Origin of the sequence: uncultured Sphingomonas sp. (assembly GCF_913062585.1) — a bacterium.
Classification (GTDB): domain Bacteria; phylum Pseudomonadota; class Alphaproteobacteria; order Sphingomonadales; family Sphingomonadaceae; genus Sphingomonas.
This window is the reverse complement of sequence record NZ_CAJXWX010000015.1, coordinates 57672-98317: the sequence shown is the minus strand read 5'-3', so window position 1 is coordinate 98317 and position 40646 is coordinate 57672. Positions and strand designations below refer to the sequence as shown.

General features: G+C 66.7%; 44 protein-coding genes and 1 tRNA gene (1 of these 45 only partly in view). 30 read left to right on the top strand and 15 right to left on the bottom strand.

Going from position 1 to position 40646, the window contains the following annotated elements; genetic code table 11:
• Positions 1-207: 207 nt before the first annotated feature.
• The 9 genes from QZ546_RS11540 to QZ546_RS11500 all read left to right on the top strand — a co-directional run bounded on the left by QZ546_RS11540 (position 208) and on the right by QZ546_RS11500 (position 8773).
• Positions 208-1254 (top strand): Glu/Leu/Phe/Val dehydrogenase family protein, encoded by a 1047-nt coding sequence (locus QZ546_RS11540; RefSeq protein ID WP_294237445.1) that lies wholly within the window; start codon positions 208-210, stop codon positions 1252-1254.
• 230 nt (positions 1255-1484) lie between these two features.
• A complete protein-coding gene (locus tag QZ546_RS11535; RefSeq protein WP_294237442.1) occupies positions 1485-1940 on the top strand; it encodes an SUF system Fe-S cluster assembly regulator in 456 nt (151 codons plus the stop codon).
• Positions 1940-3403 carry a Fe-S cluster assembly protein SufB gene (sufB, locus tag QZ546_RS11530; protein ID WP_294237439.1) on the top strand — a complete coding sequence of 488 codons (1464 nt, stop codon included), beginning with the start codon at positions 1940-1942 and terminating at the stop codon, positions 3401-3403. The genes QZ546_RS11535 and sufB overlap by 1 nt, the downstream gene beginning before the upstream one ends.
• 180 nt (positions 3404-3583) lie before the next feature.
• Positions 3584-4585 carry a hypothetical protein gene (locus QZ546_RS11525; protein WP_294237437.1) on the top strand — a complete coding sequence of 334 codons (1002 nt, stop codon included), beginning with the start codon at positions 3584-3586 and terminating at the stop codon, positions 4583-4585.
• Between the two features lie 57 nt (positions 4586-4642).
• Positions 4643-5386: a Fe-S cluster assembly ATPase SufC gene (sufC, locus tag QZ546_RS11520; RefSeq protein ID WP_294237435.1), complete on the top strand. Its 744-nt coding sequence runs from the start codon at positions 4643-4645 to the stop codon at positions 5384-5386.
• A 145-nt stretch (positions 5387-5531) separates the two neighbouring features.
• Complete coding sequence (locus tag QZ546_RS11515) at positions 5532-6611, top strand: SufD family Fe-S cluster assembly protein (protein ID WP_294237432.1); 1080 nt, start codon at positions 5532-5534, stop codon at positions 6609-6611.
• A gap of 145 nt (positions 6612-6756) precedes the next feature.
• Positions 6757-7962 (top strand): aminotransferase class V-fold PLP-dependent enzyme, encoded by a 1206-nt coding sequence (locus QZ546_RS11510; protein WP_294237429.1) that lies wholly within the window; start codon positions 6757-6759, stop codon positions 7960-7962.
• On the top strand, positions 7959-8417 hold the full coding sequence (locus QZ546_RS11505) for an SUF system Fe-S cluster assembly protein (RefSeq protein WP_294237426.1): 459 nt from the start codon (positions 7959-7961) through the stop codon (positions 8415-8417). Before QZ546_RS11510 ends, QZ546_RS11505 begins: the two co-directional genes overlap by 4 nt.
• Positions 8418-8419: 2 nt before the next feature.
• Positions 8420-8773 (top strand): iron-sulfur cluster assembly accessory protein, encoded by a 354-nt coding sequence (locus QZ546_RS11500; RefSeq protein ID WP_056430123.1) that lies wholly within the window; start codon positions 8420-8422, stop codon positions 8771-8773.
• Between the two features lie 283 nt (positions 8774-9056).
• Here the strand turns inward: QZ546_RS11500 and QZ546_RS11495 are convergent, their stop codons facing one another.
• Genes QZ546_RS11495 through thpR form a run of 3 tightly spaced genes read right to left on the bottom strand, consistent with a single transcriptional unit; the run spans position 9057 to position 10856 of the window.
• Positions 9057-9719, bottom strand: a complete 663-nt coding sequence (locus QZ546_RS11495; RefSeq protein WP_294237421.1) for an HAD-IA family hydrolase — start codon at positions 9717-9719, stop codon at positions 9057-9059.
• Between the two features lie 19 nt (positions 9720-9738).
• A complete protein-coding gene (locus QZ546_RS11490) occupies positions 9739-10275 on the bottom strand; it encodes a superoxide dismutase family protein (RefSeq protein WP_294237419.1) in 537 nt (178 codons plus the stop codon).
• Between the two features lie 38 nt (positions 10276-10313).
• Positions 10314-10856 (bottom strand): RNA 2',3'-cyclic phosphodiesterase, encoded by a 543-nt coding sequence (gene thpR, locus QZ546_RS11485; RefSeq protein WP_294237416.1) that lies wholly within the window; start codon positions 10854-10856, stop codon positions 10314-10316.
• A gap of 123 nt (positions 10857-10979) precedes the next feature.
• Here thpR and QZ546_RS11480 point away from each other — a divergent pair, with 123 nt between their 5' ends.
• The 4 genes from QZ546_RS11480 to QZ546_RS11465 all read left to right on the top strand — a co-directional run bounded on the left by QZ546_RS11480 (position 10980) and on the right by QZ546_RS11465 (position 13778).
• Positions 10980-11726 (top strand): Bax inhibitor-1/YccA family protein, encoded by a 747-nt coding sequence (locus QZ546_RS11480; RefSeq protein WP_294237414.1) that lies wholly within the window; start codon positions 10980-10982, stop codon positions 11724-11726.
• Positions 11727-11804: 78 nt separating this feature from the next.
• Positions 11805-12584, top strand: a complete 780-nt coding sequence (locus QZ546_RS11475) for a transglutaminase family protein (RefSeq protein WP_294237411.1) — start codon at positions 11805-11807, stop codon at positions 12582-12584.
• Between the two features lie 77 nt (positions 12585-12661).
• Complete coding sequence (locus QZ546_RS11470) at positions 12662-12937, top strand: hypothetical protein (protein WP_294237407.1); 276 nt, start codon at positions 12662-12664, stop codon at positions 12935-12937.
• Positions 12938-13220: 283 nt separating this feature from the next.
• Positions 13221-13778, top strand: a complete 558-nt coding sequence (locus QZ546_RS11465; RefSeq protein WP_294237405.1) for a hypothetical protein — start codon at positions 13221-13223, stop codon at positions 13776-13778.
• Positions 13779-13817: 39 nt separating this feature from the next.
• Here QZ546_RS11465 and QZ546_RS11460 read toward each other — a convergent pair whose 3' ends face one another.
• The 3 genes from QZ546_RS11460 to QZ546_RS11450 all read right to left on the bottom strand — a co-directional run bounded on the left by QZ546_RS11460 (position 13818) and on the right by QZ546_RS11450 (position 15447).
• On the bottom strand, positions 13818-14549 hold the full coding sequence (locus QZ546_RS11460) for an extensin family protein (RefSeq protein ID WP_294237461.1): 732 nt from the start codon (positions 14547-14549) through the stop codon (positions 13818-13820).
• Complete coding sequence (locus tag QZ546_RS11455) at positions 14549-15307, bottom strand: NUDIX domain-containing protein (RefSeq protein ID WP_294237403.1); 759 nt, start codon at positions 15305-15307, stop codon at positions 14549-14551. The genes QZ546_RS11460 and QZ546_RS11455 overlap by 1 nt, the downstream gene beginning before the upstream one ends.
• Before the next feature lie 64 nt (positions 15308-15371).
• A tRNA-Ala gene (locus QZ546_RS11450) sits at positions 15372-15447 on the bottom strand.
• 250 nt (positions 15448-15697) lie between these two features.
• Here QZ546_RS11450 and QZ546_RS11445 point away from each other — a divergent pair.
• Both QZ546_RS11445 and QZ546_RS11440 read left to right on the top strand, forming a co-directional pair.
• Positions 15698-16900, top strand: coding sequence for a DUF2171 domain-containing protein (locus QZ546_RS11445; protein WP_294237399.1), 1203 nt, complete (start codon positions 15698-15700; stop codon positions 16898-16900).
• Positions 16901-16981: 81 nt separating this feature from the next.
• Positions 16982-17965 (top strand): NADP-dependent oxidoreductase, encoded by a 984-nt coding sequence (locus QZ546_RS11440; RefSeq protein WP_294237395.1) that lies wholly within the window; start codon positions 16982-16984, stop codon positions 17963-17965.
• 162 nt (positions 17966-18127) lie between these two features.
• Here QZ546_RS11440 and QZ546_RS11435 read toward each other — a convergent pair whose 3' ends face one another.
• On the bottom strand, positions 18128-19045 hold the full coding sequence (locus tag QZ546_RS11435; protein WP_294237392.1) for a neutral zinc metallopeptidase: 918 nt from the start codon (positions 19043-19045) through the stop codon (positions 18128-18130).
• A gap of 129 nt (positions 19046-19174) precedes the next feature.
• Between QZ546_RS11435 and QZ546_RS11430 the strand changes: the two genes are divergently transcribed.
• Together QZ546_RS11430 and QZ546_RS11425 are read left to right on the top strand one after the other, a co-directional pair.
• Positions 19175-19960 (top strand): 3-hydroxybutyrate dehydrogenase, encoded by a 786-nt coding sequence (locus QZ546_RS11430; RefSeq protein WP_294237459.1) that lies wholly within the window; start codon positions 19175-19177, stop codon positions 19958-19960.
• Positions 19957-20577, top strand: coding sequence for a DUF4893 domain-containing protein (locus tag QZ546_RS11425; protein WP_294237389.1), 621 nt, complete (start codon positions 19957-19959; stop codon positions 20575-20577). Before QZ546_RS11430 ends, QZ546_RS11425 begins: the two co-directional genes overlap by 4 nt.
• Here the strand turns inward: QZ546_RS11425 and QZ546_RS11420 are convergent.
• From QZ546_RS11420 to aceA, 4 genes are all read right to left on the bottom strand, one after another.
• A complete protein-coding gene (locus QZ546_RS11420) occupies positions 20523-21203 on the bottom strand; it encodes a hypothetical protein (protein ID WP_294237386.1) in 681 nt (226 codons plus the stop codon). The two genes, QZ546_RS11425 and QZ546_RS11420, sit on opposite strands and share 55 nt — an antisense overlap.
• Positions 21200-22171 (bottom strand): cation diffusion facilitator family transporter, encoded by a 972-nt coding sequence (locus tag QZ546_RS11415; RefSeq protein ID WP_294237383.1) that lies wholly within the window; start codon positions 22169-22171, stop codon positions 21200-21202. Before QZ546_RS11415 ends, QZ546_RS11420 begins: the two co-directional genes overlap by 4 nt.
• Positions 22172-22432: 261 nt before the next feature.
• The gene (locus tag QZ546_RS11410) at positions 22433-22591 is read right to left on the bottom strand and encodes a hypothetical protein (RefSeq protein ID WP_167345467.1); all 159 of its coding nucleotides are present in this window, start codon (positions 22589-22591) and stop codon (positions 22433-22435) included.
• A gap of 20 nt (positions 22592-22611) precedes the next feature.
• The gene (aceA, locus tag QZ546_RS11405; RefSeq protein ID WP_294237381.1) at positions 22612-23889 is read right to left on the bottom strand and encodes an isocitrate lyase; all 1278 of its coding nucleotides are present in this window, start codon (positions 23887-23889) and stop codon (positions 22612-22614) included.
• Positions 23890-24074: 185 nt separating this feature from the next.
• On the opposite strand from aceA, the gene QZ546_RS11400 reads away from it, so the two are divergent.
• Both QZ546_RS11400 and QZ546_RS11395 read left to right on the top strand, forming a co-directional pair.
• Positions 24075-25457 carry a short-chain fatty acyl-CoA regulator family protein gene (locus QZ546_RS11400; RefSeq protein ID WP_294237380.1) on the top strand — a complete coding sequence of 461 codons (1383 nt, stop codon included), beginning with the start codon at positions 24075-24077 and terminating at the stop codon, positions 25455-25457.
• Positions 25458-25825: 368 nt separating this feature from the next.
• Complete coding sequence (locus QZ546_RS11395) at positions 25826-27784, top strand: EAL domain-containing protein (RefSeq protein ID WP_294237377.1); 1959 nt, start codon at positions 25826-25828, stop codon at positions 27782-27784.
• Positions 27785-27803: 19 nt separating this feature from the next.
• Here QZ546_RS11395 and QZ546_RS11390 read toward each other — a convergent pair whose 3' ends face one another.
• The 3 genes from QZ546_RS11390 to QZ546_RS11380 form a co-directional block, all read right to left on the bottom strand.
• Positions 27804-28169 carry a response regulator gene (locus QZ546_RS11390; RefSeq protein ID WP_294237374.1) on the bottom strand — a complete coding sequence of 122 codons (366 nt, stop codon included), beginning with the start codon at positions 28167-28169 and terminating at the stop codon, positions 27804-27806.
• Between the two features lie 67 nt (positions 28170-28236).
• A complete protein-coding gene (locus QZ546_RS11385; protein WP_294237370.1) occupies positions 28237-29193 on the bottom strand; it encodes an aldo/keto reductase in 957 nt (318 codons plus the stop codon).
• A 5-nt stretch (positions 29194-29198) separates the two neighbouring features.
• Positions 29199-29396, bottom strand: a complete 198-nt coding sequence (locus QZ546_RS11380; protein ID WP_294237367.1) for a hypothetical protein — start codon at positions 29394-29396, stop codon at positions 29199-29201.
• Between the two features lie 103 nt (positions 29397-29499).
• Here QZ546_RS11380 and QZ546_RS11375 point away from each other — a divergent pair, with 103 nt between their 5' ends.
• Both QZ546_RS11375 and QZ546_RS11370 read left to right on the top strand, forming a co-directional pair.
• Positions 29500-29949 carry a DUF4126 family protein gene (locus tag QZ546_RS11375; RefSeq protein ID WP_294237365.1) on the top strand — a complete coding sequence of 150 codons (450 nt, stop codon included), beginning with the start codon at positions 29500-29502 and terminating at the stop codon, positions 29947-29949.
• 241 nt (positions 29950-30190) lie between these two features.
• On the top strand, positions 30191-30643 hold the full coding sequence (locus tag QZ546_RS11370) for a hypothetical protein (protein ID WP_294237362.1): 453 nt from the start codon (positions 30191-30193) through the stop codon (positions 30641-30643).
• Between the two features lie 37 nt (positions 30644-30680).
• Here QZ546_RS11370 and QZ546_RS11365 read toward each other — a convergent pair whose 3' ends face one another.
• Positions 30681-31856: a Gfo/Idh/MocA family oxidoreductase gene (locus QZ546_RS11365; protein ID WP_294237359.1), complete on the bottom strand. Its 1176-nt coding sequence runs from the start codon at positions 31854-31856 to the stop codon at positions 30681-30683.
• Between the two features lie 119 nt (positions 31857-31975).
• Between QZ546_RS11365 and QZ546_RS11360 the strand changes: the two genes are divergently transcribed.
• The 9 genes from QZ546_RS11360 to QZ546_RS11320 all read left to right on the top strand — a co-directional run.
• Complete coding sequence (locus QZ546_RS11360) at positions 31976-32368, top strand: cytochrome c family protein (protein WP_294237356.1); 393 nt, start codon at positions 31976-31978, stop codon at positions 32366-32368.
• 17 nt (positions 32369-32385) lie between these two features.
• On the top strand, positions 32386-33426 hold the full coding sequence (locus QZ546_RS11355) for a sugar phosphate isomerase/epimerase (RefSeq protein ID WP_294237456.1): 1041 nt from the start codon (positions 32386-32388) through the stop codon (positions 33424-33426).
• A 69-nt stretch (positions 33427-33495) separates the two neighbouring features.
• Positions 33496-34803, top strand: a complete 1308-nt coding sequence (locus QZ546_RS11350; RefSeq protein WP_294237354.1) for a sugar MFS transporter — start codon at positions 33496-33498, stop codon at positions 34801-34803.
• Entirely contained in the window at positions 34800-35720 is a 921-nt protein-coding gene (locus QZ546_RS11345; RefSeq protein ID WP_294237352.1) for a TIM barrel protein, read from the top strand. The genes QZ546_RS11350 and QZ546_RS11345 overlap by 4 nt, the downstream gene beginning before the upstream one ends.
• 11 nt (positions 35721-35731) lie before the next feature.
• On the top strand, positions 35732-36547 hold the full coding sequence (locus tag QZ546_RS11340) for a DUF1080 domain-containing protein (protein WP_294237350.1): 816 nt from the start codon (positions 35732-35734) through the stop codon (positions 36545-36547).
• Complete coding sequence (locus tag QZ546_RS11335) at positions 36544-37119, top strand: gluconate 2-dehydrogenase subunit 3 family protein (RefSeq protein WP_294237347.1); 576 nt, start codon at positions 36544-36546, stop codon at positions 37117-37119. The genes QZ546_RS11340 and QZ546_RS11335 overlap by 4 nt, the downstream gene beginning before the upstream one ends.
• Entirely contained in the window at positions 37116-37949 is an 834-nt protein-coding gene (locus tag QZ546_RS11330) for a sugar phosphate isomerase/epimerase (RefSeq protein ID WP_294237345.1), read from the top strand. The genes QZ546_RS11335 and QZ546_RS11330 overlap by 4 nt, the downstream gene beginning before the upstream one ends.
• A 23-nt stretch (positions 37950-37972) precedes the next feature.
• Positions 37973-39655, top strand: coding sequence for a GMC family oxidoreductase (locus QZ546_RS11325; RefSeq protein ID WP_294237342.1), 1683 nt, complete (start codon positions 37973-37975; stop codon positions 39653-39655).
• A 145-nt stretch (positions 39656-39800) separates the two neighbouring features.
• Positions 39801-40646, top strand: the 5' portion of a protein-coding gene (locus QZ546_RS11320) for a LacI family DNA-binding transcriptional regulator (protein ID WP_294237340.1). It continues 177 nt past the right edge of the window; only the first 846 of its 1023 coding nucleotides appear in the window; it begins with the start codon at positions 39801-39803; the stop codon falls past the right edge of the window.

The following is a 40646-nucleotide window of genomic DNA, read 5'->3' as shown; positions in this document are numbered from 1 at the left end:
CGACCGTAGTTCAATTGGTTAGAGCGCCGGCTTGTGATGCCGGAAGTTGCGGGTTCAAGTCCCGTCGGTCGCCCCATCTTTTCAGGCCATATCCTGGCCACGGCACCGGCCCCTGCAGCGCCCGTGTTCCCCCTCAATCCTCGCCGATAGGGTGGCCGGGTCGGCAGTCTCGGTCCGGTTCCGCATTTGTCGGACCGAAGGACGAGCATGACGAACTGGGGCTTTCCCGATTTCGACGCGCATGAAGGCGTGCACCTGTTCACCGATCCCGCCTCGGGTCTGCAGGCGGTCATCGCGGTGCATTCCACCCATCTCGGCCCGGCGGCGGGCGGTGCGCGTTTCTGGCACTATGCCACCCCCGCGCTCGCCATCACCGACGCGCTGCGCCTGTCGCGCGGCATGAGCTACAAGAACGCGATGGCGGGCCTGGCGCTGGGCGGCGGCAAGGGCGTGGTGCTGGCGGCCAAGCCGGGCGACGTCATCACCACCGCACAGCTCGAAGCCTTCGGCCGCGGGGTCGAGTCGCTGGGCGGGCGTTACGTGACGGCGGAAGACGTCGGCATGTCCGAAGAGCGGATGAAGGTCATCGCGACCCAGACCCGTTATGTCTCCGGCCTGCCGGTGGCGAGCGGTGCGGCGGGCGGCGACCCCGGCCCCTATACCGCGCACGGCGTGTATCTGGGCGTGAAGGCGGCGGCAAAGCGCGGCCTGGGTGCGACCGACATGAAGGGCGTGCGTGTCGCGATCCAGGGCGTCGGCTCGGTCGGCGGCGGTCTGGCCAAGCTGCTGGCCAAGGACGGCGCGGTCCTGACCATCGCCGACGTGAACCAGGCGCGGGCCGAAGCCATGGCGGCGGAACTGGGCGCCAGCGTCGCCTCGGCCGACGAGATCCTGTTCGCCGATGTCGATCTGGTCAGCCCCAATGCGCTGGGCGCGGTGCTGACCGCCGATTCGATCCAGCGGCTGAAGGCCAAGGTCGTCGCGGGCGGCGCCAACAACCAGCTGGCGACCCGCGAGGACGGCGCGCGCGTGGCGGAAGCGGGCATCCTCTATGCCCCCGATTACGTCATCAACGCGGGCGGCATCATCAATGTCGGCCTGGAATATCTGGGCCAGGGCGACGAGGCCGAGGTCATGGCGCGCATCGCCAAGATCCCCGAGCGGCTGGAGCAGGTGTGGCAGCGTTCGGCGGAGACGGGCCATCCGGCGTCCGACGTGGCGGACGAGATCGCGCAGGGCCTGATCGGCCGCTGAATGAGACTCACGCCCCTCCCGCAGGCGGGAGGGGATGGGGGAGGGCAGGGAGTCTCACCGAGGCCATCGCTTGTGGCGTTGCCCTCCCCAACCCCTCCCGTCTACGGGAGGGGCTTAAGAAGTGGTCGAACCACTCACACCCATCGAAATTCCCGCACGCATTCGCGGTTGACGAACCGGCCCCCCGCGCCCATTTGCCAATCGGATCAAATCCATCCGATTGGGAGATCATGCGCCTATCCAGCCTGGCCGATTATGCGGTCGTGATGATGACCGCCGCCGCGCGCGAAGGCGTGGGCGGGCGGAGCAACGCGACCCTGCTCGCCGGGCAGACGGGCGTGCCGCTCCCCACCGCGCAGAAGCTGGTGAGCCGTCTGGCGGGCGCAGGCCTGATCGAGAGCACGCGCGGCACCGGCGGCGGCATCCGTCTCGCCCGCCCGGCCGATACGATCAGCCTGGCCGACATCGTCGAGGCGGTGGACGGCCCGATCGCGCTGACGGCGTGCGTCGACGGCGCCGCGCACGACTGCAGCCTGGAAATGCAATGCCGCGTCCGGCCGCATTGGCATGTCGTCAATCAGGCGGTACGCGCCGCCTTTTCCGGGGTGACGCTCGCGACGCTCGCCGCCGATCCTGTTGAATCGCAAGTGATGGACGCGTCTCCGCGTCCGGGGGTATTCGCCTGATGGCCACGAAGAATGCAGAGGCGCTCGCCGCCGCCAACAAGAAGTATGAGTGGGGCTTCGCCACCGAGATCGAGCAGGACTTCGCACCCAAGGGGCTGAGCGAGGATACGGTCCGCTATATCTCGGCCAAGAAGGGCGAGCCCGAATGGATGCTCGACTGGCGGCTGAAGGCGTTCCGCCTGTGGCAGACGCTGGAGACGCCCGACTGGGCCAAGCTGAACATCCCGCCGATCGACTATCAGGACGCGTATTATTACGCGGAGCCCAAGCAGAAGAAGACGATCGCGTCGCTGGACGAGCTGGATCCCGAAATCCGGCGGACCTATGAAAAGCTGGGCATCCCGATCGCCGAGCAGGAAGTGCTGGCGGGCGTCGAGGGTGCGCGCAAGGTCGCGGTCGATGCGGTGTTCGACAGCGTCTCGGTCGCGACCACCTTCCGCAAGGAACTGGAAGCGGCGGGCGTGATCTTCCGCTCGATCTCCGAGGCGATCAAGGAATATCCGGAGCTTGTCCGCAAGTGGCTGGGCAAGGTCGTGCCGCAGCGCGACAATTACTTCGCGACGCTCAATTCGGCGGTCTTCTCCGACGGCACCTTCGTCTATGTGCCCGAGGGTGTTCGCTGCCCGATGGAGCTGTCCACCTATTTCCGCATCAACGCGGAGAATACCGGCCAGTTCGAGCGCACGCTGATCGTCGCGGACAAGGGGGCCTATGTCTCCTATCTCGAAGGCTGCACCGCGCCGATGCGCGACGAGAATCAGCTGCATGCGGCAGTCGTCGAGCTGGTCGCGCTGGACGATGCCGAGATCAAATATTCGACCGTCCAGAACTGGTATCCGGGCGATGAGAATGGCGTCGGCGGCATTTACAACTTCGTCACCAAGCGTGCGCTCTGCCAGGGCAAGAACAGCAAGGTGTCGTGGACGCAGGTCGAAACCGGCTCGGCGGTGACGTGGAAATATCCGTCCTGCGTGCTGGCGGGCGACGGCTCGGTGGGCGAGTTCTACTCGGTTGCCGTGACCAATAATCGCCAGCAGGCCGATACCGGCACCAAGATGATCCATCTGGGCAAGAACACGCGGTCGACCATCGTGTCGAAGGGGATTTCGGCCGGGCATTCGGACAACACCTATCGCGGCCTCGTCCGCGTGGCGGCGACCGCCGAGAATGTCCGCAACTTCACCCAGTGCGACAGCCTGTTGCTGGGCGACCAGTGCGGCGCGCATACCGTGCCCTATATCGAGGTGAAGAACCCCAGCGCGCAGATCGAGCATGAGGCGACGACCAGCAAGATCAGCGAGGACCAGCTCTTCTATGCCATGTCGCGCGGGTTGGACCAGGAAGCGGCGGTTGCGCTGATCGTCAACGGCTTCGCCCGCGAAGTCCTGCAGCAGCTGCCGATGGAATTCGCGGTCGAGGCGCAGAAGCTGCTCGGCATTTCCTTGGAGGGTTCGGTCGGCTGATGTGTCCCAGCGCGTCCCGCGAATGTCTTGGAGCGGCGCCGGGCGTCCGGTATGATGCGGTGTCGTTCACGGCGGCGTGTCATATCCGCCTTGGCTTGGCCATCGCGCCCATGGATGCCCGCGTGAGTGAACATCAGTAATCGTGCGTACCATGACCCTTTGCCAAGCAAGGAAAAGCTGATGAGCACGACCATGACGCTCGCGCCCGATATCGGTTCCTCGACGGTGACGCCCCATCTCTACGGCATGCTCTACGCCAGCGCCGGACATGAGCAGCACAGCAATTTGGAGGCGGGCGCCCTCGACCCGCTGGACATCTATGTTCGCAACGCCGCGACGGTGGCGAAGTCGGCCCGGGCGGCGGGCATGGAATTTTCCCTCGTCACCAACGATCCGGCGCGTATCGCCCAGATCTTGAAGCGTCGTGGCCTGGATGGCGCGATCGAACTGACGCCGCACGACTTCACCTTGGACGTACCGGAGGGCATTCCGTTTCGCTCGGCCCATTTCAAGCTCGACCTGATCGATGCATTCGGGCGCGGCGAATATGGCGATTTCGTCGGCCTGATCGACATTGATCTCGTCATCTGCGAGCCGATCCGCTGCGACGATCCGAATGCCCTGTATGTTTATGATATCTGGGCGGAAAATCCCTATTGCGAGGATGATGCCGCGCATGTCGCCAACCTGATGGAACTGCTGGGCGACGGCGCGATGCCCACCCAGTGGTTCGGGGGCGAGTTCATCGTCGGGCACCGCGATGTCTTCACCAGGCTGTCGGCCGAGATCAAGGCGATGTGGCCGACCTATATCGCGCAGGTGGGCAAGTGGAAGCATGTCGGTGACGAGATGCTGGTGAACGCCGCCATCCAGAAGCTGATGCGCCAGGGCGGTCGGATCGTCAACGCCGGCCCCGAGGGGCTGGGCATGGTCGTGCGGTGGTGGTCGCGGCGGACGAACGGCAAGATGCGTCCCTGGACCGAGGCGGCGAAATGCGCGATCATGCACCTGCCCGGCGACAAGCAGTTCCTGGCGACCATCGCCGAGCACGGGTTCGACAAGACCGGTTTCCTAGTGGCGCATCGCAAACATGCCGGGCGCCGCGCGCGTATCGCGCAGGTCCGCAATCTGATCGACCGCATGCGCTTCCGCAAACCGCCCTACGCCCCACAAATGCGGTGATTCTTGACAATTTTTGAAACGTCCCGCGACGTCATGACGTATCGAAGGCCAAATCTGATGCTGAAAATTGAAAACCTCCATGCCGAGATTGACGGCAAGCCGATCCTCAAGGGCCTGACCCTCGAGGTGAATGCGGGCGAAGTCCATGCGATCATGGGCCCCAACGGCGCGGGCAAGTCGACGCTGGGCTATGTGCTGGGCGGGCGTCCCGGTTACGAAGTGACCGAGGGTTCGGTGACGTTCGACGGCATCGACCTGCTCGAGCTGGAGCCCAACGAGCGCGCCGCCGCGGGGCTGTTCCTGGGCTTCCAATATCCGGTCGAGATTCCCGGCGTGTCCAACGTCCAGTTCCTGCGCGAAAGCCTGAACGCGCAGCGCGCCCAGCGCGAGGAAGCGGCGCTGTCGGGCGCCGAGTTCCTGAAGCTCGCCCGTGCGCAGGCCGATGGGCTGGGCCTGAACCAGGACATGCTCAAGCGTCCGGTCAATGTCGGTTTCTCCGGCGGCGAGAAGAAGCGTAACGAGATGGTTCAGATGGGCATATTGAACCCCAAATTCGCGATTCTGGACGAGACGGACTCGGGCCTGGACATCGACGCGCTGCGCATCGTCGGCGACGGCATCAACCGCATCATGCGCGCGCCCGACAAGGCGGTGCTGCTGATCACCCATTATCAGCGGCTGCTCGACTATGTGCAGCCCGACCGGGTGCATGTGCTGGCCGATGGCCGCATCGTGCGCACGGGCGGCCCCGAACTCGCGCTCGAACTGGAGCGTGAGGGCTATGCCGGGGTGGACGCATGAGCCGCGCCCTGAAAATCCTCCCTGCGCGGAGCGCGGGGAGGGGGACCGCTCGGCGCAAGCCGAGTGGTGGAGGGGCGTTCGCCCCTCGCCCCTCCACCACCGCTTCGCGGCGGTCCCCCTCCCCATCAGAGATGGGGAGGAATTGATGGTGGACGTGTTGGATCTTCCTTCGACCCGCGAAGAGGCATGGCGCTGGGCCGATATCGACGCATTGCGTCGAGCGGCTGAGAGCAAGCGCGCGGCGCCGGTCGCGGACGCGGATCGTTTCCTCGATCTGCCGGGCGCGCGGTTGCTGTTCGTCGACGGCGTGCTGGACGAAAGCGCCAGCAATCTCGGTCCGGTCAAGCTGACCCAGATCGACGCCAGCGACCACCCGCTGGGCAGGCAGGCGCTGGGGCGTGGCTGGTCACTGCGGCTGGATCGCGATGCGGTCGCGGAGCCGGTGCAGATCGTCCATGTCGCCAGCGGCGCGGTCAATCACCTGCCCGCCGAGATCGTGCTGGCCGAGGATGCGGCGGCGCAGGTCTATGAGACCTATGTCGGGCGCGGCTGGACCAACCGGCTGACGCGGGTGAAGCTGGCGGCCTCGGCGCGGCTGATGCGGGCGATTCGGCTGTTGCAGGATGACGGCTTCGTCTCGCTGCGTGAGGAAGCCGAGCTGGGCGAGGGGGCAAGCCTGACGGCGACCTTCCTGGCGGCGGGCAATATGGGCGCGCGGATCGATGGCGGCATCACCCAGACCGGCGACGGCGCCTATGCCGAGTTCGGCGGCGCGCTGCTGACCAAGGGCGAATTGCGCCAAGAATGCGCGGTGGCCTTGCGCCACGCTGCGTTGAACGGCCAGAGCCATCAGCTGTGGCGCGCGGTCGCTGCCGATCGCAGCCAGGCAAGCCTGGCCGCGCGGGTCGAAGTCGCGCGTCATGCGCAGAAGACCGATGGCGAGCAGTCGCTTCGCGGCCTGCTGCTCCAGCGGACGGCGACGGTGAACTTGAAGCCCGAACTGGAGATCTTCGCCGACGACGTGAAGTGCGCACATGGCGCGACCGTGGGCGAACTGGATGGGCGCGCGCTGTTCTACATGCAGAGCCGCGGCATCCCGAAGCCGCGTGCACAGGCGCTGCTGACGCGGGCCTTCGTGGCGGATGCGATCGACCGGATCGGTAACGAGGTGGTGCGCGAGGCCTTTGCGGAGGACGCCGACGCCTGGCTGGAGGCCGCGCTTTGATGCCGACCACCCAAATCCTCCCTGCGCCTTGCGCGGGGAGGGGGACCGCTCGCGAAGCGAGGGGTGGAGGGGCCGGAGGGGCTTGCCCCTCCACCATCGCTGGCGCGATGGTCCCCCTCCCCAAGCGCAGCTTGGGGAGGATTTGATGACGACCGCATCTCCGCTCGATCGCGTCGCGGACTTCCCCGCGATCCCGGACGGCTGGGCTTATCTCGACACCGCCGCGACCGCGCAGAAGCCGCAAATGGTGATCGACGCGATTACGCGGGCCTATGACACCAGCTATGCCACGGTGCATCGCGGCGTCTATCAGCGCTCGGCCGACATGACCGTGGCGTATGAAAAGGCACGCGAAGCGACCGCGCGATTCATCGGCGCGGGGTCGCCGAACGAGATCGTCTTCACGCGCGGCGCGACCGAGGGGATCAATCTCGTCGCGCAATGTTGGGCTGCGACCCACTTGAAGGCGGGCGACCGTATCCTGTTGTCGATGCTGGAGCATCACTCCAACATCGTGCCGTGGCAGATGGTCGCCGAGCGGCTGGGCGTCGCGATCGACGTGCTGCCGCTGACCCATGACCACCACATCGACCTCGACGCGATGGAGCGGATGCTGACGCCCGCGCACAAGCTGGTGTCGCTGGGCCATGTGTCGAACGTGCTGGGCTCGGTGCTGGATGGCCGCCGTGCGGCCGATCTGGCGCATGGCGTGGGCGCGAAGATCCTGCTCGACGGGTGCCAGGCGGTGCCGCGCATCGCGGTGGACGTGAAGGCACTGGATTGCGACTTCTACGTCTTTTCCGGCCACAAGCTTTACGGTCCGACCGGTATTGGCGTGCTGTGGGCGCGGCCGGAACTGTTGGAGGGCATGCCGCCCTATCAGGGTGGCGGCTCGATGATCGATCGGGTGAGCTTCGAGAAGACCACCTACGCCCCGCCGCCCGGCCGGTTCGAGGCGGGAACGCCGCATATCGTCGGTGCGCTGGGGCTCCATGCCGCGATCGACTATGTGAGTGGCATCGGGCTCGACGCGATCCATGCGCATGAGGCGGCGCTCGTTGCCAAGGCGCGAGAGGGGCTGTCGGCGATCAATTCGGTGCGTCTGCTGGGCCCGGAGGACTCCGCCGGAATCGTCAGTTTCGCGGTCGAGGGGGTTCATCCCCACGACATCGGCACCATATTGGACGAGAGCCGGGTGGCGATCCGGGCGGGCCATCACTGCGCCCAGCCTTTGATGGAGGCGCTTGGCCTGCCCGCCACCGCACGGGCGAGTTTCGGCGTGTATAACGGACCCGATGACGTAGCGGCATTGGTGGATGGTGTCCGGCGGGTCACGAGGATTTTCGGATGAGCAGTTTCAAGATCGAAGAGGTCGAAAGCGTCGAGCAGCCGCCCAAGGCGCGCGTGCAGGACGTGGTCGAGGCACCGGCCGAGCGGCAGCGCGATTATCTGTCGGGCTTCCTTTCGCAAAAGCCGACCGCCGACGATCCGACCCAGCCGGGCGGGGCGCTGTATGACGGGATCATCGACGCGCTGAAGGATATTTTCGACCCCGAAATCCCGGTCAACATCTATGACCTGGGGCTGATCTACGGCGTCGAAGTGACCGAGGGCGGCCATGCGGTCGTCACCATGACGCTGACCACGCCGCATTGCCCGGTTGCCGAGTCGATGCCGGGCGAGGTCGAACTGCGCGTCTCGGCGGTGCCGGGGATCGCGACCGCCGACGTCAACCTGATCTGGGATCCGCCCTGGGATCCGCAGAAGATGTCGGACGAGGCCAAGCTCGAACTGGGGATGCTCTGATCATGGCGACCACCCTGCGTCCGCGCCCCGCTGCGTTGAACCTGACCCCCTCGGCCGAGGCGCGGGTCGCCGAGCTGATGGCGCGCGCGCCGGAGGGGGCGATCGGCGTCAAGCTCTCGACCCCGCGCCGGGGTTGTTCGGGGCTGGCCTATTCGGTCGATTACGTGACCGAGGCCAAGGCGTTCGACGAAAAGATCGACACGCCGGGCGGCACGCTGTTCGTCGATGGCGGATCGATCCTGTACCTGATCGGCTCGACCATGGACTGGGTCGAGGACGACTTCACCGCCGGGTTCGTGTTCCAGAACCCCAACGCCAAGGGCGCGTGCGGGTGTGGAGAGAGCTTCACGGTTTGAGGCGAGGGGGGGCTCGCGACCACCTCTTTTCGCACTGAGCGACGTCAGAGTGCATGCCCAGCGATGTGATCTTGGCAAGGTAGGTCCCTTGGCCTTTGACTTCGCTCAGGCTGAACGGGGGGCGAGCGAGAGGTCCGTTTATCAGCCGTTCCCCGGCGAAGGCCGGGGCCCAGTTTCTATTCGGTTGAGATGGTGGGACATCCCCGAGTGGGAGGCAAATGCCCTGCGCTTCCGATAAGGCACCGCAACTGGGCCCCGGCCTTCGCCGGGGAACAGGTTGGGTTTAAACCCGGTGCTCCAGCTTCAAACTCGCCCCGTCCCACTCCACCGCCAGGTCACCATAATCCGTGATCATCGCATGATCGGTATCCATCATGCCCCGGTGCGTTTCGGTAATCACCACCACCGTCATCCCCGCCGCGTCCGCCGCCGCGATCCCGGCCGGGGCATCCTCGAACGCCAGGCAATCCTCCGGCGCCACACCCAGTCGCTTCGCCCCCAACAGAAAGCCATCGGGCGCAGGCTTGCTCCGCTCCGCATCCTCCGCAGTCACGAATACGCCCGGCAGAGGGAGCCCCGCCGCCCTCAGCCGCACCTCCGCCAGCCGCTTGGGCGCAGAGGTCACGATCGCCCAGCGGTCCGGCGGAAGGGCGGCGAGGAACGCCGCCGCCCCGCGGATCGGCACGATATCGTCGACGTCGAGCATCTCCGCCTCGGTCAGCGCATGGGCCTCCGCGACCGGATCGACGCCGGGCAGGTTCAACCGCCGGATCGTCTCGACCGACTGGACGCCGTGAATGGTCGGCAGGAACGCCGCCACGTCCAGCCCCTGCCGCTCGGCCCAGGCGGTCCAGGCGCGCTCGGCGGACGCGATCGAACTCAGGATCGTCCCGTCCATGTCGAACAGGAATCCCCCAAAGGCGCGGGTCGGCAGGTGCGTGGTCATTGGGGCGTGGTCATCCGCGTCAGTTGGCCTGGAACACGCCGCAGGCGATACGGCCGCCGCTATTGCCGCTGGGATCGGTCTTCAGGTCGTCGGCCCCGGCATGGATGACGATCGCCGAGCCGTCCGCGTCGAGCAGCCCGGCCATGGTCGCACCCGGCAGCACGACGCCCAGCGTACCGCGTCCGTCGGTGCCGACGGTCATGTTGGGCATGTCGCCCTCATGCGGGCCTTGCGGGTTCATGCTGCCATGCTGGCGCTGGGTGGGGTTCCAGTGGCCGCCCGCCGTCGTGAAGTCCGGCGCGTCGCAGCGGCCGACCGTATGGACATGCACGCCGTGCATCCCCGCCGGCACGGTCATCGCGTCGAGCGTGATGCGCAGGCCGCCCGCCACTTCGGTGGCGGTCGCACGACCCGCATCGGCGCCGGTGGCGGTGCGCAGACTGGCGGTCGCGCTGGCGCCGTTCGGCGTCGGGGAGCCCGTCTCCATCTTGGTCTGGTCGCAGCCCGCAAGGCCCAGTGCGACGGTCCCGATGGTCAGCAGCGTCAGATATTTCATGGACAGGCTCCCTTTGAATGCGGAAAACGGCTTTGCTTTTATCCCAACGGCCAACGCATCACCGGTTCATAGGATGCGCCGCCATGCCCCAGATGGCTTTGATAGAGGACGAGGTGCGGCATGGCGAAGGGCGCGCTCGACAGCCCGGCATGGACGGCCCGCCACCCCTCGATCTCGGGCGCCATGCCCGCCGATCCGGGCAACCGCGCAAGTGTGACATGCGGCAGATAGGCATGCGACTCAGGGGGAAGGCCGGCACGGACACAGGCCTGGTCGACCTTGCGATGCAGATGGGCCAGCGCGTCATGTGGGCTGACCCCGGCCCAGAGCGTGTCGACCCGCCCCTTGCGATCGAAACTGCCGACACCCGCAATGCGGACGGTCGGCACCGGCGCATGGACCTGGGACAGCGCGGCGGCGACGTCCTCTGCGACCGGGCGGTCGACCGCGCCGATGAAGCGGACCGTCAGGTGCAGTTGCTCGTCATCCTGCCAGCGCGCCCTGGGCACGCCGTCCATCGCATCGGCGAGCATGTCCCGAATTGCGGGGGGCGGGCGAAGGGCGACGAACAGGCGGAGCATGACAAAACATGTCTATCGCATTCCGTTGCCCTTGCGGGAACCTCTTGCGCTTGAAAAGCGTCGCGGAGAGGGCGATATTTCCACCAACCGGCATCTGGCCGGGCAAAGGAGCATTAGTTCACCATGGCAAACTGGTCTGATCCACGGCCGAGCGCCGCGCCGTTCGGAACCACCGCCACCACGGGCTCGACCGCCTATGACGCGGGTCTGCGGTCGTACATGCTGTCCGTCTACAACTATATGACGTCGGGCGTGCTGCTGACGGGTATCGTCGCGCTGCTCTTCGCATGGGGTGGTCGCGACAGCATGGCGGCGCAGGTCTTCCTGCACGGCGGCCTGCTGAAATACGTCATCATGTTCGCGCCGATCGGCTTCGTCTTCGCGCTCAGTATGGGCGTGAACCGCATGAAGACCTCGACGATGCAGCTGCTCTTCTGGGCGTTTGCGATCGTCATGGGCCTGTCGCTGTCGACCATCTTCCTGGTCTATAGCGGTGCGTCGATCGCGGCGGCGTTCTTCGCGACGGCGGCCGGTTTCGCGGCGCTGAGCCTCTATGGCTATACCACCAAGCGCGACCTGTCGGCCTTCGGCACCTTCCTGACCATCGGTCTGGTCGGCCTGATCGTCGCCAGCCTGATCAATGTGTTTATGCAGTCGGGCACGATGGCGCTGGTCATCAGCTTCGTCGGCGTGCTGCTGTTCGCCGGCCTGACCGCCTATGATACGCAGCGGACCAAGTCGCTCTATTATCAGGTGCGCGGCACGGACATGCGCGACCGGGTGGTCATCATGTCGGCGCTCAGCCTGTATCTCGACTTCATCAACATGTTCCTGTTCATCCTGCGTCTGTTCGGCTCCAGCCGCGACTGATCGGGTCGGAGGGAATAACCTTCAAGGGCTCGGCGGAGCGTCCGCCGGGCCCTTTTTCATGAGAAGAGGACGTGCCCCATGCGCCTGTCGATCGACGTGACGCTCGACTATGTCCTGACGGACCCGTCCGACATCCTGTTGCAGGTCGAGGTGGCCGCGACGGCCGACCAGCGGCTGGAGCAACAGTCGCTGACCATCTGGTCCGATCACGGCGTGACGGCGGTGGTGGGCGAGGATGGTATCGGCCAGCGCTGCTGGGTCCGCGCCGACCATGGGCTGATCGCGCGCTATGCGGCGATCGTCGCGGTCGATCGGCCGGTCGTCCGGCTGGAGACGCTGGCGGCGAGCCCGGCGCGCGCGCTGGGCGGGGCGCTGATCCCCTATCTGCTCCCCAGCCGTTATTGCGAATCGGACCGGCTGGAGGGCTTTGTGCGGCAGCGTTTCGCGGGGCTGAGCGGCGGCGCGCTTGCGGCCGCGCTGCTGGACTGGGTCGCGACCCGGCTGACCTATAAATCGGGCAGCTCCAGCGGGGTGACGACCGCGCTCGACACGTTCGGGATGCGCAGCGGGGTGTGCCGCGATTACACGCATCTGCTGGTCGCGCTGGCACGCGCGGCCGAGATTCCGGCGCGCTGCGTATCGGCCTATGCGCCCGGCGTCGATCCGCCCGATTTCCATGCGGTGGCCGAACTCTGGCTGGAGGGCGCCTGGCATCTGGTCGATGCCACCGGCATGGCTCGCGCCGACGAGATCGCGAAGGTCTGTGTCGGCCGCGACGCCACCGACATCGCCTTCATGACCGTCTTCGGCGAAGCACAGCTTTGCGATCAACGGGTTAGCGTGAAGCGGCTGGACTGACCCGGTGTCGGGGCCGGCGGCAGGAACGGTGCGCCTCATGGCTCGTTGACCCTGTCCACTGATGATGGGGAAGTGACATGAACGACAGCATCGACGATCGCGCGCTGGACAGCGTTTCGGTCGCGCCCGGCGGCGAACAGGCCGAAGCGGGCAATCGCCCCCGCCCGCCCGAACAGGATGCCGGACAGGATCCGGACATCACCGAGCAGTTGGAAAAGGACCCTGCGGACGTCGATGCGCAGCTCGACGAAAGCCTGGACGAATCGATGGACGCCAGCGATCCGCCCTCGAACACCCAGCCGGGTCGCGACGGTCCGGCGGAATCGTCCGGCTATCAGGAAGACGATCGCTGATCTGACGACGCGCATGATGGTCGCCGGTGGCGTAGCGCCGTCGGCCATCATGCCCGCATTATGCACCGGCGCACCGACGTCGGAACGACGTCGCAACAAAGTTTCCGATCCTGTCGCAAGCCCGATCGAATCGCGTGCATTCGTTGCTGCGATAACGGCTCGTCGCAATCTATGTTGCGGCGCGGCGCTTTTCATGTTCGTTTACCGTCGGTTCGTTCAGCGATGCGTTAACCAAAATGGCGCATGATGATCTGACAGTTTCGATTGGGCGGGGTGAACGCATATGGGATCGAGGAGCAGACCGGCCGAAGGCGCGATGACATTGGCCGAGATGAAGGAATTTGCCGGGTTCGCAGCATCGACGCAGCGTTATATCCGCCGCTCGCTGGATATCGGGCTGGACCGCGAGGATGCGATGGCGCGTTGGTCGCGCGACGTGGTCGAGGCGGCGAGCATCCGCGCCCAGGCCCGGCTCTATCGGAACCTGCCCGAAATCCGCCACCTGATCCCGGTCGATAGCGGGTTGGAATCGCTCGAGCCGTTCATGGCGCCGTTCGTGACGATCGCGGCATTCGATCTGGGGCAGGGGCGGCTGACCAGCTTTTCGGCCTTCCGCTTCCTCTATGAACGGTTGATCGGGGCCGAGGTTCGGCCGTGGCTGCCCTCGGTCTTCTGCGCGGCGGCGGCGCTGCCCCATCTGCATCCCGAGCTGCGGCGCAAGCTGCTTCAGTCGATCAGCGAAGCGGCGGCGACCGCGGCGGGCTGGTCGAGCCGCCAGCCGGCCTTCTTCCCGCACTGGGTGGAAAAGGTCGACACCAACGGCACGTCGCTGGCCAACTGATCGCGCAGGGCGGCGGGCGGGGGGGCTCCGCCGCCTGCGTCATCGGCAGGCGCGCCAGCCCATCGACCCGCGATAGGCCTGGTCGAGATGGAAGTGGTCGGCGTGCGCGGCATTATAGTCGGGCGACAGGGTCGTCGCGAAGAGATCGCACGCCCCGTCGCGCACGCGCCGCAGAAACTGGCCCGCCTTGCCCTGATCCTTCCAGTCGCGCACGACGCGGATCCGGCGACCGTCGCTCAGGCGGAAACCGGCGATATCCACCGCATTGGCACGGGCATGTTCGCTCCAGTCGCTGCCCACGCGCCCGCCGATGCGGCGGCAATTATAGCTGCCCAGATGCTCGATCGCGACGACCTCCGCCCCGAATATTTCGCGCGCGGCGGGCTGGACGCTGTTCCATTCCCATAGCGCGAGCGAGGCGGCGACCGGGCAGGATATACCGAGCGAGGCGGGGCGATAGCCGATGCCATGCGCGCCGCCGGGGGCGAAGCGGACGACATCGTCATAGCCGCACGCCGCACCATCGGAGCGGGCGGGCAGGGCGGTGTGGCGGATGCCTGCCCGGTCGAGCAGCGTGGTGCACGCTACCTTGTCCTGGGTCAGCGCGGTCAGCTTGCGCCCCGTGAACATCCCTACCGGCTGCCCCAGGTCCAGCGGCGCCCAGGGCACGTCCTGCGGCCGGTGCCGCACCAGGCCCCAGAACAGCAGCGCGGCCATCGTCAGTCCGGCGAGCACGGCCAGGATCGTCGTCCATCGCCGCAGCGCCCGCATCACCCGCGCTCCGCCCGGGCGACGGGCTCCGCCGTCACCGGATAGCCGAGATCGTCGGGGATGCAGATGCAGGGAACGCCGCCCCGATCCGCCCGGAAGGGGATGATCCGCCGGATCGGCCAGGCGTGTGCATCGGCCATGGCGGTCGCGATATCGGGATATTGCGCCAGCCGCTCCAGCGTCCGCCTTGTGGGGAAGATGATGCGGATCGCGCCACGATCGGCCTGGGCGAGGGCATCGGCGGCGGTCAGCCACTCGGCCCGCACCGTCTCGCCACCGTCGATCACGGGGGCGGACGCGTCACGCGAGACGGCGGCGAGATAGAAGCGTGCATCGAACCGCCGGACCGGCACATGTTCGGGGCACCACCGGGCGAATGGCGTCAGCGCACCTGGATCAAGGTGGAGACTTTCGTCCCGCAGCCCCGCTGCAAAGGACCGTCCCTCCACCATCGTAGCGCGCAACCGGGCGACTGTGTCGCGACCGGGATGCGGGCTCAGCCCGACGGGAAGGCCGACTTCCTCGATCGTCTCGCGGATCGCGGCGATACGGGCGGCCTCATCCGCCGGATCGGTTGCGTCCGCAGAAACCAGCGCGTGATCGCCGGGATCGACCCGACCGCCGGGAAAGACCATCGCGCCACCGAGAAAGGCAAGCGCCGCGCCACGCTCAACCATCAGAATCTCGGGCGGCGCGCCCGGTGCATGGGCGTGGCGCATCAGGAGCAGGGTCGCGGCGGGTATGGGATCGGGGATCATCGCACGCGTAACGCATCAGCCGCGCTGGCGGAGCCGGGAGCTTGCGATGTCAGGAAAGGCGGGGTGGTGGAGCTGAGGGGAATCGAACCCCTGACCTCTGCAGTGCGATTGCAGCGCTCTCCCATCTGAGCTACAGCCCCGCCCCGTGACCCGACCATGGTCGGGAGCGACGCCATTAGCCCGTGATTTCGGGCAGCGCAACACCGGTTTGCGGATGGTCTTCAAAAAATCTTCGATCGATTTCGACCCGCGACACGCCTCCATCCGTCGCGTGCGGGGCTGTGCCAACGGAACAATGTCTTGATCTTCCTCATTGAAACACGCGGAAGGCACGGCCCGCCAAAGGAGCGGCGTCGGCCCCCGCAGGACCGAATTTCAGGAGGGTTTAGGATGGCTTACGACCGCTATTCCCGCGACGCCAATCGTGGTGGCCGCGATTTCGACTATGGCCGGGACTACGGCTCCGGGCGGGATTACACCTATTCCAGCGCACGGGATTACGAAGCCGCGGGCGCGTTCGACGACGACCGCAACACCGACAACCGCCGCGGTTACGGCGCGCGCGATTATGGCAATCAGGGCTATGGTCGCCAGGGCTATGACCGGGACGACAGCTACCGTTCGTCGCGCCAGGATTTCGGCGGCCGCTCCAACGAAGGACGCTATGGCGAAGGCCGCTCCGGCAATTACGACGCCTATCGTGGCGACCGTGGCTATGGCCGCGACTATGACGCGTATCGCGGCGGCGAGCGCAACTATGGCCGAAGCACGGGCTATGGCGATTCGTCGCGCGGCTATGGCTATACCGGCGACCGTTATGGCCGCGACGACCGCCAGGATCGTCCGCAATCGGGCCGCGACTATGGTCGCCAGCCCCAGGGCTATGACTATGAGGATCGCGGCTTCTTCGCCCGCGCCGGGGACGAGGTCCGCTCGTGGTTCGGCGACGAGGAGGCGGAGCGCCGCCGCGAGGCCGATGCGCGCATGGACGAGCGTTACTATGCGCAGCAGGACCATGACTATAACCACTGGCGCTCGGGCCAGATCGCCGCGCTCGACCGCGATTATGACGAATATCGCAGCGAGAACCGCACCAAGTTCCAGAACGAATTCGCCAGCTGGCGCACCGAGCGCGAAGGCCAGCGCGGCCTTCTGTCCAAGGTGACCGAGCATCTGGAAGTCGTCGGTTCGGACGGCGCGCACGTCGGCACCGTCGACAAGGTGCGCGGCGACCGCATCCTGCTGACCAAGAACGACAAGGATGCGGGCGGCCAGCACCACTCGATCCCGTCGCGCTGGCTGAAGTCGGTCGAGGACAAGGTCACGCTGACCAAGACCGCCGAGGAAGCCAAGAAGCAGTGGCGCGACGAGGAGAATGCGCGCGCCATGTTCGGCGACAATACGCGTGACGATGACCGCTATGGCCAGGCGAACAGCTATGGCCGGACCAGCGGCCAGACGAGCGGTTACGGCCAGAGTGCGACCGGTACGACCAGCTCGGCACAGAACAGCACCGGCACCGCGGCCAGCGGCACCGGCACCACGGCCGCCACGGGCACCGGCTCGACGACCGATCAGACCCGCAACTACTGACGCACCACGCGCCGGTTGAGCGGAGCAGGGGGCTCGGGTGGAAACACCCGGGCCCTTCGCGTTGACGACGAAAGGACTGACATGAAGGCATGGACATTGGCGGCGCGGCCCAAGGGCACGCCGGTACCGGACGATTTCGCGCTGGTCGAACAGGCGCTGCCCGAGTTGCAGGATGGCGAGGTTCGGATCGCCAATCGCTGGCTGTCGGTCGACCCCTATATGCGCGGCCGCATGAACGACGTGAAAAGCTATGTCCCGCCATTCCAGCTCGGTGCGCCGATGCAGGGCGGCGCGATCGGCGAGGTGGTCGAGAGCCGCGCCGACGGCATCGCTTTCGGCACGATGGTCAGTCATATGGCGGGCTGGCGCGACGAGGCGGTGCTGCCCGCCGCACATGTCCAGCCGCTGCCCGATCTGGGCGTCGATCCCCAGGCCTATCTGGGTCAGTTCGGCATGCCGGGCATGACTGCCTATTATGGCCTGCTTGAGATTGCCCAGGCCAAGCCGGGCGACACGGTCTTCGTCTCGGCGGCGGCGGGCGCGGTCGGATCGACGGTGGTGCAGATCGCCAAGGCCAAGGGGATGACCGTCATCGGTTCCGCCGGTGGCGCGGAGAAGACCGCCTGGGTGCGCGAACTCGGCGCGGATGCGGTGATCGACTATAAATCGGGGCAGTCGGTGGTCGACGCCCTGGGCGAGGCGGCACCGGACGGCATCGACGTCTATTTCGACAATGTCGGCGGCGATCATCTCGACGCAGCGCTGGCCCATGCCAGGCCCCATGCGCGCTTCGCGATCTGCGGCATGATCGACGTCTATAACGACGCCAAGCCGACCAGCCTGAAATATCTCGCCCGCCTGATCGGCAATCGCGTGCGGATCCAGGGGTTCATCGTGTCGGACTTCCAGGGGCAGGGGGCGTTTTACCGGGACATGGCCGCGATGTTGAAGGACGGCCGATTGCAGCGCGAGGAAACGGTGTTCGAGGGGTTGGAGAAGACGCCCGAGGCGTTCCTGGCGCTGTTCTCGGGCGGGAATAAGGGGAAGATGCTGGTGAAGCTGTAAAGCTTGACCTTTGGGGCTAGCCCTCCCCCCGGCCCCCTCCCGCTTGCGCGAGGGGGGCGTCCAGACCAGGGGTCATGACCTTATAACTCCCCTCCCGCAGGCGGGAGGGGCTGGGGGAGGGCAGGGCCGCGGGCTGCGTCTCGGGAGATCACTCCCTCCCGATCAAATCGCCCCCGAAAACGTATCGCACCGGGCCGGATCGCCCGTCTCCATGCCCCTTCGCAGCCAGCGCATCCGCTGTTCGGACGTGCCGTGGGTGAAGCTGTCCGGCACGACACTGCCGCCAGCCTCGCGCTGGAGCGTGTCATCGCCGATGGCGCGGGCGGCGGTCATGCCTTCCTCGACATCGCCGGGGTCCAGCCGGTCGCGGTTCTTCGCGGCCCAGACGCCCGCATAGCAATCCGCCTGCAGCTCCAGTCGCACGGACAGGGCATTACCCTCCGCGCGGCCTGCCGCCTGCTGCGCCTGGCGGACCTGGTCGGAGGTGCCGAGCAGCGTCTGGATATGATGGCCGAATTCATGCGCCACGACATAATAGCGGGCAAAGTCGCCCTTCGCGCCGAAGCGATTGGCCAGTTCGTCGAAAAATCGGGTGTCGAGATAGATTTTGCGGTCCGACGGGCAATAGAAGGGGCCGACCGCCGACTGCGCCGTGCCGCAGCCCGACTGCACGCTGTTGGCACCCGGCCGGAAGAAGCGCAGGCCCGGGGCCTCGAAGCGCTGGCCGCTCTGGGCGAAGATCTTTTCCCAGGTGTTGTCGGCGCTGCTGAACGCGCGGCAGGTCTCGCGGCGTTCGGGCGAGGCTTCGCAGACCTGGCGCACGCCCTGGCCACCGGTGGAGTCGGCCGAGCGCGTGACCGGCGCATTCCCGCTGCCGCCGCCGTTCAGCAGGCCCATCGGGTTCATCCCCAGCACGGCCAGGATGATGAGCACGACGATGATTCCGCCGCACCCGAAACGGCTGCCGATCAGGGGGAGCAGGCCGAACAGCAATCCGCCACCACCGCCGCCACCCCCGAAACCGCCGCCGGACTGCGCCTCGCCGACGTCGATGTCATTGTCATAATCGTCGAGCCGCATGGCACCGTCACCCCTTTGTCGTCTCGCCCGCCTACCGGGTCTTGGACGATTGAACCCGTGAACGCCGACGGCGGTTGCACAGGGGTGTATCTGACCGCATGGTGCGGGGTAGGCGCAAGGGAGAAGATGATGTTCCTGAAGGGCAAGACGGCGGTGATCTCGGGTTCCACCTCGGGCATCGGCCTGGCCTATGCCAAGGCGCTGGCGGCGGAGGGCGCGGCGATCGTGCTCAACGGTTTCGGCGAGGCGGATGCGATCGAGGCGAACCGTGCCGAACTGGAAAAACTGAGCGGCGCGCAGGCGCTGTACGATCCCGCCGACATGACCAGGCCGGATCAGATCGCGGCGATGATCGACCGCGCGGCGGCGGAAACCGGCTCGGTCGACATCGTCATCAACAATGCCGGTATCCAGCATGTCGCCCCGATCACCGAATTTCCGGTCGAGAAATGGGATGCGATCATCGCGATCAACCTGTCCTCCGCCTGGCACATGATGCGCGCGGCCATTCCGCACATGCGCAAGCAAGGCTGGGGCCGGATCATCACCACAGCCTCGGCGCACAGCCTGGTCGCGAGCCCGAATAAATCGGCCTATGTCGCGGCCAAGCACGGCGTGGTCGGCATCACCAAGACGGTGGCGCTGGAGGTCGCGACCGACGGCATCACCGCCAACTGCATCTCGCCCGGCTATGTCTGGACGCCTTTGGTCGAGAACCAGATTCCCGACACGATGAAGGCGCGCGGCCTGACCCGCGAGCAGGTGATCGACGATGTCCTGCTGAAGGCGCAACCGACCAAGGAATTCGTGACGATCGAACAGGTCGCGGCGCTGGCGCTGTTCCTGTGCCGGGACGAGGCCAAGTCGATCACCGGCGCCAACCTGTCGGTCGATGGCGGCTGGACCGCGCAATGAGGGCCGGGCGGCTGATCCTCGGCGCGACCATCGCGGTCATGGCACTCGGCTCCTCCCAGGCGCGCCGCGTGCAGGAGGCGAGCGACTGGCGGCTGGCGGCGACCGAGGAGGATCGCGTCCGGATACGCGGCTGGCGCACGGCCTGGATCAAGGGGCTGGCCCAGGCGCGGGGCGGGGGTGCTGCGGCGGACATCGCGGCGCTGGGCCTGCTCGCCGATCCGGACCATTCGATCGCCGGGCCCGAACTGCCCGATGGCGAGTATCGGTGTCGCACGATCAAGATGGGGACGCAGGGACGCGCGACCCTGACCTATGTCGCCTATCCCTATTTCCGGTGCCGGGTATCGCAGAAGGGCGCGCAGCTGGCGAAGATCGACGGGTCGCAGCGGTTGAGCGGGCGGATCTATCCCGACACCGATGCGCGCAGTATCTTCCTGGGCACGCTGATCCTGGGCGACGAGGAGCGGTCCTATGCCTATGGCCGCGACCGGGCGCGCGACATGGCGGGCGTGGTCGAGCGGATCGAGCCGCAGCGCTGGCGGATCGCCTTTCCGTTCCCGGCTTACGAGTCGGTGGTCGACATTCTCGAACTGGTGCCCGCCGCCCCGGCGCCTTGAGGGGCGGGGGGTACCGCCGGCGCCGCTGTGAGGGGGGCGCCGGTCGGCGCGGCGGGAGCCGCCTGGAGCGGTGGCAGCGAGGCGAGATAGGCCTTGCCATGCTGCCCGATCACCGTGACCCGGTCCTTGTTCGCCTCGGCCACGGCCTTCAGATAGGAACGCGGCTTCTTCATCAACTCGGGATGGTCCAGGCCGACCAGGCCCAGCCGCCGCGCCGCTTCCTGCACGAAATGGATGCAGTTGCGGTTGTTGAGATTATAATGGGCGTCCCCGGTCTTCTCGTCCCAGGCGGCGACCAGCGCCAGGATGTCGGCATATTGCGCGTCGGTCATGACGTAGGAGAATTGCGCGTCGCTGGTCGCGATATAGAAGGGCTTGGAGATATCCAGCCGCCCCTTGACCGTGCCCATCAGCAGCGCGGGCGAGATCGACTTGGCGGTGAAGCCGTAATTGGCATCGACCGGCTGGCCCGTGGCCTCGACCGTGCCGCGCAGGCTGAAGAAGGTGTGCGGGAAGCTGTCGCCCAGCTCGTGACTCCAGAAGGTGATGGTCACCGCGGCCTGGGCGGGCATGGCGCAGCCCAGCGCGAGGAACAGCAGCGCCGCGAGTCGAAGAAGCTTGGTCATGACCGATCTCCTAGCGCAGTTTGGGGCGCCGCCGCAGCGGCATTTTCATGCTTTTCCGGGCGGATATAGATGGACGACAGGCTGGGCACGGCCTTTCGCAGATCATCCTCGAGCACTTCGATCATCGTCTCGGCGGCGCCCATCGGCAGGCTGTCGACGAAATCGGCGCTGATCGCCGCGAAGATGCTGTCGGGCGCGGTATGGATTGTGCGGACATGGTTGACGCGCGTGATCCAGGGACGCGCGGCGACGATCGCCCGAATGCGCTCGACCACCTCGGGGTCCGCCCGTTCGCCGATCAGCAGCCCCTTGGACTCGCGGGCGAGCAGGATGGCGACCAGGCCCAGCACGATCCCGATCAGGATCGAGGCGACCCCGTCGATGCGCGCATCCCCGGTCGCGTGCGACAGCCACACGCCGAGCGCGGCGATGACCAGACCCGCCAGCGCCGCCGAATCCTCGAACAGCACGATGAAGCCCGGCGGGTCCTTGGAGTCATGGATTGCGCGCCACCAGCCGCTGTCGCCCTTGGTCCGCGAAAATTCGCGCACCGCGATCGTCCAGCTGGCGCCTTCCAGCGCGAAGGCGATGGCCAGGACGATATAGTTGACCGTCGGATCGCGCAGCGGCTCGGGCGTCTGGATGTGCAGCCAGCCCTCATAGATGGAGATGCCCGAGCCCAGCGCGAAGATCATGATCGCGACGACGAACGCCCAGAAATAGAGTTCGCGGCCATAGCCGAAGGGGTGGATCGCATCCGGCCCGCGCTTCGCGCGCTTCTGGCCATAGAGCAGCAGGATCTGGTTGCCGCTGTCGACCACCGAATGCACGCCCTCGGTCAGCATCGAGGAGGATCCGGTGATCCCGGCCGCGACGAACTTAGCGATGCCGATGCCCAGATTGGCGGCCAGCGCGCCATACAGGACGATATTCTCGCGAATGCGCGCGGTCAGGCCGGTGTCGGGCATGGCGGGTTAAGCGTGCGATGGGGGCGGTTGTTCCGTGGGGCCAACAAAGGGGATGGGGGGGCTTATCCCATCCTCCGTTCAGCCTGAGCGCAGTCGAAGGCCACGGGACTCCTTGGCAGAGGTCGGGACGTGCACTTCGACTTCGCTCAGTGCGAACGGGGTGGGGGCTTGATACCGTCCGCCGTTCAGCCTGAGCGAAGTCGAAGGCCATGGGATGCCCGGCAAGGGCGAGGGGCCTCAATCGTCACCCCCGCGCAAGAGTCACGATGCGATGCGTCCCAGCCGGTGGTACAGATGCGCGAACTTGATCGAGCGGGGGTCGTCGGCGACACGCTTGACGTGTTCGGCGATGGCTTCCTTCATCAGTGCGAAGTCCTCGGTGGAGAAGACGGCGCGGCTGCGTTGCGGTTCGGTCGGCATGGCATTTTCTCCTTTGGTATTTATGCGGCCTGGACGAACTGGGCCGCCTCGGTGGATTCGGCGAGCGCGGTGGTCGAGCTGTCGCCGCCCGCCGCGATCTGCGCGATCAGGTCGAAATAGCCGGTCCCCACCTCGCGCTGGTGGCGGGTCGCGGTATAGCCATGCGCCTCGGCGGCGAACTCGGCCTGTTGCAGCGCCGAATAGGCGGCCATGCCGCGATCCCTGTACCCGCGCGCCAGCTCGAACATTCCGTAATTCAGCTGGTGGAAGCCGGCGAGCGTGACGAACTGGAACTTGTACCCCATCGCTCCGATCTCCCGCTGGAAACGGGCGATGTCGTCGCGGTCGAGATTCGCCTCCCAGTTGAAGCTGGGCGAGCAGTTATAGGCCAGCATCTTGTCCGGATGCTCGCGCCGGATCGCCTCGGCGAAGCGGCGGGCGTCGGCGAGATTGGGCTTGGACGTCTCCCACCACAACAGATCGGCATGGGGCGCGAAGGCCAGTCCGCGCTTGATGCAATGGTCGACGCCGGTGCCCTCCTTCAGGCGGAAGAACCCTTCCGCCGTGCGCTCGCCGGTCAGGAATTCGGCATCGCGCCGGTCGACGTCTGAGGTGATCAGCCGCGCGCTTTCCGCATCGGTGCGTGCGCAGATCACGGTCGGCACGCCCGCCACGTCCGCCGCCAGTCGCGCGGCATCCAGGTTGCGGATATGCGCCGCCGTCGGGATCAGCACCTTGCCGCCCAGATGACCGCACTTCTTCTCCGAGGCCAGCTGGTCCTCGAAATGCACGCCCGCTGCGCCCGCCGCGATATAGGCCTTCATGATCTCATGACAGTTCAGCGGTCCGCCGAACCCGGCCTCGGCATCGGCGATGATCGGCGCGAACCAGTCGCGCGTTGCGCCGCCTTCGGCATGTTCGATCTGGTCGGCGCGCGCCAGCGTCGCGTTGATCCGCTTCGCCAGTTCGGGCCCGGCATTGGCGGGGTAGAGCGACTGGTCGGGGTACATCTGCCCGGCGGTGTTGGCGTCCGCCGCGACCTGCCAACCCGAGAGATAGATGGCCTTCAGCCCGGCGCGGACCATCTGCATCGCCTGATTGCCCGACAGCGCGCCCAGTGCATGGACATAATCCTCGCTCTTCAGCAGCTCCCACAGCTTCAGCGCGCCGCGCCGCGCCAGCGTATGCTCGACCGCGATCGACCCGCGCAGCCGCGCGACATCGGCGGGCGTGTAGGGCCGGGCGATGCCGTCGAACCGTCCGGCGGGGGCGGGGATCAGATCCTGGAAAGTCGGCATCGCATCATCCTTTACAATTGGTTCGTTCTTGACGCGCAGATTGCGCGGCATGTGACGGGGAATGAAGTGGTTGCGCTACTTTTGGCGCGTCATCGCGTCGGAGTAGCGGCTGATGCGATCGGTCGTAGTGTAAAGAATTGACACGCCAGCGCGCCTCGCGCAGCCTGCGCGCAGGAGGGCAGGTCATGAGCACCGCGAAGCTGATCGCCGGACACGCCGTGCGCCGGGTGCGTCGCCAGAACGGCCTGTCGCAGGCCGCCATGGCCGAGATGCTGGATATTTCGCCCAGCTATCTCAACCTGATCGAGCGTAACCAGCGCCCCGTCTCGGCAGCGCTGCTGGTCCGGCTGGTCGAGACGTTCGACTTCGATCCCCGCGCCCTGACGGCGGCGGCACCGGGCGGGGGGAGTGCGGCGATGCGGCGGCGACTGGCCGATCCGATGTTCGCCGATCTGGAAATCGACCGCAGCGAGCTGGAGGAATGGCTGGCGGCGGCGCCGGGCGGGGCGGAGGCGTTCGCGCGGGCCTTTGACCGGCTCGCCGGGGCGGGCGGGGGACATGGTGATGCGGCCGCCACGCCGGACCCCACCCTGCTGGTCCGGCGCGAGATCGAGCGGTGGCGAAACCATTTTCCCGATCTCGACAGCGCCGCAGAATTGCTGGCCGACGAATTGCGCCTGGCCTCGGGCGACCTTCACGCGGCGCTGACCGAGCGGTTGCGGGTCCGCCACGCCTTGTCGATCCGGGTATTGCCGGTCGACATCATGCCCGATCGGCTGGTCCGCCTGGACTTGCACGCCCGGCAATTGCAGCTGTCGGAGATGCTGGAACCGTCGGGACGGGTCTTTGCGCTCGCCGTGCAGCTCGCCCAGTCCGAAATGCGCGGCGAGATCGACGCGCTGGCGCGGGGCGCGGCGTTCGGCGATCGGATCGCCGAGCGGCTGTTCCGGCGCTATCTGGCGCAGTATTTCGCGGCGGCGCTCGTCATGCCCTATGCCCGTTTCCTGCGCGCGTGCGAGGCGACGGGCTATGACCTGGCCATTCTCCGCCGCCGGTTCGGCGTGTCGCACGAGCAGCTGGCGCATCGGTTGACGACCCTCAACCGCGTCGGTGCGCGCGGGCTGCCCTTCTTTCTGATGCGGATCGACCGGGCGGGGCAGGTGTCGAAGCGGCTGGTCGGCGCGGCCGATGCCGGGCTGGTCGATGGCGAGGCGCTGTGCCCCCTCTGGAACGCGCTGGCGGCATTCGACCGGGCGGGCGAGCCGCTTGTCGAACGCGTCGTCCTGCCCGAGGGGACGTCCTTCGTCACGATCGCGCAAAGGGTCGAGCGGGCGGGACGGTCGCCGACGGGCATGGCCGCCCGGTTCGTGGTCCTCCTGGGACTGGCGGCCGAGCTGTCCGGGCAATGGGGTCCTGTGCCGGGGCTGGAGCCGGTGCCGATCGGGCCGGGATGCCGTCGTTGCCCACGCGCCGACTGTCCGCAGCGCTCGCTTCCCGCCATCGGGCGTGCCCTGTTGGTCAATGAGCGCGAACGGACCGTCGCGTCGCTGCCCTGTGCGGGCGATTAGGTCCGCTCGCCATCTACCTGCCCGCTCGTGCCGGAGTGAAGAGAGGGAGGAAAATCCGGATCCTTGAATGTCGATCCGCCTCGAACCCCGATCCCGCAACGCTCGTCCATGGTTACGCCAGCGCGGCCTCCCGGGGCATGGATCAGGTGGCAAAGGCTTGGGGTCAAAGTCTTTTAACCGGTTAATCGTCGATTTTTAGTGAGGTCGCGGACATTTGAAATTCCTCGGCGAGCTTTCACCACTTGTAAGGGGTCGCCCTATAACAACATGCCCCGATGATTTGGTTTGTTTCCCGTCTACGTTCTCTGGAATTCCGGTCGGCGGTCCTGCTGTCGACCGTGCTGTGTCTTTCCATCGCGCTCAGCCTGATGGGCTTATCGATTCATCGGCAATTGGTATCGACGATCGGGGTAACCGGACGGCTCGCGACGCAGATCGAGAATTATGCGGCGACCGATGCCCAGCTTCGCGTGCTGCGCATCCGCCTCACGGAATTGATCCGAGGGGCCGACCAGCAGGGCCCCGAAGCGGATGCCCGGTGGCGGGCGACCGAGAGGGCGATCAGCGCGCAACGGGTCCAGGCCGCCAGGGACGATCTTGCCCTGTCCCCCCATGGCGGTCTTGCCCTGGCGCGAGTGCGCGTGGCCGAACGGCATTTGGTTCATGTGACTCAGGCCCTGATGCGGGAAGTGCGGGCCGATCCCAAGGGGCGATCCGACGCGATGCCGCACTTCGACCGCGCGCTGCGCAGCCTGTCCTATTGGCGCGAGGAGTTGCGCCGCAACCTGCACCGGGAATTGACCGAGCGGAATCGGCAGGCGGACATGCTCGCGCGTCGGGCGCTGGTCGAGATGACGCTGGCGGCACTGCTGATGCTGGCGGTGGTCGGCGCGCTGATCCTGTGGCTTCGCTGGCGCATCATCGGGCCCTTGATGACGATCGTGTCCGCCGTGCGGGCAATGCAGGGCGGGAAAGCATTGCCCGCTCTGACCTATGCCGGACGCCATGATGAACTGGGCGAACTGACCCGCGCCTTGCAGGCCTTCGCGCAGGAGACCGAGCAGCGCGAGAGGGTCCAGCGCCAGGTCGAATATCTGGCGCACCACGATTCCCTGACGGGGTTGGCGAACCGCCCGGTCTTTGCGGAACGTCTGGCCGCTGCGCTGGGCGCCGGGCAGCGGGTTGCGCTGCTGGCCATCGACCTGGACGGGTTCAAGGGTGTCAACGATACGCTGGGCCATGCGGCGGGGGACCTGCTGCTAAAACGGGCGAGCGCGATATTGACCGCGGCGACGGACGAAGGCGATGTCGTGGCACGCATCGGCGGCGACGAATTCGCCATCATCCATTATCTGCACGACGGCGCATGCGATGCCCAGGCCTTGGCGGATCGCATTTTCGGCGTCGTGGCGGCGGATTCGGCGACGCCGGCCATTCGCCTGAGCATCGGTATCGCCCTGTCGCATCGGCACGGCATCGAGTGCGACGAGCTTCAGGCCTGCGCCGACATCGCGCTGTATCGTGCCAAGGCCGATGGGCGCCACCGCGCCCGCCATTATGACGCGGCGATGGACGAGGAGCGGCGGCAGCGCCACTGGCTGACCCATGAACTGCGCGATGCCAGCGTACGCGGGGAGTTGAGCCTGGCGTTCCAGCCGATCGCCGATTGCGCGTCGCGCCGCATCATCGGGCAGGAGGCGCTGGCGCGCTGGACCCACCCGGTGCTGGGAGCGATCAGTCCCGACGTCTTTATCGGCCTCGCGGAGGAGAACGGCCTGATCGGCGAACTTGGTCACTATCTGCTGATCGAGGCGCTGGTGGCGGCGCGGGACTGGCCGAAGGATTGGATGCTGGCGATCAACCTGTCGCCGGTGCAGTTGCGCGATCCGTCGCTGGCGGCGCGGATCCTGGCGGCGATCGCCGACCATGGCCTCGATCCGTATCGCATCGAGGTGGAGGTGACCGAGGGCGTCCTGATCGAGCAGCGCGAAACCGCGACCGCCAACCTGCTCGCCTTGCGCGCGGAAGGGGTCGGGATCGTCATGGACGATTTCGGGACCGGCTATTCCTCGCTCAGCAGCCTGCAGCAATTCCCGTTCGACAAGATCAAGATCGACCGCAGCTTCATCCGCGCCATGGACGCGCACTCACCAGCGCTCTCGATCGTGCGAGCGTCGATCGGCCTGGGACGCAGCCTGTGTATCCCCATCGTCGCCGAAGGTGTGGAAACCGAGGCACAATATGCGATGTTATGCAGTATGGGATGCGACCAGATCCAGGGGTATCTGATCGGTCATCCTTCCATTCATGAGGCCCAGGCCGCCTGACGGCCGATACGAGCCCGGGTCAGGCGACGTCTTCGGCGATCATCCGGATGATGTCGTGGCCGTTATAAGGTTTGGAAACGAAGCGCACTCCGTCGGGCAGATTGTCGGGCGTGTAGGTCTGACTGCCCGATGTGACCAGTACCGAGACATGGGGATGCGTTTCCTGTAGCCGGTTCGCCAGTGCGGCACCGTCGAGCGTCCCGGGCATCGCCACATCCGTGAAGACCGCCCGAATCTCCGGATGCCGGTCCAGCGCGACCAGTGCCTGGTCGGCGTTTTCCGCCTGGATGACCCGGAATCCGGCATCCTCCAGAGCGAACTGGACGTGGAGAAGGAGGAGCGGCTGATCTTCGACAATAAGAATGGTCGGTGAACGGGCTGTCATATTGCTGGCCTTAAGCACGAACGTATCAATCCGTTCCAGACTTAATATAAATTTAGTTTCGACGGGTTCAGGTACCGCTCTCGGTGAGGCGGGCCAGCTGTGCGTCGGACAGGGTGAGCCGCATGGCGGGGGTCAGTTCGCCAAGTTGCTTCGCGCTGGTCGCACTGGCGATCGGCGCGGTGACGCCCGGTTGCGCCATCAGCCAGGCCAGCGCGACCTGCGCCGGCGTGGCCCCGGTTTCCTCGGCCGTCTCGTCCAGGGCGGCCAGCACCGCGGCGCCCTTGCCATGCAGCAATTCGCCCATCTGCGCACCGCGCACGCTTTGCGACAGGTCCGCATCGCTGCGATATTTGCCGGTCAGGAATCCGGCGGCGAGCCCGTAATAGGGCACGACGCCGATATTCTCGGTGACGCAATAATCCTGAAGTTCGCCCTCGAACTTATGGCGGCTGACCAGATTATATTCGGGTTGCAGGACGTGGAAACGCGGCAGCCCGGCGGCGAGCGCCGCTTCATTGGCCGACTTCAGCCGCGCGGCGTGGAAGTTCGAGGCGCCGATGACGCGGACCTTGCCCGCCTCGACCAGCTTGGCGAACGCCTCCATCACCGCCTCCTGCGGCTGGTCTTCATCGTCCTGGTGCGCGAAATACAGGTCGATCCGGTCGGTGCCGAGCCGCCGGAGCGATGCCTCCGCCGCCGCCGCGATCCGGGCGGGGGCCAGCTTCTCGCCGCCTTCGCCGGGCAGCATCCCGACCTTGGTCGCGATCAGCACCTGGTCGCGCTTGCCGCTGGCCTTCAGCCATTCGCCGATCATCGTCTCGGACTCGCCGCCACGGTGCCCGTCGACCCAGGCGGAATAGACATCCGCCGTGTCGATCATCGTGCCGCCCTGGTCGACGAACGCGTCGAGCACCGCAAAGCTCGCCGCGCGGTCCGCCGTCCAGCCGAAGACATTGCCGCCCAGCACCAGCGGCGCGATCATCAGGTCGGTCGAGCCCAGGCGGCGAAGCGGCATGTCGGTCATCGGTATCAGCTTTCGTTATCGGTGGGATTTCCCTCCTCAACGCCCGAAGGGGCCATCGCGTTCAGATCGACCGCATTGGCGTCGAGCATCGCGGCGGCTTGGTTCAGCTGACGATTTTCCTCTTCGCTCAACCCCTTGGGCTGGTCGTGCGAGGAACAGGCGGCGAGCGACAGGAGCGCGGCGGCGGTCAGGATGCGGATCATGGGGCACATCATGCCAAAAGCGCGGCGCTTTGGGAAAGAGGGGAACCCGGCGGGGCGACCGATGCGTTGTCACGGTCAGGATTTGGGTAACGAGGTCAATGCCATGCTCGCATCTCTCAAAATGGGTCTGGTCGGCGGACAGCGGGCGATGACGCCGCTGGCGGCGGTGTCGATCGCGGCGGCGCGCGGGGAATTGCCGGTCGGCAAGGGGGTCCTGCGCTGGCTGGCCAACCCCATCGTCGCGGCGGGCACACTGGCGCTGGCCATCGGCGAGATGGCGGGCGACAAGCAGAAGACGGCGCCCGACCGCATCGTGCCCATCGGCCTGGCGGCGCGCTTCACGACCTCGGCCATTGCGGGCGCGGCGCTGGCCAGCCCGAAGCATCGCTGGTGGGGTGCGGCGATCGGCGGGGTGACGGCGGTGGTCGCCTCCTACCCCGGCTGGCGCGGGCGGATGGCGGCGCTGGGGCGCTATGGCCAGACAAAGACGGGCTTCGCCGAGGATGCGGCGGTGCTGGCGAGCGCGGTCGGGATCGTGCGGGGGCGGCGATAAGGGCTTTTCCGGTTCGCCCTGCCCTCGTAAATCAAGCCTTCCAGATGTGCGAGGCGCGAGGATGGCAGATGATCAAACCGCGACTCGATTGCGCGACGTGACCGAGCAGATATATCGCGCCTTTGCGACGGAGTGTCCTGCCAGCATTGATGGATGTCCGTGCTGTATCGCGGAGCGCGGCGTCGATGTCCTGCTGACCACGCCTCTGCGCCAAATCCCGGGCGAGGCTTTATAGCCTTATGTGTCCGGCGCTTTTCTGACCATAGGTTCCGTTGAGGATTTCCGGTATCTGCTCCCGCGCATATTGGAAGTCTCGGCATTCGAACCGGAAAATGCCAACAACCCCGAAATTGTGTTGGGCAAATTGTCGTTGGCGGGGTGGCAGTCCTGGCCAGCCGGTGAAACCCGCGCGATCCGCACGTTCATTGATGCGTGGTTCGACCATGCCCTTGGGGACGACTTGCTGGAGGCGGAGCAGGGATGGGTCGGCTGGGATGCGGAGGCCGTGCTGTGCGGCGCGTCGCGAGCCGGATTGCCGCTCGCCTCTTGGCTGGCCCGCCTGTGCGAACCGGATGCCGCGCTGGTGCTGGCGGACATGAGGCAGCGGCTGCCCGACGATCCGTTCGGGTTCTGGGAGACCGCGCCCGAGGGATATCGGGAATTGCAGACGATCCTGACAAAGGGGCGAGCCTGAATTCTTCTATTCCTCCCTTTGGAGGGAGGAATGCTTATCAACCAACTAGCGCCGGAAACGCCGTCCATTTCTCCCTCGACCGCGCGCTTTCCAGTACCGCCTCCACGAACGCCATCGTCCGCAGCCCAGGCTCCAGCCCCGGAAACCAGGTCGGCTCGCCCAGTGTCCCGCCAGTCGCCGGACCGCCGTCGCGCAAGGCCCCCGCCACCGCACGGTAAAGGTTGCCGAACGCCTCGATATAGCCCTCCGGATGGCCTGAGGGGGTGCGCAGCCGGGGAAGGGTCGTGGGGCTGAGCCCCGGACCGCCGGCACGAACGATCTCGGCCGGGCGGTCGAGCCAGCGCAGGGTCAGCGTGTTGGGCTCCATCTGCGACCATTCCAGCCCGCCCTTCTCGCCGTGAATGCGGATGCGCAGGCCATTCTCCTCGCCCGCCGCCACCTGCGTCGCGCGCAGCGTGCCGCGCGCGCCCTCGGCAAAGCGCAGCAGGACGTTGACGTCGTCGTCCAGCATCCGGCCCGCGACATGCGTGGTGACGTCGGCAGACAGCGCCTCGACCGCCAGGCCGGAGACATGCTCCGCCAGTTGAAAGGCGTGGGTGCCGATATCGCCCAGCGCGCCGCCCAGCCCGGCCCGCGCCGGATCGGTGCGCCATTCGGCCTGCTTGTTGCCTTCGCGGTCGAGCGGACTGCTGAGCCAGCCCTGCACATATTCGACATGGACCAGCCGGATGGTGCCGAAATCGCCGCGCGCGACCCGCGCCCGCGCCTCTTCGACCATCGGATAGCCGCTATAGGTGAAGGCGAGCGCATAGAGCTGGCCCGACGCCTGCGCCGCCTCCGCGATGGCGCGCGCTTCGGCGAGGTTCATCGCCATCGGCTTTTCGCTGAAGACCGGGAAACCGGCATTCAGTGCGGCGATGGCCATCGGCGCGTGGAGATGGTTGGGGGTGACGATCGCCACCGCGTCGATCCGCTCGCCCTCCGGCCGGGCGCGTTCGTCGGCGAGCAGCGCGTCGATGGTGGCATGGACGCGCGCCGGATCGAGGCCGAGCGCCTCGCCGCTGCGCCGGCTGCGTGTCGCATCGCTGCTGAAGGTGCCCGCGACCAGTTCCCAGTCGCCGTCCAGCGCCGCCGCCATCCGGTGCACGCCACCGATGAACGCGCCCTCGCCACCGCCCGCCATCGCCCATTTCAGCTTGCGTCCCGCCATCATTCTCTCCTGTCGCCCCCCATCGCTTATGTACGACATTACGGGGTTGCATGACGTTGGTTTAGCGGTAAACTCCGTTGTGAACCAGCGAGTCTGGAGAAGAAAATTACAGGAGAGCGAGGATGAGGCAGCTGATCGTGCTGGCCGCCGGGGTACCCGCCATGGTCGCCGTCCTTCTGGCCGTTCAGGCCCCCTCGGTCGCCCAGACCGCGCCCGCCGCCGGGGCGCAGGCCTTTGCCGCGTGTCGCGCGTGCCATACGCTGAACAAGGGCGGACGCAACGGCGTCGGCCCCAATCTGAACGGCGTGTTCGGGCGCAAGGCGGGCTCGGTTCCGGGCTTCAACTACTCCCCTGCGATGAAGGCCTCGGGCCTGACCTGGGACGACAAGACTTTGGGTGAATTCATCGCCGCGCCGATAAAGAAGGTGCCGGGCACGCGGATGCCGATCGGCGTCGCGGATCCCGCCAAGCGGGCCGCGCTAATCGCCTATCTCAAGGCCGAGACCGCCAAGTGAGCGGAGCCGCCCCCGTGATGCGCGGGCCGGGCGTCTTCCTGGCCCAGTTCATGGGCGATGCCGCACCGTTCGACACGCTCGACTCGGCGGCGCGCTGGATGGCGGAGGCGGGCTATAAGGGCGTGCAGATCCCGACCTGGGATGCGCGCTGCATCGACCTGAAAGCCGCCGCCGAGAGCCAGGATTATTGCGACGATCTGGCCGGGCGCTGCGCCGATGCGGGGGTGGCGATCACCGAGCTGTCGACGCATCTCCAGGGCCAACTGATCGCGGTGCACCCGGCCTATGACGCCGCCTTTGACGGCTTCGCGCCCGAAGCGGTGCGGGGCAAACCCGCCGAACGCCAGGCATGGGCGGTCGAGCAGCTGCGATACGCGGCCAAGGCGAGTCGGCGGCTGGGGCTGAAGGCCCATGCGACCTTCTCCGGCGCGTTGCTTTGGCCCTTCGTCTATCCCTGGCCGCAGCGGCCCGCCGGGCTGGTCGCGGAAGGCTTTGCCGAGCTGGGCAAGCGCTGGGGCCCCATACTGGATGTGTTCGAGGAAGAGGGCATCGACCTCTGTTATGAGCTGCATCCGGGCGAGGATCTGCACGACGGCACGAGTTTCGAACGCTTCCTGGAAGCGGTCGGCGGCCATGCCCGCGCCAATATCCTCTACGACCCCAGTCATTTCGTGCTGCAGGCGATGGATTATCTGCAATTCATCGACATCTATCACGACCGGATCCGCATGTTCCACGTCAAGGATGCCGAGTTCAACCCGACCGGCCGCGCGGGCGTCTATGGCAGCTATAGCGACTGGGTGGACCGGCCGGGGCGCTTCCGTTCGCTAGGCGATGGGCAGGTCGATTTCGGCGGCATTTTCTCCAAGCTGACCCAATATGGCTATGCCGGTTGGGCGGTGCTGGAATGGGAATGCTGCCTGAAGCATCCCGAGGACGGCGCGCGGGAAGGGGCCCCCTTCATCGCGGCGCACATGATCCGGCGGGCCGAGCGGGCCTTTGACGATTTCGCCGCTGGCGGCGATCCGGCCGCAAACCGCCGCTGGCTGGGATTGTAACGATTGCACAGGCTTGACCATCCGCCCCGGAAGGTAAAGTCTGACAAAAAACATAAGCAGGAGAGGGGCATGGAAGCGGTACCGGATAATCGGTCGCGTCTGTTCTGGCTGAGCGTGCTGGCCTTGTTCACGGCGGCGGCGAGCGCGGCCTTGCGCGCTGCGGTGGCAAGCAGCCTGAAGGCGCAGTGGATCGACCCCGTCGCGCCGGTACAGGCGGGCGAGCTGATCGGCTCGGCGCTGGGCTCGGCCTTTCTGGGCTTTGCCGCGACGCTGTTCGTGGCGAGCGCGCTGCTCGACCGGATCGGGACGCGGCAGATGCTGATCGGTTGCGGTGTGTGTTTCCTGGTCGGAACCACCGCGATCATCGGGGCCGGGCAGATCGCCAGCGGCATGGCGGTCTATCACATCGTCTGGGGCGGAATGCTGCTCAGCGGTATCGGCTGGGGCCTGGCGGAGGCGTCGATCAATCCGCTGACCGCGCGGCTTTATCCGGAGGATACGACGCACCGGCTGAACGTCCTTCACGCCTGGTATCCCGGCGGGCTGATCGTCGGCGGGCTGGCCGGCGTGCTGCTGGCGGAGATAGTGTCGTGGCAGGCGATCATGGCGCTGGTCCTGATCCCCGCGCTCGGCGTGCTGGCGATGGCCGCGACCACCCGCTTCCCGCCGGTCCCGCGCGCGGTGCGCGATGTCGGTTTCGGCGGCATGATCGCGGAAGTCTTCAAGCGGCCGAGCTTCTTCGTCTGGTTCGGCGCGATGTTCCTGACCGCCGCGTCCGAACTGGCGCCGGGCCAATGGCTCGACGTGGCGCTGAGCAGCCGGGTGGGGATGCGTGGCATCCTGCTTCTCGTGTATGTCAGCGCGCTGATGTTCGTGTTCCGCCACTTTGCCGGGCGGATCGCGGGGCGGCTGTCCAATCCGGGGCTGCTCTGGGTGTCGAGCCTGATGGCGGGCATCGGCCTGTTCCTGCTGTCGCGTGCGGAGTCGCCGGTCGCGGCGATCTTGGCCTCGACCGTCTGGGGGCTGGGGGTCTGTGCGATGTGGCCGACCATGCTCGCCTCGGTCGCCGAGCGTTATCCGCGCGGCGGGGCTTGGGCGCTCGGCCTTGTCGGGTCGGCGGGTGCGCTGTCGAGCTTCTTCGTCCTGCCGCAGCTGGGCGCGATGTTCGATGCCGCCAAGGTCGAGCTGGCCGGTGGGCCCGAGGCGTTCAAGCAGTTGACCGGCGAAGCGCTCCGCCAGGTCGAGGATGCGGCGGCGTCGCAGTCCTTCGCGCGCCTTGCCATCGTGCCGGTGATCCTGTTGTTCGTGTTCGGCGGCATCTGGCTGGCCGAGCGTCGAGGCCCGCGCCGCGCGGTGATCGGCGAGCGGGTCGCATGAGCGTGTCGCGCCGCACCGTCATGGGCGGCCTAGCCGCCGCCGTCCCCACCGCCGCGCTGGCGGAGCAGAAGGCGGGCGGGCCCTCCAACGCCGCACGCTTCTCCCTGGGCTTCGCGCCCCATCTGGGCAGCTTCGCCAGCCGGGGCGCGACGTCGGTCGAGCAGATCGCCTTTGCCGCCGATCAGGGTTTCTGGGCATGGGAGGACAATGAATATGCCCTGCGCCCGGTGGCCGAGCAGGAGGCGATCGCCAAGGCGCTTCGGCAACGCGGCATGACGATGGGCGTGTTCGTCGCCTCCATGCCCAAATGGTCGGAATCCCGACCGCTGCTGGGTGGCGAGGATGACGGTGAACGACAGGCCTTCCTGGCCGATGTCCGCAACGCGGTCGAGGTCGCCAAGCGCGCCAATGCCAAATGGGCGACCGTCGTCACCGGCTTCATGGACCGCAAGCTCCATCCGTCGATCCAGCAGGGGCGCATCATCGACGTGATGCGCCGAGCGGCCGAGATCGTCGCGCCGCACGGCCTGACACTGGTGATGGAGCCGCTCAACACCCGGACCAATCATCCGGGCGTCTTCATGCAGTCGATCGCGGAGGGCTATGCCGTCGCGCGGGGCGTGAACAGCCCCGGCGTTAAGGTGCTGGCCGACCTGTATCACGAGCAGATCCAGTCGGGGAATCTGATCCCGACGCTGAACCTCTGCTGGGACGAGATCGGCTATATCCAGTTCGGCGACAATCCGGGCCGCAACGAACCGGGCAGCGGCGAGGTCAACTATGCCAATGTCTGCCGCGTCCTGAAGCAGCGCGGCTACATGGGCGTGATCGGCATGGAGCATGGCAATTCGGTGAAGGGCCGTGCGGGCGAAGAGAGGCTGATCGCCGCGTATCGCGCGATCGACCCGAGCATATGAGGAGGGGAGCGATGCGGATATTCCCGTTGATCGCGTTGGCCGTGGCGAGTGGTGCGGTTGCGCAGGACAAGCCAGGGCTCGGCTTTCGTGACACGCCGATGCTGCCGGGCGGGAAATGGCATGTCCATGATCCGGACCGGCCTGCACCCAAGGTGGTGACGCCAGCCAGCCAAGCCGGTGGCGCGCCGTCCGATGCGGTGGTGCTGTTCGACGGACGCTCGATGGACGCCTGGACGCCCAGCGGCAAACCCTGGCTGCTCAGGGACGGCGCGATGACCGTGCCGCCGCGCGACGGCAAGGGCGAGAGCGTCCTGGTGTCGAAGCAGAGCTTTGGCGACGTCCAGCTTCACCTGGAGTTTCGCTCGCCAAATCCGCCGCAAAAATCGTCGCAGGACCGCGGCAACAGCGGCATCTGGTTCATGCAGCGCTACGAGGTGCAGATCCTCGACGGCTATGACAACCCGACCTATGCCGATGGGCAGGTGGGGGCGGTCTATGCCTGGAAACCGCCGCTGGTGAATGCCGCGCGCAAGCCCGGCGAATGGCAGAGCTACGACATTATTTTCGAGCGGCCTCGCTTCGCGGCGGACGGCAAGCTGCTGCGCCCGGCCTATGTCACCGCGCTGCTGAACGGCGTCGTCGTCCAGAACCATCAGGCGATGCTGGGCACCACCGTCTGGCGGCAGGTCGAGAAATACCAGGCGCATGGCGATGCCGCGCCGATCCAGCTTCAGGATCACGACTCGCCCGTCTCGTTCCGCAACATCTGGGTCCGCCCGCTGCCGCCCGAGGCGATCGCGCAGGACCTGCCGGAGGATGCCCGATGATCGACCGCAGACATGCCTTGGCGGGGATCACCGCCATGTTCGGCTCCGCACTCTTCGCGCCCATCGCCCGTGCGGCGGGCGGGGTCGCACAGGCGCGGGGCGGCATTCCCGTCATCTCGGACGGACCACCCAGCGTCGCGGTCTTCACCCCCGTCCAGCGCGCGACGATGATCGCGCTGTCCGACCGGGTGATCCCGACCACCGACACGCCCGGCGCGATCGCGGCCGGGGTGCCCGATTTCATCGAGAAGATGCTGTCCGACTGGTCGCTGCCCGCCGACCGGGTGCCGATCATCGCCGGGCTGAACGCGATCGAGGCGCGAAGCCAGAGCGTCAACAAGGTGGCCGCCGCCAAGGCCACCCCGGCACAGCAGGACAGTTTGCTGACCGAGGCGATGGAGGGCGTCCTGCCCGAAGGCCGCGCCTTTTTCGAGCCGTTCCGGCAACTCGTCATCACCGGCTATTACACGTCGGAAATCGGCATCACGCAGGAGCGTGAATATCTGCCGGTGCCCGGCGAATATGACGGCGCCTATCCCTATTCCAAGGTCAACAAGGTGTATTCCGCATGATGGATCGTCGTTCGCTGATGGGCGCAGGCCTGGGTCTGGGCGCTGTCGCGCTGCTGCCGGGCGAGGCGCAGGCCGCGCAACTCGGGGCCATCGGGCTCCAGCTCTACACGATCCGCGAGATCTTCGCGGCCGATCCGGTCAAGACTTTGGAAGCGGTGGCCAGGATCGGCTATCGCGAGGTCGAATATGGCGGGGGCGGCTATGACGCGATGGACCATGCCCTGCTTCGCCGCACGCAGGACCGGCTGGGGCTGAAGGCGCCGTCGGTTCATGTCCCCTATGACGCGCTGCTCGGCAATTTCGACAAGTGCGTGACCATGGCCAAGACGCTGGGCGCGGACACGGTGGTCCTGCCCTATATGACCGACGAGCATCGGACTGAGGCGGGCTGGAACGCCGCGCTGCCCAATATCAACCGCTTTGCGGAAGCGTTGAAGAAGGCGGGGCTGGGCTTTGCCTATCATAATCACGATTTTGAGTTCACGAACCGGCCCGGCGGGGTCAGCCTGTACGAGCGGCTGCTGAAGGGTACCAACCCGGCGCTCGTGAAGCTGGAGATCGACCTGTATTGGGCGATCCATGCGGGCGAGGACGCCGCCGCGCTGATCCGGCGGCTGGCCGGGCGCATCTATGCCTATCACGTCAAGGATGCGCGCGCCGATGGCAGCATGACGGCGGTGGGGGCGGGCAAGATCGACTTCGCGGCGATCTTCAAGCTCAACCGGCTGGCTGGCGTGAAGCATTTCTATGTCGAGAACGACCAGGCGCCCGCGCCCTATCTGCCCGACATCACGACGAGCTTCCGGACGCTCCGGGCGCTGCGCTTCTAAAAGACGATAAAGGGAGGATGGCCATGGCGGCGACGAACCGTTTCGATGCGATCGTGATCGGGTCGGGGATCAGCGGCGGTTTCGCCGCCAAGGAACTGACCGAAAAGGGCCTGCGCGTCCTGATGCTCGACCGGGGCGTCATGGTGGAGCATGGCGAGGGCTATCCCTATGACGGCAAGCCCGCCTTCGAGGTGCCCGCGCGCAACATCATGCCCAAGCCGTTGATGGAGAGCGATTACTTCATCGCCAGGCACGGCTATGTCGCGCCCAGCAACCAGACATTCTACAACGACGACCGGCTGAACCCCTATGCCTATGACGAGGGGAGCAAATTCTACTGGATCCGGCCCGGTGCGGTCGGCGGCAAGTCGCTGATCTGGGGCCGCTGGTCCTTCCGCTGGAGCCCCGACGATTTCGAGGCGAACAAGCGTGAGGGCGTCGCCGCCGACTGGCCGATCCGCTATGACGACGTCGCGCCATGGTATAGCTATGTCGAGAAATATATCGGCGTGTCGGGCTCGCGCGAGAATCTGCCCTATCTGCCCGATAGCGAGTTCCAGCCGCCGATGCCGATGAACGTCGCGGAGAAATGGTTGAAGGAACGGCTGGAGGGCCAGTTTCCGGGCCGCAAGCTGATCCACACCCGCCTGTCCAACATGACCGAGGACAAGCCCGACCAGAACCGTACCAAATGCCAGTTCCGCAACCAGTGCGGCAATGGCTGTTCCTTCGGCGCCTATTTCTCGACCCAGGCGGTGACGTTACCCGCCGCGCGTGCGACCGGGCGGCTGACGCTGCAATCCGACGCGGTGGTGACGGGGATCGACTATGATCCCGCCGCCAAGAAGGTCACCGGCGTTCGTTATGTGGATGCCAAGACCGGGCAGGCGCAGACGGTCGCGGCCAACCTGGTCTTCGTCTGCGCCTCGGCCATGGGGTCGGTGCAGATCCTGATGAACTCGCGTGCGCCGGGTGCGGAGCGCAGCCATTTCGACAGCAGCGGGACGCTGGGCCGCTATGTCATGGACCATATCTTCCGCGTCGGCGTGTCGGGCGAGATTCCCGGCATGGACGACCTGATCGAATATGGCCGTCGTCCGGGCGGGGTGTATGTGCCGCGCTTCCGCAACCTGAAGGGCGACGAGGGGCTCGGCTTCCGGCGCGGCTATGGTTATCAGGGCTCGGCCTATCGCAACGCCGCCAAGCCGGTCGGCTTCGGTGCGGAGATGAAGCACGGCATGCGCCGCTATGGCCCGTGGCAGTTCAGCATGGGCGCGTTCGGCGAATGCCTGCCCTATGAGGATAATCGTGTGTCGCTGCATTCCAGCAAGGTTGATCGGTTCGGGGTGCCGCTGATGACGTTCGACGTCACCTTCCGCGACAATGAGCTGAAGATGATGGCCGATGCCCGGCGCGAGGGCGAGGCGATGCTGCGCGCGGCGGGCCTGAAGAACGTGACCAGCGGCGAGTCCGAGCATGTGCCGGGCGACGCGATCCACGAAATGGGCGGCGCGCGCATGGGGGCGGACCCGCGCCAGTCGGTGCTCAATAAATGGAGCCAGGCGCATGATGCGTCCAACCTCTATGTGACGGACGGCGCGCAGATGGCGTCGGTGTCGTGCGTGAACCCCTCGCTGACCTTCATGGCGCTGACCGCGCGTGCGGCGGACCATGCGGTCAAGGGGCTGAAGGCGGGGGCGGTTTGAGGTTGAGCACGACTCGTATTCCTCCCCTGCAAGGGGAGGGGACCATCCGAAGGATGGTGGAGGGGTGTCCCGCTATCGAGAGGGCGACACCCCTCCGTCAGGGCTTCGCCCTGCCACCTCCCCTTGCAGGGGAGGAATAGGTTGAATGTCCATCGCTAAACGTCCCGAAGGCGTCACCATCCGCGCGGTCGGCGAGCGGGCGGGCGTGTCGGCGATGACCGTCTCCAACGTCGTCAACGGTGCGGGGAAGGTCGGCCCCGCCACGCGCGCCGCCGTGCTCGCCGCGATCGAGGAACTGGGATACCGCCCCAATATCGCCGCGCGCCGCCTGGCCAAGGCACGGGTGACGACGCTCGGGCTGATCTATAGCGACCGTGGCACGCCGTTCATCGACTCGATCCTGCTCGGCGCGCTGCGCGCAACCAATGCGCGGGGGCTGCAGTTCATCGCCCAGGCCGAGGAGCGACTGACCCGCGACGCGGCCGAAGCCGCCGTGCGTGCGCTGGTGCAGAGCGGCGCGTCGGCGGTGCTGCTGGTGCCGCCCTTCGCCGAACTGCTCAGCGGATCGGGGCTGTTCGCCGAGCTGGGCGTCGCGGCGGCGGCGATCGCGACGGGGCAGCCCATGGCCGATATTTCGACTGTGCGGATCGACAATCGCGCCGCGATGGCGGCGGTGACGGCGCATGTCGCGCAGGCGGGGCACCGGCGGATCGGCTTTCTCGCCGGGCCGGAGAGTTTCTCGGTCGCGGCCGAGCGGCTGGCGGGATTTCGCGACGGGCTGGCGGCGAGCGGGATCGCCGATGACCCAGCGCTGATCGTGCGGTGCGGTTTCGATCCACTATCGGGGGCGGAGGCGGGGCGGACGCTCCTGGCCCTTGAGAACCGCCCGAGCGCGATCCTGTGCAGCAGTGACGATATGGCGGCGGGCCTGATCGGGGCGGCGCAGCGGATGGGGCTGTCCCTGCCGGGCGACCTGACGGTGACGGGCTTC

Excerpts from the sequence above, each read along its gene's own strand:
- QZ546_RS11355 (WP_294237456.1), top strand. The coding sequence starts at position 32,386 with ATGCGCGGGCCGGGCGTCTTCCTGGCCCAGTTCATGGGCGATGCCGCA.
- QZ546_RS11480 (WP_294237414.1), top strand. The coding sequence starts at position 10,980 with ATGGCAAACTGGTCTGATCCACGGCCGAGCGCCGCGCCGTTCGGAACC.
- QZ546_RS11380 (WP_294237367.1), bottom strand. The coding sequence starts at position 29,396 with ATGATCCGCATCCTGACCGCCGCCGCGCTCCTGTCGCTCGCCGCCTGT.
- QZ546_RS11515 (WP_294237432.1), top strand. The coding sequence starts at position 5,532 with ATGGTGGACGTGTTGGATCTTCCTTCGACCCGCGAAGAGGCATGGCGC.
- QZ546_RS11495 (WP_294237421.1), bottom strand. The coding sequence starts at position 9,719 with ATGACCACGCACCTGCCGACCCGCGCCTTTGGGGGATTCCTGTTCGAC.
- QZ546_RS11440 (WP_294237395.1), top strand. The coding sequence starts at position 16,982 with ATGAAGGCATGGACATTGGCGGCGCGGCCCAAGGGCACGCCGGTACCG.
- QZ546_RS11445 (WP_294237399.1), top strand. The coding sequence starts at position 15,698 with ATGGCTTACGACCGCTATTCCCGCGACGCCAATCGTGGTGGCCGCGAT.
- QZ546_RS11395 (WP_294237377.1), top strand. The coding sequence starts at position 25,826 with ATGGGCTTATCGATTCATCGGCAATTGGTATCGACGATCGGGGTAACC.
- sufC (WP_294237435.1), top strand. The coding sequence starts at position 4,643 with ATGCTGAAAATTGAAAACCTCCATGCCGAGATTGACGGCAAGCCGATC.
- QZ546_RS11375 (WP_294237365.1), top strand. The coding sequence starts at position 29,500 with ATGCTCGCATCTCTCAAAATGGGTCTGGTCGGCGGACAGCGGGCGATG.
- QZ546_RS11350 (WP_294237354.1), top strand. The coding sequence starts at position 33,496 with ATGGAAGCGGTACCGGATAATCGGTCGCGTCTGTTCTGGCTGAGCGTG.
- QZ546_RS11465 (WP_294237405.1), top strand. The coding sequence starts at position 13,221 with ATGGGATCGAGGAGCAGACCGGCCGAAGGCGCGATGACATTGGCCGAG.
- QZ546_RS11425 (WP_294237389.1), top strand. The coding sequence starts at position 19,957 with ATGAGGGCCGGGCGGCTGATCCTCGGCGCGACCATCGCGGTCATGGCA.
- QZ546_RS11460 (WP_294237461.1), bottom strand. The coding sequence starts at position 14,549 with ATGCGGGCGCTGCGGCGATGGACGACGATCCTGGCCGTGCTCGCCGGA.
- QZ546_RS11345 (WP_294237352.1), top strand. The coding sequence starts at position 34,800 with ATGAGCGTGTCGCGCCGCACCGTCATGGGCGGCCTAGCCGCCGCCGTC.
- QZ546_RS11540 (WP_294237445.1), top strand. The coding sequence starts at position 208 with ATGACGAACTGGGGCTTTCCCGATTTCGACGCGCATGAAGGCGTGCAC.
- QZ546_RS11510 (WP_294237429.1), top strand. The coding sequence starts at position 6,757 with ATGACGACCGCATCTCCGCTCGATCGCGTCGCGGACTTCCCCGCGATC.
- QZ546_RS11455 (WP_294237403.1), bottom strand. The coding sequence starts at position 15,307 with ATGATCCCCGATCCCATACCCGCCGCGACCCTGCTCCTGATGCGCCAC.
- QZ546_RS11360 (WP_294237356.1), top strand. The coding sequence starts at position 31,976 with ATGAGGCAGCTGATCGTGCTGGCCGCCGGGGTACCCGCCATGGTCGCC.
- QZ546_RS11330 (WP_294237345.1), top strand. The coding sequence starts at position 37,116 with ATGATGGATCGTCGTTCGCTGATGGGCGCAGGCCTGGGTCTGGGCGCT.
- QZ546_RS11430 (WP_294237459.1), top strand. The coding sequence starts at position 19,175 with ATGTTCCTGAAGGGCAAGACGGCGGTGATCTCGGGTTCCACCTCGGGC.
- sufB (WP_294237439.1), top strand. The coding sequence starts at position 1,940 with ATGGCCACGAAGAATGCAGAGGCGCTCGCCGCCGCCAACAAGAAGTAT.
- QZ546_RS11340 (WP_294237350.1), top strand. The coding sequence starts at position 35,732 with ATGCGGATATTCCCGTTGATCGCGTTGGCCGTGGCGAGTGGTGCGGTT.
- QZ546_RS11505 (WP_294237426.1), top strand. The coding sequence starts at position 7,959 with ATGAGCAGTTTCAAGATCGAAGAGGTCGAAAGCGTCGAGCAGCCGCCC.
- QZ546_RS11525 (WP_294237437.1), top strand. The coding sequence starts at position 3,584 with ATGAGCACGACCATGACGCTCGCGCCCGATATCGGTTCCTCGACGGTG.
- QZ546_RS11420 (WP_294237386.1), bottom strand. The coding sequence starts at position 21,203 with ATGACCAAGCTTCTTCGACTCGCGGCGCTGCTGTTCCTCGCGCTGGGC.
- QZ546_RS11415 (WP_294237383.1), bottom strand. The coding sequence starts at position 22,171 with ATGCCCGACACCGGCCTGACCGCGCGCATTCGCGAGAATATCGTCCTG.
- QZ546_RS11335 (WP_294237347.1), top strand. The coding sequence starts at position 36,544 with ATGATCGACCGCAGACATGCCTTGGCGGGGATCACCGCCATGTTCGGC.
- QZ546_RS11385 (WP_294237370.1), bottom strand. The coding sequence starts at position 29,193 with ATGACCGACATGCCGCTTCGCCGCCTGGGCTCGACCGACCTGATGATC.
- QZ546_RS11365 (WP_294237359.1), bottom strand. The coding sequence starts at position 31,856 with ATGATGGCGGGACGCAAGCTGAAATGGGCGATGGCGGGCGGTGGCGAG.
- aceA (WP_294237381.1), bottom strand. The coding sequence starts at position 23,889 with ATGCCGACTTTCCAGGATCTGATCCCCGCCCCCGCCGGACGGTTCGAC.
- QZ546_RS11410 (WP_167345467.1), bottom strand. The coding sequence starts at position 22,591 with ATGCCGACCGAACCGCAACGCAGCCGCGCCGTCTTCTCCACCGAGGAC.
- QZ546_RS11400 (WP_294237380.1), top strand. The coding sequence starts at position 24,075 with ATGAGCACCGCGAAGCTGATCGCCGGACACGCCGTGCGCCGGGTGCGT.
- QZ546_RS11490 (WP_294237419.1), bottom strand. The coding sequence starts at position 10,275 with ATGAAATATCTGACGCTGCTGACCATCGGGACCGTCGCACTGGGCCTT.
- QZ546_RS11435 (WP_294237392.1), bottom strand. The coding sequence starts at position 19,045 with ATGCGGCTCGACGATTATGACAATGACATCGACGTCGGCGAGGCGCAG.
- QZ546_RS11325 (WP_294237342.1), top strand. The coding sequence starts at position 37,973 with ATGGCGGCGACGAACCGTTTCGATGCGATCGTGATCGGGTCGGGGATC.
- QZ546_RS11500 (WP_056430123.1), top strand. The coding sequence starts at position 8,420 with ATGGCGACCACCCTGCGTCCGCGCCCCGCTGCGTTGAACCTGACCCCC.
- QZ546_RS11470 (WP_294237407.1), top strand. The coding sequence starts at position 12,662 with ATGAACGACAGCATCGACGATCGCGCGCTGGACAGCGTTTCGGTCGCG.
- thpR (WP_294237416.1), bottom strand. The coding sequence starts at position 10,856 with ATGCTCCGCCTGTTCGTCGCCCTTCGCCCGCCCCCCGCAATTCGGGAC.
- QZ546_RS11475 (WP_294237411.1), top strand. The coding sequence starts at position 11,805 with ATGCGCCTGTCGATCGACGTGACGCTCGACTATGTCCTGACGGACCCG.
- QZ546_RS11535 (WP_294237442.1), top strand. The coding sequence starts at position 1,485 with ATGCGCCTATCCAGCCTGGCCGATTATGCGGTCGTGATGATGACCGCC.
- QZ546_RS11390 (WP_294237374.1), bottom strand. The coding sequence starts at position 28,169 with ATGACAGCCCGTTCACCGACCATTCTTATTGTCGAAGATCAGCCGCTC.